The organism is Bradyrhizobium sp. UFLA05-109 (genome assembly GCF_054185165.1).
This window is the reverse complement of sequence record NZ_JBBIAR010000075.1, coordinates 1-45,667: the sequence shown is the minus strand read 5'-3', so window position 1 is coordinate 45,667 and position 45,667 is coordinate 1. Positions and strand designations below refer to the sequence as shown.

48 protein-coding genes and 1 pseudogene are annotated in these 45,667 nt (G+C 65.1%); 19 read left to right on the top strand and 30 right to left on the bottom strand.

Annotated elements, in window-relative coordinates; all coding sequences use genetic code 11:
* Positions 1-291: nucleoside deaminase (locus tag Q3C01_RS37275; protein WP_458150280.1), on the top strand; the 291-nt coding region annotated here is incomplete at its 5' end.
* Here the strand turns inward: Q3C01_RS37275 and Q3C01_RS37270 are convergent.
* Entirely contained in the window at positions 288-1,193 is a 906-nt protein-coding gene (locus Q3C01_RS37270) for an alpha/beta fold hydrolase (protein ID WP_458150279.1), read from the bottom strand. The two genes, Q3C01_RS37275 and Q3C01_RS37270, sit on opposite strands and share 4 nt — an antisense overlap.
* Between Q3C01_RS37270 and Q3C01_RS37265 the strand changes: the two genes are divergently transcribed.
* The gene (locus Q3C01_RS37265) at positions 1,192-1,344 is read left to right on the top strand and encodes a hypothetical protein (RefSeq protein ID WP_458150277.1); all 153 of its coding nucleotides are present in this window, start codon (positions 1,192-1,194) and stop codon (positions 1,342-1,344) included. The two genes, Q3C01_RS37270 and Q3C01_RS37265, sit on opposite strands and share 2 nt — an antisense overlap.
* On the opposite strand, the gene purD is transcribed toward Q3C01_RS37265, so the two are convergent.
* The 6 genes from purD to Q3C01_RS37235 all read right to left on the bottom strand — a co-directional run bounded on the left by purD (position 1,345) and on the right by Q3C01_RS37235 (position 6,250).
* Entirely contained in the window at positions 1,345-2,628 is a 1,284-nt protein-coding gene (purD, locus tag Q3C01_RS37260; protein WP_458150276.1) for a phosphoribosylamine--glycine ligase, read from the bottom strand. It abuts the gene before it with no gap.
* 126 nt (positions 2,629-2,754) lie between these two features.
* On the bottom strand, positions 2,755-3,054 hold the full coding sequence (locus Q3C01_RS37255) for a winged helix-turn-helix domain-containing protein (RefSeq protein WP_458150275.1): 300 nt from the start codon (positions 3,052-3,054) through the stop codon (positions 2,755-2,757).
* Positions 3,054-3,611, bottom strand: a complete 558-nt coding sequence (locus Q3C01_RS37250; RefSeq protein ID WP_458150274.1) for a hypothetical protein — start codon at positions 3,609-3,611, stop codon at positions 3,054-3,056. The genes Q3C01_RS37255 and Q3C01_RS37250 overlap by 1 nt, the downstream gene beginning before the upstream one ends.
* Positions 3,608-4,603, bottom strand: a complete 996-nt coding sequence (locus Q3C01_RS37245; protein WP_458150272.1) for an alpha/beta hydrolase — start codon at positions 4,601-4,603, stop codon at positions 3,608-3,610. Before Q3C01_RS37245 ends, Q3C01_RS37250 begins: the two co-directional genes overlap by 4 nt.
* An 11-nt stretch (positions 4,604-4,614) precedes the next feature.
* Positions 4,615-5,205: an inner membrane-spanning protein YciB gene (locus Q3C01_RS37240; RefSeq protein WP_458150270.1), complete on the bottom strand. Its 591-nt coding sequence runs from the start codon at positions 5,203-5,205 to the stop codon at positions 4,615-4,617.
* A 34-nt stretch (positions 5,206-5,239) separates the two neighbouring features.
* A complete protein-coding gene (locus Q3C01_RS37235; RefSeq protein ID WP_458150269.1) occupies positions 5,240-6,250 on the bottom strand; it encodes an alpha/beta hydrolase in 1,011 nt (336 codons plus the stop codon).
* A 138-nt stretch (positions 6,251-6,388) separates the two neighbouring features.
* Here Q3C01_RS37235 and xseA point away from each other — a divergent pair, with 138 nt between their 5' ends.
* A complete protein-coding gene (gene xseA, locus Q3C01_RS37230; RefSeq protein WP_458150267.1) occupies positions 6,389-8,008 on the top strand; it encodes an exodeoxyribonuclease VII large subunit in 1,620 nt (539 codons plus the stop codon).
* Between the two features lie 188 nt (positions 8,009-8,196).
* Here xseA and Q3C01_RS37225 read toward each other — a convergent pair whose 3' ends face one another.
* Together Q3C01_RS37225 and Q3C01_RS37220 are read right to left on the bottom strand one after the other, a co-directional pair.
* Complete coding sequence (locus tag Q3C01_RS37225; protein ID WP_156944520.1) at positions 8,197-8,346, bottom strand: hypothetical protein; 150 nt, start codon at positions 8,344-8,346, stop codon at positions 8,197-8,199.
* 265 nt (positions 8,347-8,611) lie between these two features.
* Positions 8,612-9,430: a dienelactone hydrolase family protein gene (locus tag Q3C01_RS37220; protein ID WP_458150266.1), complete on the bottom strand. Its 819-nt coding sequence runs from the start codon at positions 9,428-9,430 to the stop codon at positions 8,612-8,614.
* A 168-nt stretch (positions 9,431-9,598) separates the two neighbouring features.
* Between Q3C01_RS37220 and Q3C01_RS37215 the strand changes: the two genes are divergently transcribed.
* Positions 9,599-9,826 (top strand): DUF2093 domain-containing protein, encoded by a 228-nt coding sequence (locus Q3C01_RS37215; protein WP_458150265.1) that lies wholly within the window; start codon positions 9,599-9,601, stop codon positions 9,824-9,826.
* A gap of 218 nt (positions 9,827-10,044) precedes the next feature.
* Here Q3C01_RS37215 and lpxK read toward each other — a convergent pair whose 3' ends face one another.
* Genes lpxK through Q3C01_RS37185 form a run of 6 tightly spaced genes read right to left on the bottom strand, consistent with a single transcriptional unit; the run spans position 10,045 to position 15,571 of the window.
* Positions 10,045-11,061, bottom strand: a complete 1,017-nt coding sequence (lpxK, locus tag Q3C01_RS37210; RefSeq protein ID WP_458150264.1) for a tetraacyldisaccharide 4'-kinase — start codon at positions 11,059-11,061, stop codon at positions 10,045-10,047.
* A complete protein-coding gene (locus Q3C01_RS37205; protein WP_458150263.1) occupies positions 11,054-12,388 on the bottom strand; it encodes a 3-deoxy-D-manno-octulosonic acid transferase in 1,335 nt (444 codons plus the stop codon). Before Q3C01_RS37205 ends, lpxK begins: the two co-directional genes overlap by 8 nt.
* A complete protein-coding gene (locus Q3C01_RS37200; RefSeq protein ID WP_458150261.1) occupies positions 12,351-13,064 on the bottom strand; it encodes a lysophospholipid acyltransferase family protein in 714 nt (237 codons plus the stop codon). The genes Q3C01_RS37205 and Q3C01_RS37200 overlap by 38 nt, the downstream gene beginning before the upstream one ends.
* A complete protein-coding gene (locus Q3C01_RS37195; protein WP_449376804.1) occupies positions 13,061-13,309 on the bottom strand; it encodes a DUF4170 domain-containing protein in 249 nt (82 codons plus the stop codon). Before Q3C01_RS37195 ends, Q3C01_RS37200 begins: the two co-directional genes overlap by 4 nt.
* A 59-nt stretch (positions 13,310-13,368) precedes the next feature.
* Entirely contained in the window at positions 13,369-14,187 is an 819-nt protein-coding gene (locus tag Q3C01_RS37190; RefSeq protein ID WP_458150260.1) for a 3'(2'),5'-bisphosphate nucleotidase CysQ, read from the bottom strand.
* Complete coding sequence (locus Q3C01_RS37185) at positions 14,174-15,571, bottom strand: TldD/PmbA family protein (protein ID WP_458150259.1); 1,398 nt, start codon at positions 15,569-15,571, stop codon at positions 14,174-14,176. Before Q3C01_RS37185 ends, Q3C01_RS37190 begins: the two co-directional genes overlap by 14 nt.
* Before the next feature lie 277 nt (positions 15,572-15,848).
* Between Q3C01_RS37185 and Q3C01_RS37180 the strand changes: the two genes are divergently transcribed.
* Entirely contained in the window at positions 15,849-16,367 is a 519-nt protein-coding gene (locus tag Q3C01_RS37180; RefSeq protein WP_458150258.1) for a DUF6101 family protein, read from the top strand.
* A gap of 103 nt (positions 16,368-16,470) precedes the next feature.
* Here the strand turns inward: Q3C01_RS37180 and ubiA are convergent, their stop codons facing one another.
* Positions 16,471-17,403, bottom strand: a complete 933-nt coding sequence (ubiA, locus tag Q3C01_RS37175; RefSeq protein ID WP_458150257.1) for a 4-hydroxybenzoate octaprenyltransferase — start codon at positions 17,401-17,403, stop codon at positions 16,471-16,473.
* Positions 17,400-18,065, bottom strand: a complete 666-nt coding sequence (locus tag Q3C01_RS37170; protein ID WP_458150256.1) for a hypothetical protein — start codon at positions 18,063-18,065, stop codon at positions 17,400-17,402. The genes ubiA and Q3C01_RS37170 overlap by 4 nt, the downstream gene beginning before the upstream one ends.
* A 210-nt stretch (positions 18,066-18,275) precedes the next feature.
* Here Q3C01_RS37170 and Q3C01_RS37165 point away from each other — a divergent pair, with 210 nt between their 5' ends.
* From Q3C01_RS37165 to Q3C01_RS37140, 6 genes are all read left to right on the top strand, one after another.
* Positions 18,276-19,031 carry a 16S rRNA (uracil(1498)-N(3))-methyltransferase gene (locus Q3C01_RS37165; protein WP_458150255.1) on the top strand — a complete coding sequence of 252 codons (756 nt, stop codon included), beginning with the start codon at positions 18,276-18,278 and terminating at the stop codon, positions 19,029-19,031.
* 123 nt (positions 19,032-19,154) lie between these two features.
* Positions 19,155-20,303, top strand: a complete 1,149-nt coding sequence (locus tag Q3C01_RS37160; protein WP_458150254.1) for an ATP phosphoribosyltransferase regulatory subunit — start codon at positions 19,155-19,157, stop codon at positions 20,301-20,303.
* A gap of 3 nt (positions 20,304-20,306) precedes the next feature.
* Entirely contained in the window at positions 20,307-21,284 is a 978-nt protein-coding gene (gene hisG / locus Q3C01_RS37155; RefSeq protein WP_458150253.1) for an ATP phosphoribosyltransferase, read from the top strand.
* A gap of 110 nt (positions 21,285-21,394) precedes the next feature.
* Positions 21,395-22,441, top strand: coding sequence for a glycosyltransferase family 2 protein (locus tag Q3C01_RS37150; RefSeq protein ID WP_458150252.1), 1,047 nt, complete (start codon positions 21,395-21,397; stop codon positions 22,439-22,441).
* The gene (locus Q3C01_RS37145; protein ID WP_458150251.1) at positions 22,438-23,286 is read left to right on the top strand and encodes a ChbG/HpnK family deacetylase; all 849 of its coding nucleotides are present in this window, start codon (positions 22,438-22,440) and stop codon (positions 23,284-23,286) included. Before Q3C01_RS37150 ends, Q3C01_RS37145 begins: the two co-directional genes overlap by 4 nt.
* 120 nt (positions 23,287-23,406) lie before the next feature.
* The gene (locus Q3C01_RS37140) at positions 23,407-24,228 is read left to right on the top strand and encodes a DUF2076 domain-containing protein (RefSeq protein WP_458150250.1); all 822 of its coding nucleotides are present in this window, start codon (positions 23,407-23,409) and stop codon (positions 24,226-24,228) included.
* Positions 24,229-24,299: 71 nt separating this feature from the next.
* Here Q3C01_RS37140 and Q3C01_RS37135 read toward each other — a convergent pair whose 3' ends face one another.
* Entirely contained in the window at positions 24,300-25,100 is an 801-nt protein-coding gene (locus Q3C01_RS37135) for a L,D-transpeptidase (RefSeq protein WP_458150249.1), read from the bottom strand.
* Between the two features lie 311 nt (positions 25,101-25,411).
* Here Q3C01_RS37135 and Q3C01_RS37130 point away from each other — a divergent pair, with 311 nt between their 5' ends.
* Complete coding sequence (locus Q3C01_RS37130) at positions 25,412-26,185, top strand: protein phosphatase CheZ (protein ID WP_458150248.1); 774 nt, start codon at positions 25,412-25,414, stop codon at positions 26,183-26,185.
* Between the two features lie 164 nt (positions 26,186-26,349).
* Here Q3C01_RS37130 and Q3C01_RS37125 read toward each other — a convergent pair whose 3' ends face one another.
* The gene (locus Q3C01_RS37125) at positions 26,350-26,871 is read right to left on the bottom strand and encodes a hypothetical protein (RefSeq protein WP_458150247.1); all 522 of its coding nucleotides are present in this window, start codon (positions 26,869-26,871) and stop codon (positions 26,350-26,352) included.
* A 340-nt stretch (positions 26,872-27,211) separates the two neighbouring features.
* Here Q3C01_RS37125 and Q3C01_RS37120 point away from each other — a divergent pair, with 340 nt between their 5' ends.
* From Q3C01_RS37120 to Q3C01_RS37110, 3 genes are all read left to right on the top strand, one after another.
* The gene (locus tag Q3C01_RS37120; RefSeq protein ID WP_458150246.1) at positions 27,212-27,508 is read left to right on the top strand and encodes a co-chaperone GroES; all 297 of its coding nucleotides are present in this window, start codon (positions 27,212-27,214) and stop codon (positions 27,506-27,508) included.
* Positions 27,509-27,672: 164 nt separating this feature from the next.
* A complete protein-coding gene (gene groL / locus Q3C01_RS37115; RefSeq protein WP_458150245.1) occupies positions 27,673-29,304 on the top strand; it encodes a chaperonin GroEL in 1,632 nt (543 codons plus the stop codon).
* A 242-nt stretch (positions 29,305-29,546) separates the two neighbouring features.
* Positions 29,547-30,758, top strand: a complete 1,212-nt coding sequence (locus Q3C01_RS37110) for a hypothetical protein (protein WP_458150244.1) — start codon at positions 29,547-29,549, stop codon at positions 30,756-30,758.
* Between the two features lie 103 nt (positions 30,759-30,861).
* Here Q3C01_RS37110 and Q3C01_RS37105 read toward each other — a convergent pair whose 3' ends face one another.
* Together Q3C01_RS37105 and Q3C01_RS37100 are read right to left on the bottom strand one after the other, a co-directional pair.
* Entirely contained in the window at positions 30,862-31,260 is a 399-nt protein-coding gene (locus tag Q3C01_RS37105) for an META domain-containing protein (RefSeq protein ID WP_458150243.1), read from the bottom strand.
* Between the two features lie 128 nt (positions 31,261-31,388).
* A complete protein-coding gene (locus tag Q3C01_RS37100) occupies positions 31,389-33,053 on the bottom strand; it encodes an L-lactate permease (protein WP_458150242.1) in 1,665 nt (554 codons plus the stop codon).
* Positions 33,054-33,348: 295 nt separating this feature from the next.
* Between Q3C01_RS37100 and Q3C01_RS37095 the strand changes: the two genes are divergently transcribed.
* Complete coding sequence (locus Q3C01_RS37095; protein ID WP_458150241.1) at positions 33,349-35,112, top strand: ABC transporter ATP-binding protein/permease; 1,764 nt, start codon at positions 33,349-33,351, stop codon at positions 35,110-35,112.
* A gap of 217 nt (positions 35,113-35,329) precedes the next feature.
* Here Q3C01_RS37095 and Q3C01_RS37090 read toward each other — a convergent pair whose 3' ends face one another.
* The 4 genes from Q3C01_RS37090 to Q3C01_RS37075 all read right to left on the bottom strand — a co-directional run bounded on the left by Q3C01_RS37090 (position 35,330) and on the right by Q3C01_RS37075 (position 39,764).
* On the bottom strand, positions 35,330-36,340 hold the full coding sequence (locus tag Q3C01_RS37090; RefSeq protein ID WP_458150240.1) for a TorF family putative porin: 1,011 nt from the start codon (positions 36,338-36,340) through the stop codon (positions 35,330-35,332).
* 418 nt (positions 36,341-36,758) lie between these two features.
* Positions 36,759-37,130, bottom strand: coding sequence for a hypothetical protein (locus tag Q3C01_RS37085; RefSeq protein ID WP_458150239.1), 372 nt, complete (start codon positions 37,128-37,130; stop codon positions 36,759-36,761).
* An 88-nt stretch (positions 37,131-37,218) separates the two neighbouring features.
* On the bottom strand, positions 37,219-38,532 hold the full coding sequence (gene glcF / locus Q3C01_RS37080; protein WP_458150238.1) for a glycolate oxidase subunit GlcF: 1,314 nt from the start codon (positions 38,530-38,532) through the stop codon (positions 37,219-37,221).
* On the bottom strand, positions 38,529-39,764 hold the full coding sequence (locus Q3C01_RS37075) for an FAD-binding protein (protein WP_458150237.1): 1,236 nt from the start codon (positions 39,762-39,764) through the stop codon (positions 38,529-38,531). The genes glcF and Q3C01_RS37075 overlap by 4 nt, the downstream gene beginning before the upstream one ends.
* Positions 39,765-39,924: 160 nt before the next feature.
* Between Q3C01_RS37075 and Q3C01_RS37070 the strand changes: the two genes are divergently transcribed.
* A complete protein-coding gene (locus Q3C01_RS37070; protein WP_458150236.1) occupies positions 39,925-40,263 on the top strand; it encodes a putative quinol monooxygenase in 339 nt (112 codons plus the stop codon).
* Positions 40,264-40,287: 24 nt separating this feature from the next.
* Here the strand turns inward: Q3C01_RS37070 and Q3C01_RS37065 are convergent, their stop codons facing one another.
* Together Q3C01_RS37065 and Q3C01_RS37060 are read right to left on the bottom strand one after the other, a co-directional pair.
* Positions 40,288-41,451: an acyltransferase family protein gene (locus Q3C01_RS37065; RefSeq protein WP_458150235.1), complete on the bottom strand. Its 1,164-nt coding sequence runs from the start codon at positions 41,449-41,451 to the stop codon at positions 40,288-40,290.
* Positions 41,452-41,480: 29 nt separating this feature from the next.
* Complete coding sequence (locus Q3C01_RS37060) at positions 41,481-42,974, bottom strand: FAD-linked oxidase C-terminal domain-containing protein (RefSeq protein ID WP_458150234.1); 1,494 nt, start codon at positions 42,972-42,974, stop codon at positions 41,481-41,483.
* Between the two features lie 228 nt (positions 42,975-43,202).
* Between Q3C01_RS37060 and cycA the strand changes: the two genes are divergently transcribed.
* On the top strand, positions 43,203-43,613 hold the full coding sequence (cycA, locus tag Q3C01_RS37055; RefSeq protein ID WP_458150233.1) for a cytochrome c-550 CycA: 411 nt from the start codon (positions 43,203-43,205) through the stop codon (positions 43,611-43,613).
* A gap of 35 nt (positions 43,614-43,648) precedes the next feature.
* Here cycA and Q3C01_RS37050 read toward each other — a convergent pair whose 3' ends face one another.
* Positions 43,649-44,605 (bottom strand): alpha/beta fold hydrolase, encoded by a 957-nt coding sequence (locus tag Q3C01_RS37050; protein WP_458150232.1) that lies wholly within the window; start codon positions 44,603-44,605, stop codon positions 43,649-43,651.
* Positions 44,606-44,935: 330 nt separating this feature from the next.
* Between Q3C01_RS37050 and Q3C01_RS37045 the strand changes: the two genes are divergently transcribed.
* Positions 44,936-45,118 (top strand): hypothetical protein, encoded by a 183-nt coding sequence (locus tag Q3C01_RS37045; RefSeq protein ID WP_458150231.1) that lies wholly within the window; start codon positions 44,936-44,938, stop codon positions 45,116-45,118.
* A 6-nt stretch (positions 45,119-45,124) separates the two neighbouring features.
* Here the strand turns inward: Q3C01_RS37045 and Q3C01_RS37040 are convergent, their stop codons facing one another.
* Both Q3C01_RS37040 and Q3C01_RS44980 read right to left on the bottom strand, forming a co-directional pair.
* Entirely contained in the window at positions 45,125-45,385 is a 261-nt protein-coding gene (locus tag Q3C01_RS37040; protein WP_458150230.1) for a hypothetical protein, read from the bottom strand.
* A 135-nt stretch (positions 45,386-45,520) separates the two neighbouring features.
* Positions 45,521-45,667, bottom strand: a pseudogene (locus tag Q3C01_RS44980) (tetratricopeptide repeat protein); the annotation flags it as partial.

The following is a 45,667-nucleotide window of genomic DNA, read 5'->3' as shown; positions in this document are numbered from 1 at the left end:
GCCGAGATCATCGCGCTGCGCGAAGCCGCCAAGAAGATCGGCAGCGAGCGGCTGGTCGATTGCGACCTCTACGTGACGCTCGAACCCTGCACCATGTGTGCGGGCGCGATCTCCTTTGCAAGGGTCAGGCGGCTCTATTACGGCGCGGCCGACCCAAAGGGCGGCGCGGTGGAGTCCGGGGTGCGGTTCTTCGCCTCCCCAACCTGCCATCACACGCCCGAGGTCTATTCGGCGGTCGGCGAGAGCGAGGCCGCGCGGCTCTTGCGCGAGTTCTTTCGCGAGCGGCGCTAGCTGCCTACGAAAAACTCGCGCAGCGCTTTCGCGGTCACGTCGGGGTTTTCCTCGGTCAGGAAATGCCCCGAGTCCACCGGCATGCCCTCGACGTTGGTCGCCCATTGCTTCCAGGTGTCGAGCGGCGTGGCGGCGGCCTGGGCGACGCCGGCGTTTCCCCACAGCGCGAGCATCGGGATCGTGATCTTCTTGCCGGCCGCGAAATCGGCCTTGTCGAGTTCGTAGTCGAAATAGGCGCCGGCGCGATAGTCCTCGCACATCGCATGCACGCGCGCGGGGTCGCGGAACGGCGCGAGGTAGTGCTCGAGCGCGCGCCTGTCGATCGCGTCCAGCGTCTTCGACTTGGTCTGGCTCGCCATCTTGAAACGCAGGAAGAATTCGCCGTTGCTCGCGATCAGCGTTTCCGGCAGCGGCGCGGGCTGCGCCAGGAAGGTCCAGTGATAGATCTTCAGCGCATACTGCCGGTTCATGCGCTCCCAGTAATCATAGGTCGGCAGGATATCGAGCACGGCGAGCCGCGACAGCCGGCCGGGATGATCGAGCGCGAGGCGATAGGAGACTCGCCCGCCGCGGTCGTGGCCGGCGAGCGCAAAATGCACGTGGCCGAGCTGCTCCATGGCCTCGACCATGGTCTTCGCCATTGCGCGCTTGCTGTAGGGCGTATGCTGCGCATCGCTGTCCGGCATGTCCGACCAGCCATAGCCCGGCAGGTCGGCAATGATCAGCGTGAAGGCGTCGGCAAGCTGCGGCGCGACGCGGTGCCACATCACATGCGTCTCGGAGAAGCCGTGCAGCAGCAGCAGCGGCGGCCCCTTGCCGCCGACGCGGGCAAAGATGCGGCCCGAGGAGGTGTTGATCCATTCGGAGGCAAAGCCCGGGTAGAGGTCGGCGAGATCGGACATGACTTTCCTCCCCTCAAATGTCGTTTTCGGCCACCCTTTGAGGCGCGGCCACGGCGGCACCAACCAAAATGCCGAAAACAACCCCATGCAAAGTAGCACGGCGGCTGCCCGCAAGCGTGCGTCCGATGCGCGCGTTCCGGAAAAACGTTAGTTAAATCTTGGCCTTCTCCGCTTCCACCGCCTGCCAGCCGATGTCGCGGCGGCAAAAGCCCTCTGGCCAGCGGATGCGATCGACGGCCTGGTAGGCGCGCGCCTGCGCCTCCGCCACAGTCTTGCCGAGCGCGCAGACGTTGAGCACGCGGCCGCCATTGGCGAGGATCGCGCCATCCTTCGCCACCGTGCCAGCATGGAAGATCTCGACGGTGTCGACCTCAGCGGCCTCGTCGAGCCCGTCGATGCGGGTGCCCTTCCGGTAGTCGCCGGGATAGCCGTTAGCGGCCATCACGACGGTGAGCGCCGATTCCGGATACCAGCGCAGATCGAAGTTCTTGAGTTGCCCGTCGCAGGAGGCGAGCAGCGCCGGCACGATGTCGGACATCATGCGCAGCATCAGCACCTGGCACTCGGGATCGCCGAAGCGGACGTTGAACTCGAACAGCTTTGGGCCCTGCGTCGTCAGCATGATCCCGGCATAGAGCACGCCGCGGAACGGCGTGCTGCGCTGCTTCATGCCGGCGACTGTCGGCAGGATGATTTTGGCCATGATCGCGTCATGGATCGCCGGCGTGACCAGCGGCGTCGGCGAATAGGCGCCCATGCCGCCGGTGTTCGGGCCGACGTCATGGTCGAACACGCGCTTGTGGTCCTGGGCGGAGGCCAGCGGAATGGCGGTCTCGCCGTCGCACAGCGCAAAGAAGCTGATCTCGCGGCCCGGCAGGAATTCCTCGATCACCACCTCGGCGCCGGCCTCGCCAAAGGCGCCGTCGAACATCATGGCGATGGCGTCCTCGGCCTCGCGCATGCTCTTGGCGACGACGACGCCCTTTCCGGCGGCAAGGCCGTCGGCCTTGACCACGATCGGCGCGCCCTGGGTGTGGATGTAGGCGAGTGCGTCGGCTGCCTTGGTGAAGCGCTTGTAGGCGCCGGTGGGAATGCCGAACTCGGAGCACAGCGCCTTGGTAAAGCCCTTGGAGCTTTCGAGCTGGGCGGCGGCCTTGCTCGGCCCGAACGCCTTGATCCCGGCGGCTGCAAGATCATCGACGATGCCGGCCGCGAGCGGGGTCTCAGGGCCGACCACGACCAGTTCGACAGCATTGGTCTTGCAGAAGTCGATCACGGCGGCATGGTCGGCGACATCGAGCGCCACGCACTCCGCCTCGCGGGCGATCCCGGCATTGCCCGGTGCGCACCAGAATTTGGTCACCAGAGGGGACGCCGCAATCTTCCATGCGAGGGCATGTTCGCGGCCGCCGGAACCGAGCAGTAGAATGTGCATGCGTGTCTCAAAACGGGGGTGTGCTGGACGCGTCGGTCGCACGAATCCGCGCTGGCCTCAAGAGGGGGCTCCGTCATTCCGGGGCGCGCCTCTTGGCGCGAGCCCGGAATGACGGCGGGGATACGCCTAGCTCTGCTTCCCCGCAATGATCTCCTGCAACGTCGCCACATGCCGGGCGAACGCGCCGCGGCCCGAGGCGGTCGCGGTGACGGTGGTCTGCGGCTTCTTGCCGACGAAGGCCTTATCCACGGAGACGTAACCGGCCTTGGCCAGGGTCTCGATATGCGCGCCGAGATTGCCGTCGGTGGCGCCGGTGAGCTTCTTCAGGCGCGCGAATTCCAGGCCGGTGGCGACCGGCAGTGCGTTCAGAGCGGCCATGATCTTCAGCCGCAACGGCTGATGAATGATGTCGTCAAGCTCGGCCATCAGATCCGCCGCATCCAGAGGCCGCCCAGGATCAGGCCGCCGCCGTTGACGAAGGCCATCCAGAGCGGGAACGGCTCACCGATATAGAAGAAGCCGACCAACGTCAGAGCGATGATGCCGAGGCCGATCGCAACGAATGCATAGCCGAACCAGAGCCCCGCGAGTGTGTAGAACAACATGAAGTAGATCGGCCAGAATGCGCCGAGCTCGCGCGGGCCGAAATGACCGAGCACGTTGGTGCAGATATAACCGAACGCGAAGAACAGCACGAAGACCAGCACGAGCCTGATGTCGAAGGCGGCACCATGGACCTGCGGTGGACTCAGCAGGCGGAGCGCAACCAGGCCGCCGACACCCAGGATGTCGACGGCGGGCCAGGCGTAGACCGCGTAGTAGGGCCAGAGCCAGGTGACGACGTTGCCGGCGAAGACCAGCACACCCCACCATAACGCCGCAGCGCTGGCCAGCTCATAGAGCTGCGATTGCTTCACGCGCTGGACGATGTCGTCGATCTCCTTCAGTGCCGAGGCGGCGTCCTTGGAATCGATACTGATCATGATCCGCTCCCCGCTCTCACCATCTCATCCGCAATCGCCGACACCGCCGCTGGGTCGCTGATGATCCCCATGTGATTGGCGCCGGCGATCAGCTTCACCTGGATACGCTGACCGACGGCCTCCTGGAACCTGTCCGGAAACATCAATTCGTCGGCGGCGCCCGCGAACAGCGCGACCGGTTTGCCGGCGGCGGCAAGATCGTCGCGATAAGAGTTCGAGCTACCGAAATTGCGCATCAGGCGATAGGAATAGGTCGGAGCCAGGATTGCACTCGTGTTCGGGCCGACTGCAAACGCAATGGTCGGCAGCGATTCACAGCAGACAATTCCGAGCCGGCGCAGCATCGACAGAGCGAGGAAACGCGGAATGTCCGGGCTTGCCCAGCCGCCCGCGTCCTTCCGGCTGCTCGGCGCGTCGTGGCCGAGATAGGGCGCCAGCAGCATCGTGCGCGCAAACAGGTTCTGGATCGGCGAGCCCGCGACCCGCAGCGCAAAACCGCCGCCGGAAGAATGGCCAATCAGCGTCAACGCAGCGGTCGCATTGGCTTGGCGGATCTCGCCGACGAAATCGGAAAGATCGTCCTCGAGTTGGCCGAGATAGCCGATGTCGCCGCGCGTCCCGGAGGCCCCATGGCCGCGAATATCGGGCGCGTAGACATCGATGCCGCGCGCGGCGAGCCCCTTTGCCAGCGCATGGACGGCGATGCTCGATCCTGACGAGCCATGCACGACGATGGCGATCTGCCCGGTCGCCGGCGCGCGCGCCGGATAGCGCCGGTATCCCAGCTCGGTGCCGTCGCGAGCATGAAAGCGCTCGAGCGGGGGCATGTCGCTGCGATCCACGGCGCGCGCTGTCGCCGAGACCGAGGTCAATTCGGCCGGCCGCCGGATCGGCGTCGCGATCAGCCAGGCCAGCACCAGTCCGGCGAAGCCGAGGATAGCCAGGCCTGCGACGATGGCGGTCAGGCCGCCCCAAACGATTGCAGCGATCATGTCAGCCCCCGTCAACCCGGCATCATCGCAGCATCGTGCCGGCGGTCGACGGCACGTCGACGGCGCGCAGCACCGATGGTGCGCATGAACGTGTAACCAATCAGGAACATCGCGGCTTTGCTGACGATGCCATAGATCGACATGGCGACCGACCAGGTCGCAACGTCGACGTTGAGAGCGACGATCACGTTCAGCGCCGCCGAGAAGAACATCAGGCCGGACCAGGCATAGCCGACGATGACGGCGATATCCGGCACCAGTTCGATCGCGATCGGCGGCAGATAGCGATTCATCCACCCCCGCTTCAGCATCACAACACCGACGATGACGTAGATCACGCTCGGCTTGATCATCACGAAGCGCGGATCGTTGGTGATCAGCGTGACGGTGCCGGCGCCGAGCACCAGAAACAGGCTCATCCATTGCATGGTGTCGATCGGCTTGCGGCGCGCGACTTGCCAGCCGATCTGGGCGATGCCCAGCGCCATGCCGAGCACGACCGACAGGGTTACATTGTGTGTCAGCAGATAGAGCACGAGAAAGAACAGCGTCGCCGCCATGTCGAGCAGCAGCAATTTTCCAGCTTCGAACAGGTTTTTCACGGGTTCCTCCTCGGCCGGCCACCATCGGGTCTCATCACGACTGCCCACTCCCACGCGTTGCCACGTCGTCGGCGATCGCCGAGACCGCCTTCGGATTGGTGACGATGCCCATGTGGTTGATGCCTTCGAGCACCTTGACGTCGACGGACGGCTTCACCGCCTGCACGGCCTCTGCGTATTTGTCGGAGATCATCATCTCATCCGCGGCGCCGGCGAAGATCGTGAGAGGACGCGTCACGTTGGGCAGATCGATGCGGTAGCCGCGGGTGGCAAAATTGCGCATCAGGCGGTCGGAATAGGTAGAGACGAGGATCTTCTCGTAATTCGGTGGCACCGCGAAGGCGAGCACCGGAAGCTGCGAGCAGCAATCGATGCCGAGCTTGCGCAGTGCCGCGAGACCGAAGAAGCGCGGCAGGTCGGCATTGGCCCAGCCGCCCGAGTGCGGCTTGTTGGTGGGCGCGTCATAGCCGAGATAGGGCGCGAGCAGCACGGTGCGCACGAACATGTCCTGCATGATTGGCGTTGCCGCGACGCGCAGCGAGAAGCCGCCGCCGGCGGAATGGCCGATCAGGGTCAGCGGCAGGTCCGGCGCGCTCTTGCGGACATGCGCGACGAAATCGACGAGGTCGTCCTCAAGCTGGCCGACATAGCCGATATCGCCATGCGTGCCGGAGGCGCCGTGGCCGCGCATATCGAGCGCCCAGGTCTCGACCCCGCGCGTGGCGAGCGCCGCTGTCAGCGCGTGATTGACCGTGCCTGATGAGCCCGAGGAGCCGTGAATGAAGACCGCGCCGCGGCCGGTCGCCTGCCCCTTCGGCACGTAATGCCGGTAGCCCAGCCAGGTGCCGTCGCGAGCCTGGAAGCGCTCCAGTGCCGGCATCGTGGACCAGTCGATACCCCTGGCTGAGTCCGAGACGGAGCGCATCTCCGGCGGCCGCTCCAGTGGGGTCGCTATCATCGCGGTCAGCAGCAGCGCGACGGCGCCGACCGCACACAGGCCCCATTTCAAAAGGCCCAAAGCACCTCGCAGCAACCGGATCGCCATGGCTCAAACTCCGTTGGTTTTACCATCAGTAGAGAACTCTGTAACATAGAGTACTCTTTCGATCAACTCCCGGATTGGCGCTGGGATGCGAAAATCCCTAGTTTGAGTTTCGATCCCCAAATGCCGAATCGTTTGCCGATGCCATCAGCGGAACCCTTGCTCAACACGCCCGAATTCACCGTCTCCGAGCTCTCGCTGTCCCTGAAACGGACGGTCGAGGACACCTATGGCCACGTCCGGGTGCGCGGCGAGATCTCCGGTTTTCGCGGTGCGCACTCCTCGGGGCACTGCTATTTCGCGCTGAAGGACGAGAGCGCCAAGATCGAGGCGGTGATCTGGAAGGGCGTCCATGGCCGGATGCGCTTCAAGCCCCAGGAGGGGCTGGAGGTCATCGCCACCGGCAAGCTCACCACCTATCCGGGCTCCTCGAAATACCAGATCGTGATCGAGGCGCTGGAGCCGGCCGGCATCGGCGCACTGATGGCGCTGATGGAGGAGCGCAAGAAGAAGCTCGCGGCCGAGGGCCTGTTCGACGAGGCGCGGAAGCAGCTTTTACCCTGGCTGCCGGAGGTGATCGGCGTCGTGACGTCGCCGACAGGCGCCGTCATCCGCGACATCCTGCATCGGCTCGAGGACCGCTTCCCCCGCCGCGTGCTGGTGTGGCCGGTCAAGGTGCAGGGCGAAGGCTCGGCCGAGCAGATCGCGGCTGCGATCCGCGGCTTCAACGCACTGCCGGAGGGCGGCAAGATTCCCCGGCCGGACGTCTTGATCGTGGCGCGCGGCGGCGGCTCACTCGAGGATCTCTGGTCGTTCAACGAGGAGATCGTGGTGCGGGCAGCGGCCGAGAGCTTGATCCCGCTGATCTCGGCGGTGGGCCACGAGACCGACATCACGCTGATCGATTTCGCCGCCGACAAGCGCGCGCCGACGCCGACGGCAGCGGCCGAGATGGCGGTGCCGGTGCGCAGCGATTTGTTCGTCGAGGTCGCCGATCTCGCGCGACGCACCCGCGCCTGCTGGCAGCGTGGCCAGGAAAGCCGCCGCAACGAGCTGCGCGCCGCAGCGCGCGCCCTGCCTGCGGCGAGCGATCTCCTGGCGATCCCGCGGCAGCGGCTGGATTCCGCGGGCGCCGCCCTGCCCCGCGGGCTCAAGGCCAATACGCACGCGCATTTCCGCCGTTTCGCCGCGACCAGCGCGCGGCTGACGCTGCGGGTGCTGCACGGCCAGATCGCGCAGGCCGATCATCGCCTCACGGTGTGCGGCGAACGGCTCGGCCTCGCCGCGCGATCCTTGTTGCGGCGTCGGCGCGACCGCTTTGCCGGGCTCGAGGTGCGCTTGCGAGCCTCAAAACTTTCCAACGCGCAGGCGCAGCGCAATGCCATCGCCCGCCAGCGCGAGCGCACCCATCGCCTCTCCGAGCGCGCGAGCCGCGCGATGACGACGCTGTTGCAGCGGCTCGATGCGCGCGTCGGGAACAGCGGAAAACTGCTCTCGGCCCTGTCCTACCGCGGCGTGCTCGCCCGCGGCTTTGCGCTGGTGCGCGATGAGGCCGGACATCCCGTTCATGCCGCAGATGCAATCGGGCCGGCCGCGCGGCTCGAGATCGAATTCGCGGATGGACGCGTAGGCGCGACCGCGGACGCGGATCGGCCGGCGCCTGAGGCACGCGCGTCCACACAGCCGAAGCCGGCGTCACGCGAGGCGAAGCCGGCGCCGAAGCGCATGGCAAAGCCGGTGGATCAGGGCAGTTTGTTCTAGAGCTGTGAGCGGCGCTTCCCAACCTCGCAGTCATTCCCCTCGGAGGCGGGGAATCCAGTACGCCGCGGCATCTCCGTATCCTCGTACTGTCTCTGGAATACTGGATCGCCCGCCTCCGCGGGCGATGACACCGAGAACGTGGTGCGCATGTGTCCACAGGCGCGCATTGCGAGGTTCCGTCACAGCACCTACCGGCAGGACAATCCGGCGTCGATCGTGGTCCAGAAACCGCAATGTTCCGGAGTGACCAGCGGCGCGCCGGCGTGGGCCTCGAAGAGCAGGATCGCGATGGTGAAGACGACCAGTGCGGAGGAGAACAGGAAGAAGCGGTTCATCATGATGAATGGCGTTTAGCCGACATCATGGTCGAACTATGACCAGCGGCTGCAGGATTTGCGCTGAAACCTCAGGCCTTCGCAATCCGTAGCTTTAAGCTGTCGGCCATGACGACCTGTGCAGGGCGGTGGTCGATGCGGGGCTGTTCGCTACCTTGTTCCTCGGGCGGCCCCGCTTGGGGAACTGAGCGAAAGTGTAATCCGGGATTTCACCGCGTATGGCGCAATCCCGGATTTCGCTGCGCTCCATCCGGGCTACGAGACCTCCTCACCTTGCCAGCCACTCCGCGACCAGCTTCTGCGAATCCGCGCGGGCCTCGGTGTCGGTGCCGACATGGCCGCGATCGGGCGTTTCCGCCTCGGTCGCAGACGCGTGCAGTGGCAAATTTGCGCGGTCGAAATCATGATAGGCGCCGGGATAGACCACGATGCGCGCGAGCGCGCTGCGGCCGTAGGCGCCGTCCACCATCTGGCGGCAGGCCGGCGGCGAGGAGATGTCGTCCTTGCCGCCGATCAGGAGCAGTGTCGGTACGCGCGTGCTCCAGCCGAGCCCCGCCGAGATGCGACAGTCCGGATAGAACGCGATCGCGGCACGAAAATCCGGCGCGCCGTCACGGCCGGCGTTTTGCGGGCGCACGGCCCAGAGCAGCGCGCTGGCACCATTGGCCCAACCGATCAGGCTGACGCGTTCGCGCGCGACCCAGGGCTGCTTCATCAGCCAGCTGCGCGACGCTGCGATGTCGGCAACGCGTTCGCGCCGCGCCTTGATGTGCACTTCCTTGACGCGGCATTGCGGTCCGAGTTCGCGCGAGCCGTAGCTGTCGGGCCACAGCACCGCATTGCCAGCCTTGAGCAGTTGCTCGGTCCAGTCGCGGTAGCGCGGCTGTACGGGATCGGAATGGCCTCCGAGACCGCCGCAGCCATGCAGCGCGATCACGGTCGGAAACGGGCCATCGCCGTCGGGCTTGTAGAGCTGTGCGTGCAGTGTTCCCGAGCCGAGTGGAATCTCGATCGCCTGCGGCGCGGGCGCGGCGCGCGCGGCCGACATCAGGAGCATTACGAAGAGAACAACGAATCGAAGGGGCATCGAAGACTGCCGGGTCATGAGCGGACCGGGACCAACGATCCTTCGCCGCAGAACTATCACGCGGACATGCCCGCAAAACATCACAAATCGGTGGGTTTAACGGGCGGACAACCGACCCTATCTATGCTACATCGAAATCCACCAAATCTTTCTCGGAGACGATCGACCGTGCTGAACAAGTTCGGCCCCTCGGGCCATGGCGAAGCGCAGGTGCAATATCTGGACGGCGATTTCCGCGTGATCTCGCCGGGCACCTATGTGCGCTGCGCCGTGACCGACACGCGGATCCCGCTCGACGAGCTGAAATACTGGAGCGTCGACCTGCAAGAGGCCTACGCCCAACCGACTGCCGTGCTGCAACGGCATTTTCCGCGCGCGCTGAAGCCGCAGGAGTGAGTGACGGCGGCAACGGCGGTGGACGACAGTTTCACGCGAATTCTCCCGTTCGAGCACCGCTTCGATAGAAACTCTTCGATGAATGTCGCCTGAATGGGCGCTGTTGTAGGGTGGGCAAAGCGAAGCGTGCCCACCACTTCCGATGCGGTTAACGAAAGATGGTGGGCACGGCGCTGCGCGCCTTTGCCCACCCTACGAGACAGGCGCCCGCTACGAGATCAGCGCAGGCTGAACCGGCGCTCTCTTGCCTTGAACAGGCGGTCGCTGACGAAACGGCGCAGGCCTGCGGGATCGTCGAATTCGAGCGTGACGGCAAACGGCACGATGTCACCGGCCAGGCCCGCCATGCCCCGCAGGCGCGCGAGGTCCTTCTCGGTGGTGACCAGCGTGAGCTGCTCGCGTCTTGCCTCATCCACCATCGCATCGATCTCGGCCTGCGAGAACATGTGATGATCGGCGAAAGGACGCGTGCGCGCGACGTCGATGCCGCAGGCGCGCAAGCTGCGGAAGAAGCGCTGGGGATCGCCGATGCCGGCAAACGCAAGCACCGGTTTGCCGAACAGGCTTGCCACCGATGCGGCCTCCGGCTTCAGGCGCGCGCGCAGCACCGGTTTTCCGCGCGCGGCGATCTCGGCGGCGATGCCGTCTGCCGCCTGTCCGTCGCCGATCAGGACAAGCGCGTCGGTGCGCGACATCTGCATTTTCAACGGCGCACGCAGGGGACCTGCGGGAAACACCTTGCCGTTGCCGATGCCGCGCGCACCGTCGATCACGATGAGCGAGGCATCCTTCTGAAGGCGCGGGTTTTGAAAGCCGTCGTCCATCAGGATCACGGTTGCGCCCTGCGACCTCGCAAGCGCGACGCCGCCAAGCCGGTCGCGCGCAACCGCGACCGGCACCTCGCGCGCCATCATCAGCGGCTCGTCGCCGACATCGGTCGCGCTGTGCCTTGCAGCGTCGACCATCACCGGGCCCTGCAACCGCCCGCCATAGCCGCGGCTGAGCACGACCGGAGTTTCGCCGAGCGCGCGCAACAATTTGGTCAGGGCCAGCACCGTCGGCGTCTTGCCGGCGCCGCCGACATGGTAATTGCCGACGCAGAGCACGGGAATGCCGGCGTCGAAACCCTTGCGCATCATGCGGCGCTCCGCGACCGCGCCATAGAGCGCGCCGAGCGGCCCTAAAAAATGCGACTTGAACGAACGTGGCCGGTACCAGAAGGCCGGCTCACGCATTGGCGGCTCCCATCTCCAGCCGGAGCTGGAGCAGATAGGGCTCGAGCGCCACGAGCGTGCGATCCAGCGCGCCGCCGAGCTGCTCGACCACGCCATGGCCGGCGCGCTGCATCTTGTCGCGCACGGCGGGGTCGGCGAGCAACTGGCCGAGCTGCTTCACCAGCGCCTCCTGAGTATCGGCCGCGCGCGCGCCGCCGCTTTGGTCGAGCGCCGCATAGAGTTCGCTGAAATTGGAGACGTTCGGCCCGTGGACGATCGCAGCGCCGAGCTTGATCGCCTCGATCGGGTTCTGGCCGCCATGCCCGATCAGCGATTTGCCCATGAACACGATCGGCGACAGGCGGTAGAACAGTCCGAGCTCGCCCATGGTATCGGCGACATAGATGTCGGTCGCAGCCGTTGGCAGCTCCTCGCGCGAGCGCTGGCCTGCCTTCAGGCCCGAGGCCGTGATCAATCCCGAGATCGACGGGCCGCGATCCGGATGACGCGGCACGATCACGGTGAGCAGCGAGGGGAAGAAGCCGGCAAGCGTGCGATGCGCCGAGATCAGCATCTCGTCCTCGCCCGGATGGGTCGAGGCCGCGACGATGATGGGACGTCCCCGCGTCACCGCCATCAGCCGCTCGAGTTTTGCGGGATCGGCGGGCGGGGCGGGCACGTCGAGCTTGAGGTTGCCCGTGATCGCGACGTTCTGGCTGCCGAGCGCGGCAAAGCGCTCGGCGTCGGTCTTCGACTGCGCGAGGCAAACGTCGAACTTCGAGAGCAGTGCCGAGATCGTGCCCTGCACCCGCCGCCAGCGCGGGAAGGAGCGCGGGGACATCCGCCCGTTGATCAGGACCATCGGCACGCGCCGCGCGGCACCCGCCAGGATCAGGTTCGGCCACAGATCGGATTCGATGAACAAAGCGAGCGACGGCTGCCAGTGATCGAGAAAGCGCGCGACATAGCGAGGCGAGTCGTACGGCACGTATTGATGGATGACGTCGGGGGGAAAGCGCTTGGCCACCATCGCCGCCGAGGTCACCGTGCCCGATGTCAGCAGGATGCGCAGGTTGAGATCGCGCAGCCTCTCGACGAGCGCGGCTGCGGCCAGCACCTCGCCGACGCTTGCACCGTGAATCCAGACCAGCGGACCATGCGGCCGCACGTCATCGCTGAGACCACGCCGCTCGCCGACGCGGGCCGGGTCTTCCTTGCCCTGCTTGAGCCGACGCTTGATCAACGCAGGCGCGAGCGGCACCAGGCCGGACGACAGTCGCCTGTACATCCGCAGCGTCATCGGCAGCGAATTAGCCATGGTCCGGTTCCGGGCGGCCGAGTTGGGCATAGGCGAGGCGGGTTGCTTCGTTCAACGTCTCCTCCAGCTCCTGCCGCAGCGCCTCCATGGTGGCGGCGTCGGCGTCCGGCGGGACGTTGATTTCCTTGATGCCCACCAATGCGCCTCGCCCAAATGGCAAATTGATGGTGGTGCGATCCCAGTTCTTGAGCCGGATGAAGCGGCTGGTCGCCATCGCGAAAGGCATGATCGGCCGCCCCGATTCCCGTGCCAGCATGATGATGCCGAGCCCGGCCACGCGCGCGCGTTTCGGGACATCGGCGGTCAAGGCCACATTATAGTTGTCCTGGAGCGCCTGCACCATTTCCCTGAAGGCCCCGACGCCACCTTTACGGTGGAAAGCGCCGCCATGGTCGCCGGAGCCGCGGATGGTGCCGATGCCGAGCCGCTCCACCGCGATCGCGTTGAACTCACCGTCGCGATGCCGGGAGATCAGGACCTTGGCCCGGTAGGACTCCTTGTTCTTGATGAACGGCGTCAGGAAATGCTGGCCGTGCCAGAAGGCGAAGATCGCGGGGATCCGTGGCTCGACCTGGCCGTAGACGTCTGGCGGATCGAACGTGAACTTGTTGGTCCGCCAGACCAGACGCAGATATTCGGCCGCCAGGAACCCGGCGGCACGCTGAACGAAGCTGCTTCGCAGCGTATTGCGAAGCAGTCTCTTCAACGCGCCGGCTTCGGTTCTTGACCCGGGTCGAGCAGCCGGTGGAGATGGACGATGAAATAGCGCATCTGCGCATTGTCGACCGTGCTCTGCGCCTTGGCCCGCCAGGCGGCGTGAGCGGTCGCGTAATTCGGATAGAGGCCAACGATCTCGACGTCGTCCAGGTTCTTGAACGTGTTGTGTTCGAGGTCGACGAGCTCGCCGCCGATGACGAGATGGAGCAGTTGTTGCGGGGCGCTATCTGACATGGGTTCTCTTCCTAACGGGCTGCCCGGCAAGCAGTGATCGATAAGCACAACGGACGCGCTCAGGGCAAGGGGCGCTTTCGAAAATGCGCGACAATGTTCGCATGACGATCGCGGCCCGCGGCCACCAGCACCCCGTGCGCAACTTCCCGGCGATTATAGAGGAGAGGATCTCCGGAGAGGTCGCTCATCCTACCATCGGCTTCCTGCACGATCAAATCGGCCGCCGCAAGGTCCCAGTCATGGCTGTTGCCCCCTGCAAAAGCCGCATCGAGCGCGCCATGGGCGACCCGGCAGAGGCGGAGCGCAAGCGAACCGATTCGCGGATGCAGCTTGATCTCGCCCAGTGACGGCTTCAGGCGCTCGACCAGCGGCTTCGGTCCGGCAACGCGGGAGAAATCGAGTTCTTCCCCTTCCGTCGCACGCACGGGCACATCGTTCAAGGTCGTGCCGCGTCCGCGCGCAGCGAAGAAGAACTCGCCGGTCGTCGGCGCAAAGACCGCGGCGAGGACAGGCGAAGCATTCTCGACCAGCGCCACACTGACGCACCAGTCGTCATGGCCATTGAGATAGTTGCGCGTGCCGTCGATGGGATCGACGACCCAGACCAGCCGCCGCTTCAGCCGCGTCTCGTCGTCGGCGCTCTCCTCCGAGAGCCAGCCATAGTCCGGTGTCGCACCCCGCAGGCGCGCTTCGAGGAGATCGTTGACGGCGATGTCGGCTTCCGAGACCGGCGAGGAGGCGCCCTTGATCCACTTCTTCAGCTCGGTGCGGAACATCGCGTGAGCGAGGCTGCCTGCTTCCCGCACCGTATCCTTCAGCAGCGTCGCGTCGCGTGTCAGGCTGGTCTCGTCGATCGAGCTCGCGTCAACGTCCGCCAAGCGTCAAACCCTCGATGCGCACCGTCGGCGCATTGATGCCGTAGCGGAACTCGAGATCGTTCGCCGGCTGCATCGACTTGAAGATCTCGAACAGATGGCCAGCGAGCGTGACCTCGCTGACGGGATAGGTGGTCTTGCCGTTCTCGATCCAGAAGCCCGAGGCGCCGCGGCTGTAGTCGCCGGTGACGCCGTTGACGCCGGAGCCGATCAGGTCGGTGACGTAGAAGCCCTGGGCGATGTCGGAGATCAGCTCAGTCGGCGTCGGCGTTCCCGCTTCGAGATGCAGGTTGTACGGCCCCGGCGAGGGCGAGGAGGAGACGCCCCGATGAGCGTGGCCGGTGGTCTGAAGCCCGAGCTCGCGCGCGGTCGCGCAGTCGAGCAGCCAGGTGGTCAGCACGCCCTCCTCGACCAGCGCCTGGCTCTTCGCCACGACACCCTCGGCGTCGAAGGTCTGCGAGCGCAAGCCGCGCTTGCGCAGGGGATCGTCGATGATGCGGATGTTCCTGGCAAACAGCTGCTGGCCGAGCTTGTCCTTCAAAAAGCTGGTCTTGCGCGCGATCGAGGCGCCATTGATGGCGCCGACGAGATGGCCGACCAGCGAGCCGGCGACGCGCGGATCGAACACCACGGGCACCTTGCAGGTCTCGACCTTGCGCGGATTGAAGCGCGCTACGGTGCGCTCGCCGGCGGAGCGGCCGACCGTTTCCGGCGACAACAGATCGGCGGCATGCGGCGCCGAGGTGAAATCGTAGTCGCGCTCCATGCTCGTGCCTTCGCCAGTGATCGCGGTCGCCGAGATGCCCTGGCTGGAGCGCAGGTAAGAGCCGTGGAAACCGGTGCTCGTCACCAGCACCATGCCGCCGATGCCGGCGGAGGCCGACGCGCCACCGGATTTCGTCACGCCTTTCACGGCGAGCGCCGCAGCTTCGGCTTCCAGCGCGCGCCGCTCGAGCTCGGCCGTCGCAGGTACGTCGGGATCGAGCAGGTCGAGATCGGGGAAGTCGCGCGCCAGCAGCGCGGGATCGGCGAGCCCGACATATTTGTCGAGCGGGGCGACCCTCGCCATCGCAACCGCGCGCTCCGCGAGCTTGGTCACGGCGTCGCCGCTGACGTCGTTGGTGGAAACCACCGCCTGGCGCTGGCCGACCAGCACGCGCAGGCCGACATCATCGCCTTCCGAGCGCTCGGACTCCTCGACGCGACCGTCGCGGACCTCGACGCCCTGCGAGATGCCGCGCACGGCAACGGCATCAGCCGCGTCCGCACCGGCACGCTTGGCGGCCTCGACCAGCCGCTGCGCGAGATCTGACAGCGCGGACTGATCGAACAGGTCGCGATTGGCTTTGGACGAAAGCGTCGAGCTTGCGGATGGTGAAGCGTTCACGAACGAAATCCTGTCGGGATGGCGGTTTCGAAGCGGGTTGCGGCCAAACCAACCAGATGTGCTCAATTGGAGCGGACTTCAAGCATTTTCAGGCCACGAAAGGTTCAGATTCTCGCCTTTCGCGCAACGTCCCGTCAATCATGTGCGCCAAGGTCTTGTCAATCATGCCGGGTGGTGACGCCTCCTTAACCAGCCTTTTTAAGCCGTTTCCGCAACCTGTCGCGCTAAGGTCCTCGCATCGACCGGGAACATAATCCCGGCGGGGAGACTAAGAGCCGTGAGGCGTCAAACAGCAACAAGCGGGGCCAATCCCGCCGGGTCGAGCCGCTCCTTGCGGCTCGACCCTCTTTCTCTGCCGGTCCGTTTCGATGCGCATGATCCGCGCGCCGACGGCCATGTCAGGCAGATCGAGCTTCATCGCGAACGCGTCGTGCTGCGCCGTGCCGTGCGCGGCATGCAGATGGCCGTCAACGTCCGCGTCAGCGATTTTACCGGCATTGCGCTGCGCGGCATCGACGACGCGCAAATGCTCGTTCTCGTGCATCGCGATCCTTCGCTTGCCGTTCCACTTCTCGTCAGCGCCGACGCCGACGAGATCGCGAAGGCATGGACGATGTGGAGCGAGATTTTCGCCCTGCCCCAGCTGGACGAAGCCAGACGCGATCCCGCAGCCCGGCGCCGCCGACGCAACGCGATCCGCGATCGCCGTCCGAAATTTCTGGTGCGCCGGCGCGCCGGCGTCGCGCGCCAGTTGCCGGTCCATCGCGGCGAGCGCGAGATCATCGCAAGGAACTGAGCACGGCGCTGTAGGGTGGGTTAGCCGAAGGCGTAACCCGCCACTGTCTATCTTCACGGAAACAAAAGACGTGGGTTACGCTTCGCTAACCCACCCTACGAACCTACGCCGCTCGCATCACCGCATCCCCGAGCAATCCCGCAAACAGCAGCAATCCCGCATCGCGGTTCGAGTAGAACAGGCGCTTGCAGAGCGTGGGATCACTGATGTTCAGCCGCCTGATCTGCCACGCAAGATGCGCGGCAAAGGCGGCGAGCCCGAGCCAGGCCGGCCAGAGCACGTCGGCGGAGGCGAGCGCGACGCCGATCAGCATCACCGCGAGCCCGTAGAACATGATCAGCGCCTGATGCGTGTGGGCGGCGAACAGGCGCGCGGTGGACTTGACGCCGATCAGCGCATCGTCCTCGGCGTCCTGATGCGCATAGATCGTATCGTAGCCGATCACCCAGGCGATCGAACCGGCGTAGAGCACGAGCGCAGTCAGATCGACGCGCGCGAAGGTGACGGCAAAGCCCATCAGCGCGCCCCAGGAGAAAGCGAGCCCGAGGAAGACCTGCGGCCACCAGGTGACGCGCTTCATGAAGGGATAGATGGCGACGATCACGAGCGAGGCGATGCCGGTCATGACGGCAAAGCGGTTGAACTGGAGCAGCACCGCGAGGCCAATGAGCGCCTGCGCGACCAGGAAGGCCAGCGCCTGCTTCACGGTGATTTGTCCCGCGGGCAGCGGCCGGGAGCGCGTGCGCTCGACCTTGGCATCGAGGTCGCGGTCGGTGATGTCGTTCCAGGCGCAGCCCGCGCCGCGCATGACCAAGGCACCGATGAAAAACAGGACGATCGTGAGCGGCAGATGACGGATGTCGCGCGCCACGCCGGCGGCCAGCGTCGCCGACCACCAGCACGGCATCAACAGCAGCCATGAGCCGATCGGGCGATCGTAACGGGACAGCCGCAAATAAGGCCGCGCCCATTGCGGGGCGAGCGTATCGACCCAGTTGCCGGTGGAATCGGCAACGCGGGCGGATGTATCACTCATCGGGTCAGGACGTTGCCGTTAAGCGTGTCGAAAGTGTTGCCGCCCTTCTTGGCGGCGTTGGCTTCAGGCGCCGACGCAGAGCCGAGCACCTCGCTCAGGGACGGGCCGGCCGGCCCGCGCTGCTTCATCTGCTGCGCGACCTGGCAGACCTTGTTCTGCATGCCCTCGCTGTTCTTGTGCCCGGCCTTCAACTGCTCGGAGATCTGCGGCGGAATTCCGCATTTGGCCGAATTGGCCTCGACATATTTCATCATCTTCACTTCGGCCTGCACGAAACTGCGGATCAGGTTGCAGGCCTCATCCGGCGGCGCATGGCGATCGCTTGCGGCCTTGATCAGCTTGCCGCGCTTCTCCGTCTCATCACGCAGCCCCATGAAACCCTTCATGCACTGCTCGGCGCTGGCACTGGGCCCGCTCGGGGGCGCGGCGCTGAAGCCGCCGCCGCCGACTGGCGGGGCACCGCTGGTCGGGAACGAGGCCTGCGGCGGCGCCCCGATGCTGGCGACCGGCGCGCGGCCGTTGACCGGCGGAAAAGCGGGATCGTTCGCGGGCGCTGCAGCCTGGCCGGGCAGCGGCGCGGGGAATGCGCTCTGCGCCTGGACGCTGGCTGCGCCCATCGCCACCATGGCGGCAGTGATCGGAACCATCAAACGACGGATCATCAAGGCTGTATCTCCGGCAGGATCCACAGGGGGTCGGCGCCTTCCCAATTGAAGCGCAACAGGCATTTTCGCGCTTTTACGATTCCTGCCGGCCCTTAACAACCCGTCGAATAGGGCAAGAGCGCGGCGCCGGGACGCTCGCGAGGGGCAATATTTACCCCCAAATCGCTGCTTTCGGTTAAGAACGGCCGCAAACCGGACCCTGAACGCATGCCTTCCCACGACTTCCGCGCCCCCCGTTTGTTCGTCGAGGCCGACCTGATCCAGGACGCCAAGGTCGCGCTCGACCGCGACCAGAGCAATTACCTCGGCAACGTGCTGCGGCTTGGCGCTGGCGATCCCATCCTGGCGTTCAACGGCCGCGACGGCGAATGGCAGGCCGCGATCGAGGGCCGCAAGCGCCCCGATGCCCTCGTGATCCTCAAGCAGACCCGCACACAGGACCAACTGCCCGACCTCGCCTACGTCTTCGCACCGCTCAAGCATGCGCGGCTGGACTACGTCGTCCAGAAGGCGGTGGAGATGGGCGCCTCGACCCTCCAGCCGGTGCTGACCCGCTTTACCCAGGCCTCGCGCGTCAATGGCGAGCGCATGCGCGCCAATGTCATCGAGGCGGCCGAGCAATGCGGCATCCTGAGCCTTGCGACCGTGGCCGATCCGGTTCCGCTCGAGCGCTTCCTCAGCCAGCGCGCGGCGCAGCGGCTCCTGGTGTTTTGCGACGAGGCCGCGGAGGCGGAGAACCCGCTCAAAGCCCTGCAAGCCGCGCGCGATGCAACTCAGGGCATCGACGTGCTGATCGGACCCGAGGGCGGCTTTGCCGAGGAGGAGCGCGCCCTGCTCCTGCGCCAGCCCCATATCCTGCGTCTGGCTCTGGGTCCACGAATCCTGCGGGCCGACACGGCGGCCGTGGCCGCCCTCGCGCTGGTGCAGTCCGTGCTCGGCGACTGGGGCGGCCCGCGGGGCTAGGCGACCATTAAGCCATTGGTCCATTGGAGGTCGAAACCGTCATCGGGCCATGCTAAGGGGCTGCGCCAACACGCGCCCCACCTTTTGCCCGTCCCGGTTCCGCCGGGGCAAACGGACCCCGTCATGACCGCGACTGCCACCTCAAATGCTGCCGGCTCCGCCGCCTGGGCGGATACGCTGCTGTTGTCGTTCGCGCAGGCCGGTTACGTCCACGCCGAGCCCGCGATCCTCCAGCCGGCCGAGCCGTTCCTGGACCTCTCCGGCGAAGACATCCGCAAGAGCCTGTACCTGACCACCGACCCGACCGGCGAGGAGCTCTGCCTGCGCCCGGACCTGACGATTCCCGTGGCCCGCGACTACCTCGCCTCGGGGCGCGCCGGCGAGCCCGCGGGCTTCAGCTATCTCGGCCCGGTGTTCCGTTACCGGAGTGGCCGTCCGGGTGAGTTCCTGCAGGCCGGCATCGAATCCTTCGGCCGCCAGGACCGCGCCGCGGCCGACGCCGAGATGCTGGCGCTGGCGCTGGAGGCGACCGCGGCCTTCGGCGTCCGTGATGTCGAGATCCGCACCGGCGACGTGGCACTGTTCAATGCCGTAATCGACGCGCTCGACCTGTTCCCGGTCTGGCGGCGCCGGCTGATCAAGGATTTCAACCGCAAGATCAGCCTCGAGCAGGATCTGGAACGACTCTCGATCGCAACCGCCACCGCCCGCAACGAGTATGAGGGCGTGCTGGCGGCGCTCGCGGGCTCCGACCGCAAGGCGGCGCTCGCGCTCGTCACCGACCTGATGTCGATCGCCGGCACCACCAATGTCGGGGGCCGCACCACGGCCGAAATCGCCGACCGCTTCCTCGAGCAATCCACCCTGAAGAGCGGCGCCCTGCCGCGCGAGGCGCTGACCGTGCTCAAGCGCTTCCTGTCGATCGCGGGCAATCCGGATCAGGCGGTCGCCGAGCTGCGCGCGCTCGCGGCGGATACCAGGCTGGATATTTCGGCGGCGATCGACCTGTTCGAGAACCGCGTCGGCTTCATGGCCGCGCGCGGCATCGACGTGAAGGAGACGCGCTTCTCGACCTCGTTCGGGCGCGGTCTCGACTACTACACCGGCTTCGAGTTCGAAGTGCATCACAGGGGCAACGGCGTCGAGCCGCTGGTCGCAGGCGGCCGCTACGACGGCCTGATGACCCAGCTCGGATCGCAGACGCCGATCCCCGCAGTCGGCTTCTCGGTCTGGGTCGATGCACTCGCCATGATCGGCCGCAAGGGAGCTTAAGTCATGAGCGCGCCGTTCGTTCTGGCCGTTCCATCCAAAGGCCGCCTCCAGGAAAACGCCGAAGCCTTTTTCGCGCGCGCAGGGCTGACGCTGTCGAAAGCCGGCGGCGCGCGCGATTATCGCGGCACCATCGCAGGGCTCGACAATGTCGAGATCGCCTATCTCTCGGCCAGCGAGATCGCCTCGCAGCTCGCCCGCGGCATGGCGCATCTCGGCGTCACCGGCGAGGATCTGGTGCGCGAGAACATTGCGGATGCCGACAGGCGCGTCGCCCTGATCGAGCGGCTCGGCTTCGGCTATGCCGACGTCGTGGTCGCCGTGCCGCAGGCCTGGATCGATGTCCGCACCATGGCCGATCTCGACGACGTCACCACCGGCTTCCGCGAGCAGCACCACCGGCGGATGCGTGTCGCAACCAAATTCATCAATCTCACGCGGACCTTCTTTTCGAGCCACGGCATCGTCGACTACCGGATCGTCGAAAGCACCGGCGCGACCGAAGGCGCGCCCGCGGCCGGCACCGCCGAGCTGATCGTCGACATCACCACGACCGGCGCCACGCTTGCCGCCAACGGCCTGAAAATCCTCGACGACGGTGTCATGCTGCGCAGCCAGGCCAATCTGGTCGCCTCCCGGGACGCCGACTGGTCGCCCGCGGCGCGGGAGACGGCTCGCATCATCCTCGATCACATCGCGGCCCGGGCGCGGGCAAATCAATACCGCGAGGTCCGCACCCGCTTCCGGCAGTGCGATGCGGCATTGCTGAGCGAGGCGCACCGGAATTTCGGCGTGGAGACGCCGTTCGGCGGGCCGACCTCGTCAGGCATGTTGACGTTGCACTGCCCGCCCGGAAAACTCTATTCGCTGGCGAGCTTCCTGCGCGATCATGGCGCCGAGACCGTCTCGGTGGTCTCGCTCGACTACGTCTTCGACCGCGAGAACCCGCTGTTCGCCAAGCTCGAGGCGTTCCTGCGGCAGTGAGGCGCAGAAATCTCTGGGGCATCCGCATGGTGCATTCAGCGTAGCGACAGCAAACGACAGCTACCATATGCTGTTCGAACGAGTTTTGAGTGCTTCTGGAACCTTGATCGATGACGCTGGGCTCTGACGTTTCCGCCCTGACCACCAACGCCACGAGCGCTGCGGCCAAAGGGCTGTCGATTGTCGTGCCGATCTACAACGAGGCGGCGGGGCTTGCCTCGCTGCACCAGCGGCTCTGCGATCTCGCCAGGACGCTTCGGAACCGCTATCGCCTTGCCTGCGAGGTCGTCTATGTCGACGACGGCAGCGCGGATTCGACGCTTGCGATCGCCCGCGCGCTGCCGGCCGATGCGATCGACGTGCAGGTGGTTTCGCTGTCGCGCAATTTCGGCAAGGAGGCGGCGCTGATGGCCGGCCTCGACCACGCAAGACGCGGTGCCGTGATGTTCATGGACGGCGACGGCCAGCATCCGCCGGCGCTGGTGGAACAACTCGTCGGACACTGGATCGATGACGGCTACGACGTCGTCTATACCGCCAAGGCGCATCGCGATAACGAGCCGTTCCTGCGGCGGCTCGCCGTGCACGGCTTCTACGCACTGATCAATTGGGGTGCGCGGCAGAAGATTCCCGAAGACGCGGGCGACTTCCGCCTGCTCTCGCCGCGCGCGGTCGCAGCGCTGCGGCAATTGCCCGAGCGCAACCGCTTCTTCAAGGGGCTGGCGAGCTGGATCGGCTTCCGCCAGATCCGCGTCGACTACGAGCCCGCGGCGCGCGCCCATGGCGTGACCACCTTCAATGCGGCGCGGCTGCTCGGCCTCTCGATCGAGGGCCTGACCTCGTTCTCGGTGGCCCCGTTGCGCTTTGCCAGCCTGCTCGGCGTGGTGCTCGCCGGCGGCGCCTTCCTGTTCGGCCTCTCCATCCTCTGGGAGGTCTGGACCACGGGCAAGCAGGTGCCCGGCTATCCCTCGCTCGTCGTCGGCCTGATGACGATCGGCGGCGTGCAGCTCATCATGATCGGCATCGTCGGCGAATATATCGGCAAAATCCTCTCCGAGCTGAAGGCGCGGCCGATCTACTTCGTCGCCGAGCACAGCGAGAAGCGTGTCGAGACCGGCAAGGCCGACGACGCCTCGAGCCGGACGGCGGCGGAATGAACCAAGCGGCGAAGCCGCGGCGTATCTGGCTCTGCGCCGACGATTACGGAATCAGTGCGGGCGTCAACCGCGCCATCCGCGACCTCATCGAACGCGGCCGTCTCAATGCGACATCGGTGATGATGCTGGGGCCGGCGATCGGCCGCGCCGAGGTCGACGCGCTGGAAGCGTCCCGCACGAAGAGCCCGCGCTGCGCGATCGGATTGCATGTCACGCTGTCGGCGCCGTTTCGCCCGCTGACCATGCATTTCCGCCCGCTCGAAGGCGACATGTTCTTGGCCTTTCCAAAGCTGCTGCGTGCGGGACTGATGCGGCGGCTCGACCGTGAGATCATTTACGCCGAGGTGAAGGCGCAGCTTGCAGCCTACGCGCAGGCGTTCGGACACGCGCCTGACTTCGTCGACGGCCATCAGCATGTGCAGCTCTATCCGCAGGTGCGCGACGCCTTCGTCGCCGCTGTCCGCGAGGCCGCGCCAAAAGCCTGGGTGCGCCAGGGCGGCCGCGAGCTGCCGCTGATGCGGCGGCTCGCCTCACCGAAAGCGCTGGTGCTGGATATCCTGAGCGCTCAATTCCGCCGCCGCGCGCGGCACGCCGGTCTCGCCTTCAATCCTGCCTTCGCCGGCGCCTATGACTTCACGCGGGATGACGCCGATTTCGGCAGCTTGATGCGGCAGTTCATCGAGGGCCTGCCGGACGACAGTCTCGTGATGTGTCATCCCGGCTTCGTCGACGAGACGTTGCGGAGCCTCGATCCAATGACTGATGTCCGCGAGCGCGAGCACAGATATCTCGCAAGCGAGGCGTTTCCGCAGCTCCTGGCCGCGAACAACGTGACATTGGCATGAAACCGCCGACACGGGACCGGCAGCTTGTCGCATACCGAAATTTAATCCGCGCCCCACTGTTGGCGCCATGTTGGAACCCTACATCTTGGGCGCGCTTGGTTTGCGCAAGGGAGATCGATCATGACGCCGCAAGAACGCCAGCTCGTCGACGAGCTTTTCGACCGGCTTTCGAAGCTTGAAACTGCATCGCGCGATCCGAACGCGATCGCCGCCATCAATGACGGCCTGAACAAGGCGCCCAACGCCATGTACGCGCTGGTGCAGACCGTGCTGCTGCAGGACGAGGCGCTGAAGCGCGCCAATGCCCGCATCCAGGAACTGGAGGCAGCCCACGCGCCGGAGCAGGCGCAATCTGGCGGCTTCCTGGATTCCATGCGCGATACCCTTTTCGGCGGCGGCCAATCGCGCGGCTCGGTCCCGAACGTGCCGCCGCGCGAGCAGCGGCCGGTCTGGAACTCCGGCCAGGCGATGCAGCAGGCGCAGCCGCCCGGCTATGGCCAGCCGCCGCCTTACGCACAGCAGCAGGGTTATGGCGCCCCGCCCATCGGCGGTGGCGGCGGCTCTTTCCTTGGCACCGCGGCAGCCGCCGCGGCTGGCGTCGTCGGTGGATCGATGCTGCTCTCCGGCATCCGCAACATGATGGGCGGGATGGGCGGCTCGCATCAGGCTTTTGGCGACACCACGATCATTGAGGAGCGCGGGGGTGGCGGCAGCCCGTGGGGTGGCAGCAATGACCAGTCTGGCGGCTCGCTCGCGCGCGATGCCGGCGTCAACGACATCGGCTCCAACCGCGGCCGCGATGATTCCCACCAGGGCTTCCTCGACCAGGCGTCGAACGATGGGAACGACGATCAGCAGGACTATGACGATGCCGACAACGTCGACATGGCCGACGACAGCGATTTCGGCGGCGGCGACGACGGCGGCAGCGATTACGCGTAAGCAGCATCACCCTTAAATGCAAAACGGCCGCCCTTCCGGCGGCCGTTCTCGTTTCGCCGCTTTCGCCGCGTTCACATCACCACGACCCTGGTGCCGACATTGACGCGGCCGTAGAGGTCGATGACGTCCTCGTTCCGCATACGGATGCAGCCGGAGGAGACGTTTGTGCCGATGGTCCAGGGCTCGTTGGAGCCGTGGATGCGATAGAGCGAAGAGCCCAGATACATCGCGCGCGCGCCGAGCGGGTTTTCAGGGCCGCCTTCCATGTGCCGCGGCAGATCTGGACGGCGCGCAATCATTTCCGCCGGCGGCGTCCAATCCGGCCATTCGCGCTTGGCCGTGATCGCCTTCACGCCGGACCAGGTGAAGCCCGGACGGCCGACCCCGATGCCGTAGCGCAGCGCCTTGCCATTGCCTTCGACGAGATAGAGGAACTTGTTGGGCGTATCGACGACGATGGTGCCGGCGCCTTCCCTCCCCTCGTACGCGACGAGCTGTTTTTCGAACTTCGGATCAAACGGACGCAAGCGCGGATCGGCTGCATCCTGCTGCGGCACCATACCTTGCATCTGCGGCTCGCCCATCGGCGGCAAATTGCGCTGGTCGTAATAGGCCGGCTGCTGCTGATACGTCGGCTGCTGCTGCGGATAATAGCGCTGGCCACGCTCCTCGCCGCCGAACAGGAATTCGATGAAGCCGCCGCCCATGTTGGCATTGGAGGCGACGCGCACCGGCTGCGGCGGCGCCTGCGGCTGATAAAGCACGGGGGGCGGATCGGATGGCACGGTGTTGTCGAATGCGGCGGCGCGATCGATCCCGGCGACAAAGGTGCATGCGCTGCCGAGCAGCGCGACAGACATTTTCTTGAACATCGACGTACTCTGTACTGTTTCGTCTGGTGCGTTCATCGCGACGGGCGCAGACCTGCCCTTCGCGATGCGGCCACTTAAAATCAAAAGCCGTTTGGTTTGGTAAACGGAAACGGCGTTATGATTCACCACGTCGCGAACATCAGCGCCTTTTGTCCGCTAGCGTTTATTTTCGGTGAACGGCCGATATGCATGGTTAATCGCTGGTGTGTGCGCGAATTGCGAGCGATCGCAAAGCGGTTCCCGCCGTGAACGTCGTGTTAAATCCCTTCTGTCTACAAAGGCCGCGTGAGTGAGGTGGGGGGAGTTCCAATATGGCTGTTCACCGCAAACGTTTTCGCGTCGAGGAAGCAATCGTCGGCGAGATGCCCAGTCCGGAGATGATTGACGAGGCTGCTCCGATGCACAGCGAGATCATGGCCGAGCTGCGCGCGATCCGCGCGCAAATGGCGCGTAACAGCCACGCGGGGCACGCCCCGCTCCCGCCGAGCGAAACCGTCATGGCGCAGGAAGTCGCCGACGCGCGCGCGATGCTGGAGACCTACCGCGCCCAGATCGAACAATGCGAGAAGCTGAAGGTTGAACTCGACCTCATCCACGATGCCATCAGCCGCACCAAGCGCGAGATCGCGGTGCTGCACGGCAAGAGCTTCAACGGCGAAGAGATGGCCAAGGTCAATGGCGAGCTCGGCGCTGTCGTCGGCGGCACCGAGCAGGCGACCCAGCAGATCCTCGAAGCGGCCGAGTCGATCGACCAGGCCGCCAGCGCACTCTCCAAGGTGGATTCGGTGGACCAGCAGAAGCGGCTCGCCGACGACATCCAGGAACGCGTCATCTCGATCTTCGAGGCCTGCAACTTCCAGGATTTGACCGGGCAGCGCATCAACAAGGTGATGGGCACGATGAAGTTCATCGAGCAGCACATCAATGCGATGATGGATATCTGGGGCGGCGTCGACGCGATCAAGGCCCACGCGCCGCCGATCGTCGACACCCGCGACGAAGACGCCAAGCTGCTCAACGGCCCGAAGCTCGCCGGTGACGTCGGTCACGCCTCGCAGGACGACATCGACGCCCTGTTCGACTGACCGGACGGGACACGAAGAGAAACAAAACGCCGGCCTTGGGCCGGCGCTTTTTTGTTTTGGGGTTCTATCTCACGCTGTCATTCCGGGGCACGCGCAGCGTGAACCCGGAAGCTCGAGATTCCGGGTTCGATGCTTCGCATCGCCCCGGAATGACGGAGAGAAGATCACGCCCGCGGCGCGCAGCGGACGTAAACCATGTTGCCGTAGCGGGTGGCGGCGTCCTTGTCGATGAAGCGGGTGACCATGACGCGGCCATCGAAGGAGACGATCTCGCGGTCCTGCTCGCCGGGGGTCGGGCCGGGCGGTCCGATATAGTTCTTGCCGCTCGGTGACCCCTTCAGCCGCAGCTCTTGCGGCGTCGCCTGGTCGGCCAGGTGCATGATCACACCGCCGCTCGAACCGGCGCCGATCACGTAGGGATTCTTGCACTGCGCACGGGCCGCAGCCTCGGTGCGGGCGCGGTCGGCCGGGTTCTGGAACGAGGCAAGGCCCCAGCGGCCGACGATCTCGTCGGCGCGGATCGAGGCCGGCATTTCCGGCCCGGTGCCGGGCTCGGCCTCCGGCGGCGGCGAGGACGACGAGAACGACGGCAGGCTCATGCCACCGCCACATGCACCCAGCAGCAGCGCCAAGGCTGCGGCGGCGCCCAGCTTCGCAACCGTCCGCGCGTGAGCTGAACTGATCATGGCATTCCCCCGAGCAAAGCGCCCCCCAAACACGAGCCTGGCAGCCCCCTCCTGCAGCCAAGCGCAAAACCGCTGTCGGGGCAATGACGTCGTAGAATACGACAGCGTCCCCAATTCGTTTCGATCGTCAACATCCTATATCCGTCTCACCATTGGCTTAACCACCTTTGCTTGACAGGATCGCGGCCAAGCCATATTTCCGGGCGCACTATTAGCACTCGGGAAGCCCGATTGCTAAAGCGCGCCGTTCGATCCTGGCATTCGATCCGGAGGTCGGACGGGGGCGCAGGCCCCTCACTACTTCCGCCGCTTCCGAAGCGAGCCTCCAAAGGGAAACGTCATGGCTAAGTCCAAATTTCGTCCGCTGCATGACCGTGTCGTGGTCAAACGTATCGATGCCGAGGAAAAGTCCAAGGGTGGCATCATCATTCCCGACACCGCCAAGGAGAAGCCGTCCCAGGGCGAAATCGTCGCCGTCGGCCCCGGCGGCCGGGACGAGGCGGGTAAGCTGATCCCGATCGACCTCAAGGTCGGCGACCGCGTGCTGTTCGGCAAGTGGTCGGGCACCGAGGTCAAGATCGACAATGAAGATCTCCTGATCATGAAGGAGTCGGACATCATGGGCGTCCTGGCCTAAGGCCACGACGTCCCTTCAAACCCCGCCGCACGCGCCATTGCCATGCCCGGGCCTGACCCGGGCATCCATCATTTCTCGTTAAGAGGATGGATTGCCGGACCTCCACCCGGCAATGACGACGGAAAAGTGCGGCGCCCATCCAGTTCAGTTTTCAGGAGCAAGAAATGGCTGCCAAAGACGTCAAGTTTTCCGGAGACGCGCGCGAACGCATGCTGCGCGGCGTCGACATTCTCGCCAACGCCGTCAAGGTGACGCTCGGTCCGAAGGGCCGCAACGTCGTCATCGAGAAGAGCTTCGGCGCGCCCCGTATCACCAAGGACGGCGTCACCGTCGCCAAGGAGATCGAGCTCGAGGACAAGTTCGAGAATATGGGCGCCCAGATGGTCCGTGAGGTCGCCTCCAAGACCAACGACCTCGCCGGCGACGGAACCACCACCGCGACCGTGCTGGCCCAGGCCATCGTGCGCGAAGGCGCCAAGGCCGTTGCCGCCGGCATGAACCCGATGGACCTCAAGCGCGGCATCGACACCGCGGTTGCGGCTGTGATCAAGGACATCGAGAAGCGCGCAAAGCCCGTCGCCGCCTCCTCCGAGGTCGCCCAGGTCGGCACCATCTCGGCCAACGGCGACTCCGCCATCGGCAAGATGATCGCGCAGGCGATGCAGAAGGTCGGCAACGAGGGTGTCATCACCGTCGAGGAGAACAAGTCGCTGGACACCGAAGTCGACATCGTCGAGGGCATGAAGTTCGACCGCGGCTATCTCTCGCCGTACTTCGTCACCAACGCCGAGAAGATGACCGCCGAGCTCGAGGACGCCTACATCCTCCTGCACGAGAAGAAGCTGTCGGGCCTGCAGGCCATGCTGCCGGTGCTGGAAGCCGTGGTGCAGTCCGGCAAGCCGCTCGTCATCATCGCCGAGGACGTCGAGGGCGAGGCGCTCGCCACCCTGGTCGTCAACCGTCTGCGCGGCGGCCTCAAGGTCGCGGCCGTCAAGGCGCCGGGCTTCGGCGACCGCCGCAAGGCCATGCTCGAGGACATCGCGATCCTCACCGGCGGCCAGCTGATCTCCGAAGAGCTCGGCATCAAGCTCGAGAACGTCACGGTGAAGATGCTCGGTCGCGCCAAGAAGGTCGTGATCGACAAGGAGAACACCACGATCGTCAACGGTGCCGGCAAGAAGCCGGACATCGAGGCCCGCGTCGGCCAGATCAAGGCCCAGATCGAGGAGACCACCTCGGACTACGACCGTGAGAAACTCCAGGAGCGTCTGGCCAAGCTCGCCGGCGGCGTCGCGGTGATCCGCGTCGGCGGCGCGACCGAGATCGAGGTCAAGGAGAAGAAGGACCGCGTCGAGGACGCGCTCAACGCCACCCGCGCAGCCGTGCAGGAAGGCATCGTCCCCGGCGGCGGCGTCGCGCTGCTCCGCGCCAAGAAGGCGGTGGGCCGTCTCACCAACGCCAATGCCGACGTGCAGGCGGGCATCAACATCGTGCTGAAGGCGCTGGAAGCCCCTGTCCGCCAGATCTCCGAGAACGCCGGCCTCGAAGGCTCGGTCGTCGTCGGCAAGATCCTGGAGAACAAGTCCGAGACCTTCGGCTTCGACGCCCAGACCGAGCAGTATGTCGACCTCGTCGAGAAGGGCATCATCGACCCCGCCAAGGTGGTGCGCACCGCGCTCCAGGACGCCTCTTCCGTGGCCGGCCTGCTGGTGACCACTGAGGCCATGGTCGCTGAGCTGCCGAAGAAGGAAGCAGCTCCGGCGATGCCGGCCGGCGGCGGCGGCATGGGCTTCTGAGCCGTCGCAACCAACCAAAAATCACGCGAAGGCCGCCTCCGGGCGGCCTTCTTTTTTGCCGACCATTACCGGCGCTTTCCGATTCAACCGCCGGCCAAAACCCACTACGGTGGCGCCGATTCCAAAGCGCGATCGGATCGGGATGAATCGTCATCGCGCTTTGGGCTATTGTTCGAGCATGACTTTTCGGAGAACCGCTTCACACTTTTCCGGATCATGCTCCATCTCTGAGGATTTCGTCGATGCGCGCGCTTTCGTTCTGCTCGATAGGCTTTTTGGCGGTTTTGGTTGCGGTTGCGCCCGACGTCGCCTCCGCCCAGATGAAATTGTCGCCCAAGGCGGCCGCGCCCGGCGGAACCGAGACACGCTACTTCACCTCGATCGACGGGCTGATGGACGGCAATGCCGACGTCATCCTGAAGGAGACCCGCCAGGGCAAGACGGTCACCTCGGCCGTGCTCGACGTCTGCTATCCCGCCGCGAAAAATTCCGACCGCAAGGACCGCTTCGTCGTCAACCTCACCGTCGCCGGCCAGCTCCTGTCGGGCACGACGCAGAGCCTCGGCGACAAGGCACCGGTGACCGTCAAGCTGACGCGCAAGCAGACCAGCGATACCGTCGAGTTCCGCGGCCAGATTTCGATCGGCGGCAACGTGACCGAGGTCGCCTCGCCCGACAATTCCGACCTCAGCGAGAAGGAGTTTCTGGACAACCAGACCTCGGATGATGGCATCACGCCGCAGCCGAAGGACTTCACCGAGGTCTCGCCGGAGGCGATCGCGGTCAAGGTCAAGTTGGAGGCCGCGACCGATTTCCTGAAGAGCCTGAAAGGCCAGGGCGTCGAGGTGACGCTGGCAAGCCTGTCGGTCGGCTGCGACGCGCTGCGCGCCGGCGAGCAGACCATCAACATGTCGGTCGACCCGGAGCGGGCAGCTGCGCTGCTCGCCAAGTTCAAGGCGATGCCGGGCGTCACCGCGGCCGGCTGGACCGCCGGCATGATGGAGATGGACCGCACCATCCGCTTCTCTGCGGCCGACTGGCGCGACGGCGACAAGATCAGCCGGGACCGGCTCGCCGGCACCGTCGCGAACGTGCTGGCGCGGACGCTGGCGGCAAAAACCGTCTCGCAAAGCTTCAACCCCGTCACCGGCAAGCTCAAGGTCGTCTTGAAGCGGCCGAACCAGGATTTCCCGGCGCTCGAGCTCACCGACACGATCGAGGTCGCGGGCCTCGTCTCGGCCGACAAGCCGGGCAACAGCGACCGCCTCCTGCTCTGGGTCGGCAGCCCCGCGATCAGCACGGCCGACGAGAGCACCGGCGCCAAGCTCAATCTGTCGGATGAATCGAGCGCCGATGAAGAGGGCGATCAGACCGACGACAACGGCGCGATCGAGGCGCTGGCGAAGGAGCTGAAGGGCCAGCGCTGGGACGCCGACAAGTCGGTGTGGAAATGACGAAGTCATTCCGGGGCGACGCGCGAGCGTCGAACCCGGAATCTCGTGCAACAATCTCCAGATTCCGGGTTCGCGCTTCGCGCGCCCCGGAATGACGTAACCGTCAATTCCCGTTCATCCGGAAGCGCAGCGGCTTCGGGCCGATCAGCGTGAGAAATTCGCCCTGGCGCTTCCAGGTCTCAACGCTTGCGAGCGCTGCGACGAGGTCGTCATCGGCCTGCGCCTTGGCCGGCGGACAGGAACGGTCCTGGATCTGGCCCGGGACGAAGATCACGGTGTTGCCGGCGACCGAGAACTGGCCCTTGCCGCCCTTGCACCAGAGCTCCAGCACCACCTCGCCATTGTCGCCGATCTCGATGTTGGGAATGCGCTTCGAGCCGGGCTGCGGCAGAGCCTCAAGCGTCATCTCGGTCCCGAAGGGAAAGCCGTCCTCGGCATGGGCCGCGCCCGCCATCAGCACCACCGCGGCAGCCGCGCACACCATCTGCTTGACCGAAACCATGAGACCTCTCGACCATCCTTGAACCGCCGCACCTTCTATAAGACGGGGACGACGTTGAGAAGCTTCGCCGCGCACGCAAAATCCCCGCAGGACCCTTCCCGCGGGGATTTCGTTGAGAATGCGTGGCGCTACTTCAGCACCAGCTCCGTGAACGGCCAGACATAGGCCTGGAGCGTCACCAGCACGCCGACCAGGCAGGCCAGCACGATCGAGTGCCAGAACACGAAGCGCAGGATCGTGCCCTCGTGGCCGTACCACCGCGTGGCGGTCGAGGCGACCACGATCGACTGCGCGTCGATCATCTTGCCCATCACGCCGCCGGAGGAGTTTGCCGCCGCCATCAGGATCGGCGACAGGCCGATCTGTTGCGACGTGATCTTCTGGAGGTTGCCGAACAGGATGTTCGATGCGGTATCCGATCCCGTCAGCGCCACGCCCAACCAGCCGAGCAGCGTGCCGAAGAAGGGATAGAGCACGCCGGTCGCCGCAAAGGCGAGACCGAGCGTGGCGTCGACGCCGGAGAGGCGGGTCAGCGTACCGATCGCGAGCATCGCCGAGATCGTGATCAGCGAGATCGCGCAGAGGCGGATGGTGCGGCCATACTCGACCAGCAGCCGCCCCGGCCCGACCCCCATCAGGAAGCCCGAGATGATCGCCGCGATCAGCATGCCCGTGCCGGTGAAGGACAGATAGGTGAAGTTGAACACGGCGCCTTCTGGCGTGGGGCCCGCCGCAACCGGCGGCATCTTGTTGATCATCTTGTCGAGTTCAGGAACGGGAAACTTCCAGACGAACAACGAATCCGCCCAGGACTTGAACCATCCGCTGCCCCAGATCAGCATCACGATGCAGACGATGATCCACGGCAACAGCGCGCTCCACAGTTCGGCCTGCGTGAGCGGCGTCTTGTCGAGCGGTGCGGTCTTGCCCATTTCCGACACCGATTCATCGCGGCCGCGCAGCGCCGGCGACAGCCAGAGCTGCTTCGGCTGCCACACCTTCAGGAACAGAATCAGCGCGCCCATCGAGATCAGCGACGCCCCGATGTCGACGATCCAGGGATTGATGTAGTTGGAGATCACGAATTGCGGGATTGCGAAGCACACGCCGGTGACCAGGATCGCCGGCCAGACATCCTTCATGGCGCGCCAGCCCGCGAACGCCCACACCACCCAAAACGGCACGATCAGCGAGAAGAATGGCAATTGCCGTCCGACCATCGCGCCCAAGATGTAGGGATCGAGCCCGGTGACGGAGGCAAGGCCCTGGATCGGCGTGCCGAGCGCGCCGTAGGCGACGGGCGCGGTGTTGGCGATCAGCGACAGGCCGGACGCGGCGAGCGGCGAAAAGCCGAGACCGATCAGCACAGCGCCGGTGATCGCGACGGGCGTGCCGAAGCCCGAAGCGCCTTCGAAGAAGGCGCCAAACGAGAACGCCACCAGCAGCAGTTGCAGGCGCCGGTCCTCGGTAACGCCGCCGACCGCACGCTTCAACAGCTCGAAGCGCCCGGTCGTGACCGTCACCTGGTAGAGAAAGATGACGTTGAGGACGATCCATCCGATCGGAAAGAAGCCGGTGACGATGCCGAGCACGGAGGCCCGGATCGACATGTTCACCGGCATGGTGAAGATGACGATCGTGATCAGGTTGGTGATGATGACGGCGATCACGGCCGCGATATGCGCTTTGACGCGCCCGCTTGCGATCATGATCAACAGCGAGACCACCGGAACGGCCGCCGCGATGGTCGACAACGCCGCATTGTTCAGCGGGTTATAAATTTGATTCCACATGCTCTACCTCCCCCACGCATTAGTGCGGCAGGGCGGCCAGCGTGGACAGCCGAACCTGCTTGACGTGGGTTCCGATAGTCCTTGAGCCTGAAGCGGTCATGTCGCGAATGTGGCGGTTCCAGTCCGCTCACAAGCTCGCGAAGTCCCGGAGGCCCCCCACCCCGCGCCGTTATGCCCATGCTAGGGTTGTCGGCCCGGACAACGCAAATCGCCGGATTTGCAACTTTAGTCTAAGCGCGCTTATTTGCGCCGTTGCATCAGGCGCTTACGCCCACCCCGCAGGAGACCCCTATCTGTGAAGAACATCCGCGCGACGCTCGCGACCGTTTGGCGAATCGCCATGCCCTACTTCCGGTCCGAGGACAAATGGGCCGGCCGCGGCCTGCTCGCCGCAGTGATCGCGATCGAGCTCACGCTGGTCGCGATCGACGTGCTCGTGAACCAGTGGCAGAACCGCTTCTACAGTGCGCTCCAGGCGTATGATCTGGACAGCTTCGTGCGCGAGATCTGGATCTTCGTCGGCCTTGCCTCGGCCTTCGTCGCGCTCGCGGTCTATCAGCTCTATCTCAACCAGTGGCTCCAGATCCGCTGGCGGCAATGGCTGACGCGGCACTATCTCGGCGAATGGCTCGATGACGCCACGCACTACCGCATGCAACTCACGGGCGACGCCGCCGACAATCCGGACCAGCGCATCACCGACGACGTCAAGAATTTCGTCGAGCAGACGCTCAGCATCGGCGTCGGCCTGCTCTCCTCGATCGTGACGCTGTTCTCCTTCGTGATCATTCTTTGGGGCCTGTCCAACGCCGCCCCCCTGCATCTCTTCGGCACCGATTTCGTGATTCCCGGCTACCTGTGCTGGGGCGCCCTGATCTATGCGATCCTCGGCACCGCCCTGACGCACTGGATCGGCGTGCCGCTGGTCAATCTCAATTTCGAGCAGCAGCGCTATGAAGCCGACTTCCGCTTCAACCTGGTGCGGGTGCGCGAGAATTCCGAGCAGATTGCGCTGCTGAAGGGCGAGAGCGCCGAGCGCGGACGCCTGCTGCACCGCTTCAGCTTCGTGATCGGCAATTGGTACGGCATTATGAGCCGCACCAAGCGCCTGACCGCGTTCACGGCGAGCTATCAGCAGGCCGCCGTGATCTTCCCCTATGTGCTGGTGGCGCCGGCTTACTTCGCCAAGAAGATCCAGCTCGGCGACATGATGCAGACCGGCTCAGCGTTCGGCAGCGTGCAGCGGGCGCTGTCGTTCTTCGTAACCACTTACCGATCGCTCGCCGAATGGCGCGCGGTTGTCGCCCGTCTCGACGGCTTCGAGATGTCGGTCAGCTCGGCCGCCAATCTTCCCGCGCATGAGCCGACCATCGGCGTGACGTCGTCCACGGGCAGCGAGGCCATCGCGCTCGAGCAACTGCTGGTGAAGCTACCCAACGGCAAGCCGCTGGTCGCAGCCAACGCCTTTGCGATTCAGCACCCCGAGCGCGTGCTGGTGACGGGACCGTCGGGCTCAGGCAAGTCGACGCTGTTCCGCGCCATCGCCGGGATCTGGCCGTTCGGCACCGGCAAGATCGCTATCCCCGGGAAATCCAGCCTGATGATGCTGCCGCAGCGGCCGTATTTCCCGATTGGCCCGCTCGGCGACGCCGTGATCTACCCGGCAGAGCACGGCACGATCGCGCCCGACAAGATCAAGGAGACGCTGAGAGCGGTCGGCATGCCGAGGCTTGCCGAACAGCTCGACGAGGAAGGGCACTGGAACAGGACGCTGTCGCTCGGCGAGCAGCAGCGCCTAGGGGTGGCGCGGGCGCTGCTGCATGCGCCGGATTACCTGTTCCTCGACGAGGCGACCGCCTCGCTCGACGAGCCGTCGGAGGCCCTGCTCTACCGCCTCATGGAGGAGAAGCTGCCGTCGACCACGATCGTATCGATCGGCCACCGCTCCACGCTGGATGCCTTCCACACCCGCAATGTCAGGCTGGTCCAGGACGGCGAGATTCACGTGCTCGGCGGCGTCGGCGCACCGGCCCCGGCGGAGCCGAGCGAAGCGCGCTGATCTGGGTGCGGTGAAGGCATCCACATCGTCATGGCCGGGCTTGACCCGGCCATCCACGCCTTACCCAAGGCACAAAGAACGTGGATGCCCGGGACAGGCCCGGGCATAACGACAGTTGTCCGTGTTAGCGCCCCATAGGAGACGTCGCGGTTTCCCCCAAAAAGCAAAAGGGCGGCAGGATGTCCTGCCGCCCCTTCAGTCGGTCTAGGGAAGAAGCTTACTTCAGGTTGGTCATCGCCGTCAGGTCGAACGACAGCTTGGCGATGCCGGCCGCGCCGCACCAGTTGGAGCCGACGCCCGACGGGTTGATCGGGGTCACGAAGGTACCGGTGGAGGCGGTGATGTTGCCGCGGGCCGACCAGTCGCTGGTGAAGGCGTTACAGTCCCCCTTGGAGAGGTTGGTGTCGGAGTAGCGCAGGTCCAGCGTGAACACCTTGTAGGTGAAGCCGATGCCGACGTTCCAGGTGTTGTAGTCGGCATATTTGATGCCGTTCGGGAACGCAGCCACGCCGTAGAAACTGTCGGAGGTGCCGAGCCACTGACGGCCGAACTCGCCCGACACGTACATGCCGACGCCACTCGAGCCGAAGAGGGTGCTCGGCGCGGTGTACTTGCCGGTGATCGAGCTGTAGTTGCCCCAGGCGCCCGAGTTCAGGTAGCTCGGAGTGTAGTACTCGGTGACGCCGAACGCCCAGTTGTCGTTCACCGTGTAGGTCATCTTGCCGTAGACTTCGAAGAAGCTCAGATCCTTCTTGATCACGTTGGCATTGATCAGGGCCTGCGAGGCGCACTCGGCGCCTTGGAAGTTGCCGGCGAAGTCGATGCCGGGCGCGCCGAAGAAGCAGCTGCCGCCCGGATACAGGTAACCCCAGACGCCGATGTCGAAGGCGAATGCGCCGAAGGTCGGGCGGATACCGCCGTAGACGTCGATCTCGGCCGCGGCGCGGTTCGGGAAGGAGATGCTCTCACCGGACACGCCGACATAGAGCTGGAGGTCCTTGGTGACGTTGTAGCGCGGCTCGAAATAGGCCGTGACGGACGGCTTGTGGTTCGACTGGGTGATGCCGCGGAAGATGTAGTCGCTCATGATGCCGCCGCCGAAGGCGACATCCCAAGGATCGAAGGCGGGCGGCGGAGGCGCTTTCACAGCCTTCACCGGCATGTCTGCCGCCAGAGCCGAACCCGTCACCATTGCCAGCGCCGTTGCCAACAAAGCCACTTTCTTCATTTCTTTCCCCATCACCTTCTCAAGGCAAGTCCGATCCCGGCGCCCCCCGGGGCATGCGAACCCTGACTGCAAAGCTCTTAACCGCCGCAATCTGGAGTGAGGCCCCCATTCAGTGAAGCAAAAAACACATGCATCTGCCGACTTTTTAGGCGTTATGGCAATTCCACGAAAGGTTGTCGGGACGTGTTGCATCTCGACAACATGTTTGCATTCCAGAGGGCGCCCCGCCTCCGGTTTGTTACGGATGTGCAGCACAGGCCGAGCGCGGCGACACGAATCAGCGCACAGCCCATGGTGAACCAAGAGGGGAAGCCAATGTCGCGCGCGCTCTGATGCAATCTGTCGATGCAAAAAGGCCGCAGCGTCGCCGCCGCGGCCTTCCGGATTGCTGATCGTCGTTTGAAGCGCGAAGCGAGAGCTAGCCCTGACCTTCGGCCGAAGCCGACGAGCCGTCGCCGCTGGACGGAGTCGCCCAGCTCGCCTCCGGTGCGGGCTCGGGAGCGGGAGCTTCCATGGGGGCCGGTGGCTTGGGGGCCGGCGCCGCCTTCTTCGCGCTCTTCCTGGGTGCCGCCGTCTTCGCGGATTTCTTTGAGGCCTTCTTGGCGGCCTTCTTGGCTGCCTTCTTCGGTGCGGCCTTCTTTGCCGATGTCTTTGCTGCCTTCTTGGCGGCTTTCTTCGCCGAGCTCTTCTTGCCGGCCTTCTTGGCGGCCTTCTTTGAGGTCTTCTTCGCCGCTACGGCTTTCTTGGCCTTTTTGGCCTTCTTGCTTTTCTTCTTCTTCGCTTTCGCCATCGTGATCCTCCTGTTGCCGTCGAACAATGTCGATCGGGCCTTCAGTCGTCCACCTCCGGGCGCGGCGCAGTCGGCTACTACAATTCGACTAGTTCAATACCGGCTGCGCACCGCCCGTCGCCCAATCGAGAAGCTCAATCGTGTGCACGACCGGCACTGATGTCCCGCTGGCAATCTGCACCATGCAGCCGATATTGCCTGCGGCAATCATGTCCGGCTTGACGCTCGCGATGTTGGCGACCTTGCGATCGCGCAACCTGCCCGCAAGGTCGGGCTGGAGAATGTTGTAGGTCCCCGCCGAACCGCAACACAAATGGCTCTCGGGGATATCTTTCACCACGAATCCGTTCTTGGAAAGCAATTCTTTCGGAAGCCCAGTGATTTTCTGCCCGTGCTGCAGTGAACAAGCGGAATGATAGGCGACGACGATGTCGTCGTGTCGCCTCAACGGCTGCAGCGCAAGGCCTGCGACATACTCCGTGATGTCCTTGGCGAGCGCAGAAACGTTGGCGGCGTCGCTCGCGAAGTCGCGGTCCTCGCGCAGCAGATAGCCGTAGTCCTTGATGACCGTGCCGCAGCCGGACGTCGTCACCAGGATGGCATCGAGACCATCCTTTGCGGCCTCGCGGCGCCAGGCCGCGACGTTCGCCCGCGCCCGTGCGAGCGCGTCGTCGTCACGGCCGAGGTGATGGGTCAGCGCGCCGCAGCATTGCTCGTCCCGGACCAGCACGACCTCGATGCCGTGGCGGGTCAAAAGGTTGATGGCGGCCTGGTTGATCCGCGGCGCCAGCACCTGCTGGGCGCAGCCCTGGAGCAGCGCGACCCGCCCCCGCCTCTTGCCGAGCGGCGCAAAGACGCTGCCAGCGGCGGGCCCTGGCGCCGGCAGCCGGCCTGGCGCGAGCGCCAGCATCGCCTTGATCCGCTGCGTGAGGCCAGGGGTAGCCGACGGCCGCGGCGTCGGCAGCAAAGCCGCGAACGGCCGGGCAAGCCGCGCCAGCGACATGCTGATGCGAAAGCGCTGCGGGTCGGGCAGGACGAATGCCAGCACGGCGCGGAGCATTCGCTCGGCAAGCGGCCGCTCGTAACGCTCTTCGATCCGGACCCGGGCCTGGTCGACCAGGTGCATGTAGTTCACCCCGGACGGACACGTGGTCATGCAGGCAAGGCACGACAGGCAGCGGTCGACATGCTTGACGACCTCTGATGTCGGCGCCTGGTCCTTCTCCAGCATCTCCTTGATCAGGTAGATGCGGCCGCGCGGGCTATCGAGCTCGTCGCCGAGCAGCACATAGGTCGGACAGGTCGCGGTGCAGAAGCCGCAATGCACGCAGGCACGCAGGATCTTGTCGGCTTCCGCGATGTCGGGATCGGCGAGCTGGGTGAGCGAGAATTCGGTCTTCATGCCGCGCCCCGCTTCAGCCGCCCGCGATTGAGGATTGTCTTCGGATCGAAGCTGACGCGAACCCGCTCGCTGAGGGCGGCGACGCCCGGCGCCTGCGGATGGAACACGTCCACATTGCGCCGCACCTCTTCAGGTGCCCGGACCAGCATGGCGTGCCCGCCGACGGCCTCCGCGCGCTGGCGCACGATGGAGGCTTGCGCATCGCCCTTTGGCGGCACGGCCGCCCAGATCAGCCCGCCGCCCCAGTCGTAGATCACGTCGCCGCCGGTATCCCGCGCCAGCAGCCGGCCGACCGCGGCACCAGAGGCCGGCGGACAGACGATCCGCCACACCGGCCAGGCACCAAGCGCGCCATCGGCCGCGAATGGCAGCACGTCCCGGATCGCGGTCCACAATGCGGCCGAGGCGGCATCCTCCACGATGGTAGCGGTTCCGAACGGCGCGAGCGCCTCCCGCAGTGAGACGGCGCGGTGGGCGGCCGAGGCGGTGATGCCCTCGAGCCGCAGCACGGTAAGCGGCTCGCCTTGAGCAGCGATGTCGCCGAGCCCTTCGGCTCTCTCCCGCAAAGCCGATTTCGGCAGATGCGCCGCGCCCGATACGTCGAAGGGCGAACCGAGCGCCGCGGTCATGGCCTTGTTGGCGCCGGCATCGTCGAGCCCCCTGAGCAGCAGCGTCCGCTCGCTCTCCGGCTTCGGCATGACCTTGAGCGTCACCTCGGTCATGACCGACAGCGTGCCCCAGGAACCGGCGAGCAGCTTGCAGAGGTCATAGCCGGTCACGTTCTTCACCACCTTGCCGCCAGTCTTGAAACTGTCGCCGAAGCCGGAGACGGCGTGCGCACCGAGCAGATGGTCGCGCACCGCCCCGGCCTTGATGCGGCGCGGCCCGGCGAGGCCCGCCGCGATCATGCCGCCGATGGTGCCGAGCCCCGGCGTCCCCAGGAGGGGCGCAGTGTTCATCGGCTCGAAGGCGAATTGCTGACTCTTGGCATCGATCAGCGACAGCACGTCGGCCAGCGGCGCGCCGGCCTGGAGCGTGATGATCAGCTCGTTGGGCTCATAGGAAGTGATCGCGTTGAGCGCGGAGACGTCGAGCACGGCGTTGGTCGCCATCACATGGCCGATGCCGCGCTTGCTGCCATGGCCAATGATCTCGAGCGGCTGCTCATTGGCAATCGCCGCGCGCACCACCTCTTCGACGTCTTGGGCGTCTCTGACCTTGAGCGTATCCACGGGAAAAGGCGGTAGCGAAATTTCCGTCGGAAATCAATTCGCGCGGGGCTCGCGCCGCTCCGGACATGACATCGTCACTTCGCCCACTATCGAATTATCGCCTTCCAAATTTCGTTATGAATCGAATTGTTACCGACGCCCCATCGACAGGAGTTCCATCATGAACGGACCGGCAATGAACCAGCGCACCATCAGCGAGGCGACCAGCGGCGGAGGCCTTCTGGTCGTGGCGCAGTGGGAAGCCAAGGACGGACAGGCCGACAACGTCGCCGAGATCCTGCGCGGCTTCCTGCCGGAGGCGCAAAGCGAGCCCGGCGTAAAACTGTTCCTGATCAGCCGCGGCACCGAGAATCCGGGACAGTTCCTGTTCTACGAACTGTTCCGCGATGAAGCGGCCTTCAAGGCGCATCAGGAGAGCGCGCATTTCAAGGCTCACATCGCAGGCCGGGCGCTGCCGCTGCTGGCGCGGCGCGAGCGCACACAGTACGCGTTGATCTAAGACCTCCTCACACGCTGCGCGCGATTAGATGATCGCGCGCAGCGGCGACTTCCGCAGGATCAGCGCGGAGACGGTGAAGCTGCCGACCGCGGCCAGCATCGTCAGCAGGAGCGCCTTCGTGAGTGTGAAGAGCGGTAGCCCATGCAACAGCATGGCGAAGCCGATCAGGATCGGCGGGTGGATCAGGTAAACGCCGAACGCGTTGTCCGAGAGCCATTTGGCGACGGGCCCCTGCCCGTCGAAACGGCGGCGATAGACCGCCAGAATGACGAGGCCCATGCCCACACAGACCAGCGCCTCCCACAGGCATTTCCCGGCACTGACGAGATTGAAGCCGCCGGAATAGAGCGCAGTCTCGCCCTCGAGGCCGCCGCCGAACAGCACCAGTGCGGCGAACAGCGGAATGGAGAGCGTGAGCGCAAGCGCTCCCCAGCGCAGACAGGCGCCCTCGGCAAGTCCCGTCATCCAGTTGCCGCGATAGCCATAGGCTCCGGCCACGAACATCAGGACATATTGCGGCAGGTCGCCAGGATGAACATTGAGCACCGAGACGCCGGCCCGCATGACGATGCGCACGGCAAAGGTGGCTCCTGCCATGGCGATCACGAAGGCGACCACCATCGGCCCACGCAGCGCGACCGTGCGCTCTTGCCAGCCCGACAAGCGGATTAGGCCATAGGCAAGCGAGAACAGGAGCAGGACAGCGCAGAACCACATCGGACCCGTCTCGGACAGCCACTCGCCATCCCCAAGATGGGTCAGCCACTGATGGCCGAAGCCGCCACGTCCCCAGGTCCGCGACAGGAAATACTGCGTAAGCGGGCCGATCACGAACATGTAGAGCAGGGTCGGCAGTCCCAGCCGGAGCAGCCGGTCGCGGGCGAATAGCCAAAATCCCTTCCGGTCGAACGACGCCGCGGCGAAGTAGCCGGAAATGAAGAACAGCGCCGCCATGAAGAAGGCGTGGAGGAAGCTCTGGTAGATGCCGAAAAACAGTGCCGCGCCAAAGCCGGTCGCCTGCCGGTCGACATAGTACCAATTGCCGAACGGACTGTAGGTGTCGGCCGCGTGCATGCTCAGCACGAGCAGGATCATCGACCAGCGGATGTTGTCGATGAACAGGAGCCGCGGCGGGGCATGCGCCCCCGCAGTTGCAGTCGTCGCCGCGACTACCGGAATGTCCGTCATGCCGCCACCTGGACCGACATGCCGGATCCTCAGAACCGCGGAATGTCCGGAAACGCCAGCTTGCCCGCATGCACATGCATGCGACCGAGCTCGGCGCAGCGGTGCAGGGTCGGGAACACCTTTCCGGGGTTGAGCAGGCCCTGCGCGTCGAAGGCGCATTTCAGCCGCTGCTGCTGGTTGAGGTCGATCTCGTTGAACATATCGCCCATGAGGTCGCGCTTCTCGATGCCGACGCCGTGCTCACCGGTGAGCACGCCGCCGAACTCGACGCAGGCGCGCAGGATATCGGCGCCGAATGCTTCGGCGCGCTCGATCTCGCCGGGCTTGTTGGCATCGTAGAGGATCAGCGGATGCAGATTTCCGTCGCCGGCGTGGAACACGTTGGCGCAGCCGAGCTGGTATTTTTCCGAGAGCTCGCGGATGCGCGCCAGCGCCTTCGGCAGCGCGCCGCGCGGAATCGTCCCGTCCATGCAGAGATAGTCGGGCGAGATGCGGCCTACGGCAGGGAACGCAGCTTTCCGGCCCGCCCAGAACAAATTGCGCTCGGCTTCCGAAGTCGATATCTGGCAGGTGGTCGAGCCACAGCCTTGCGCGATGGCCTCCACGCGCTTGATCAACTCATCGACCTCGATGCTCGGACCGTCGAGCTCGATGATCAGAAGCGCCTCCACATCGAGCGGATAGCCGGCATGGACGAAGGCTTCCGCGGCGTGGATCGCGGGCTTGTCCATCATCTCCATGCCGCCGGGAATGATGCCGGCGCCGATGATCCGCGCCACGCATTCGCCGGCCGCCTCGACTTCCGCAAACCCGACCATCAATGCGCGCGCCGTCTCCGGCTTCTGCAGGATGCGCACCGTGATCTCGGTGATGACGCCGAGCAGGCCTTCCGAGCCCGTGATCACGCCCATCAGGTCGTAGCCTGAATTCTCCGCCGCCTTGCCGCCGATGCGCAGGATCTCGCCGCTCATCAGCACGAACTCGCAGCCGAGCACGTTGTTGGTGGTCATGCCGTATTTCAGGCAGTGCACGCCGCCGGAATTTTCCGCGACATTGCCGCCGATCGAGCAGGCGATCTGCGACGAGGGATCGGGCGCGTAGTAGAAACCGGCATGCGCGACCGCCTGGCTGATTGCAAGATTTGTAACGCCGGGCTCGGTGACGACAACGCGGTTGTCGAGATCGATCTCGCGGATGCGCTTGAACTTGCCGAGCCCTAAGAGCACGCCGTCTTCCAGCGGCAACGCGCCGCCCGACAGCGAGGTACCAGAGCCGCGCGGCACCACCTTGATGCCGTGTTCGGCACAATATTTCAGGACCAGCGAGACCTGCTCGGTCGTGTCGGGCAGCACCACGACCATCGGCGGCTGGCGATAGGCGGTCAGCCCATCGGACTCATAGACCCGCATCTCGGCGGCGCTGTCGATCACACCTTCGCCGGGCACGATCGCGCGCAGGGCGGCAACGATCTCGCTGCGACGCGCCAGCACGGCCTGGTCGGATGCGGGCATCATGATGGCCATGTTACGAACCTTCGTCCGACGGAGGAAATTGTCCCGGCAAATCAATCATGTCTTGCTGTCTTTGGGTAGGTCCTCCAAAGGTCGCATTGCTTTGTTGCAGCGCAAGTTCTCTCTGGGGCAAGTCTGCTATCGCGAAACCTGTCAATGGTTTCGCAGCTTGTCCACCTGAACCGGACCTGCCAAAACCATGAACTCAATCTGATCCCGGGAAGAGACGAAGAGCCCCCTATGACAAAAATGACTTTCGGCGCGCTGGTTGCCCTCGCCATGACTGCCGCAGCGTCCACCGCCATATCGTCCGGAGCGATGGCGCAGGACGCCGCAGCCGGCAAGACGTCGTTCAACAAGTGCCTCGCCTGCCACGCGATCGGCGAAGGCGCGAAGAACAAGGTCGGACCGGAGCTCAACGGCCTCGACGGCCGCAAGTCCGGCACGGCGCCGGACTACAATTATTCGGATGCCAACAAGAATTCCGGCATCACCTGGAATGAGGCGCAGTTCAAGGAATACATCAAGGATCCCAAGGCCAAGATCCCCGGCACCAAGATGGCGTTTGCTGGCATCAAGAACGAGAAGGAGATCAACGATCTCTGGGCCTTCGTTTCCCAGTTCGACAAGGACGGGAAGATCAAGCAATAACGGGATCAAGCGTAACACAGCGAGATTGGCGGCCGCTAATCGGCGGCCGCCTTCTCGGACGTGATCGCGGCGATCAGCGCCTCGATCTCGCTCTTCACCAGGTCCGGCTCCGTGGTCTGCACCATGTGGCCGAGATCGGGCAACACGATCAGCTTCGCATTCGGCACGGTCGCGGCGAACGGGCGGGCGTGGATATTGGTGGATACCGTCTTGTCGGGCGCGCCGGCGATGACCACGGTCGGCGCTGAAATCTCGCCATAGCGCGCAGCTTGCGCGGCCACCGACGCCTTCAGCGTCACCAAATCGTAGGCATTGGCGATGAACTCGCGCGGGCGCAAAAGCAGCGGCGTCGCGGAGTCCCGCACGAAGCCATCCGGCATCATTTGCGGCAGGAAGACGTTCCGCGCACCGGGCGCCGCAAGGAAATATCCGAGCGGCAGCGTGATGGTGTAGGCGAGCAAAGGGCCGATCACCGGCGTTGCGATGATCTCATTGTAGCGCCCGACGCCGCCGCGCCAGGGATGGGTGACCGGCGCCAGCATGACGAGACCTGCGACACGACCGGCATAATCGAGTGCAAGCCGCGCACCGAGCGCCCCGCTCCAGGAATGCACCACGAACACCGCGCGGTCGATGCCGAGCTTGGCCAGGGCCTCGTCGACCATCCGCGCCTGCACTTCGGTCGTCGAATCCTTGAGCCGCGCCCGCGTGCTCCAGCCATGGCCGGGGCGATCGATCAGAATCACGCGATGCTTTTCGGCAAGGAGATCGCCAAGCGGGCGCCGCATCACTTCCAGATTCGAGCTCGCGCCATGCAGCATGACGATCGGCAGGCCGGCATCGCGCGGGCCGAGATCGACGATATGCAGCGTTGCACCGGCGACCTCGATCATCTCGCCCTGCGGCGGGAAGGCACGCTCGACGGCCCAAACACCGGCCAGCGTGACGACGACGAGCGCAACGAGCGCCGTCACGACGAAAAATACGATCATGAAGATGGTCCGGGCGATCCAGGGCACATGGCAGTTACGGTCTCAACGTCTGGCAGTTTCTTTTCGATGCGCCGGCTTTGCGTCCTGCTGAGAGTCCCTACCCTGTGGATATCAATAGAATTCCAATTGGGAAAATATCAACAAAATCAACGAGGGCCTGAAGGCGCGCCGTCGATCAGGCCGGTTCATGCAGCCGTCATCGCCGCCTCCATATAATCGCCACGGTCGGTTCCGCCTCTTAAGCACGGGTGGGCGCCGATCCTCCACGCAATCCACAGGAACGCGGGAAAGACCGGCAGATTGTTCTGTTTTGGATTGGAGGTTTTTTCGATGAGTCTGCGATCAAAAGATACTGCGATCGACGAGATCGTTGCGAGCTGCAGCGGTGACCTGCGCGGCGCGGTACGCGCGCTGCTCCTGATCAACGAGCATCTCGAAGCCGAGCTGGCAAAACTCTATGCCGCGGCCGCGGACCGGAGCCTCGCCGAGCGCGGCGACCACATCCTGCACTAGGCGAGCCTAGTCCGCGTTGTCGTCGTCCTTGTCTTCGCCGGCGTCTGGCCTCGGACAGGCACGGATCGTCGACCGCGCAAGCTTGGCGTCGGCCTTGGACTTGTAGGGACCGTCGCCGAACCAGATGTCGCCGATGATGACGGGATTGCTGGTCACGATCTCGCATTTTCCGGTGGCACGGTTGCCCACCACCCAGAACAGCCCGTCAGCAAGACAGGCCGTTGCGGACACCAGCAACAACACCCCCGCAAGAATCACGCGTTTCATCGCACGGCTCCCACTTGTGGCTGTCATGCAGCTAATCCCGAAGGCGCGGGAAAATCATCCCCTCGCCGCAAGGCTGCTCGACGCGTGGTTAATGGCCGCGCTCCGCAGTCGCTCAAAACAACATCGAGTTGGGGGCTAGATGTCCCGCCCTTCGACCTTCTCGGTCAGCGCCTTGACCTGATCGGGGATCTTGTCGAGGTGCGGGTTGATGGCGAGCGCCTTGCGGTAGGCATCCAGCGCACGCTTCTCGTCACCGATCTCCTGCATGATCATGCCGAGGCC

Excerpts from the sequence above, each read along its gene's own strand:
- Q3C01_RS37265 (WP_458150277.1), top strand. The coding sequence starts at position 1,192 with ATGACTTTCCTCCCCTCAAATGTCGTTTTCGGCCACCCTTTGAGGCGC.
- Q3C01_RS37270 (WP_458150279.1), bottom strand. The coding sequence starts at position 1,193 with ATGTCCGATCTCGCCGACCTCTACCCGGGCTTTGCCTCCGAATGGATC.
- purD (WP_458150276.1), bottom strand. The coding sequence starts at position 2,628 with ATGCACATTCTACTGCTCGGTTCCGGCGGCCGCGAACATGCCCTCGCA.
- Q3C01_RS37255 (WP_458150275.1), bottom strand. The coding sequence starts at position 3,054 with ATGGCCGAGCTTGACGACATCATTCATCAGCCGTTGCGGCTGAAGATC.
- Q3C01_RS37250 (WP_458150274.1), bottom strand. The coding sequence starts at position 3,611 with ATGATCAGTATCGATTCCAAGGACGCCGCCTCGGCACTGAAGGAGATC.
- Q3C01_RS37245 (WP_458150272.1), bottom strand. The coding sequence starts at position 4,603 with ATGATCGCTGCAATCGTTTGGGGCGGCCTGACCGCCATCGTCGCAGGC.
- Q3C01_RS37235 (WP_458150269.1), bottom strand. The coding sequence starts at position 6,250 with ATGGCGATCCGGTTGCTGCGAGGTGCTTTGGGCCTTTTGAAATGGGGC.
- xseA (WP_458150267.1), top strand. The coding sequence starts at position 6,389 with ATGCCATCAGCGGAACCCTTGCTCAACACGCCCGAATTCACCGTCTCC.
- Q3C01_RS37225 (WP_156944520.1), bottom strand. The coding sequence starts at position 8,346 with ATGATGAACCGCTTCTTCCTGTTCTCCTCCGCACTGGTCGTCTTCACC.
- Q3C01_RS37220 (WP_458150266.1), bottom strand. The coding sequence starts at position 9,430 with ATGCCCCTTCGATTCGTTGTTCTCTTCGTAATGCTCCTGATGTCGGCC.
- lpxK (WP_458150264.1), bottom strand. The coding sequence starts at position 11,061 with ATGCGTGAGCCGGCCTTCTGGTACCGGCCACGTTCGTTCAAGTCGCAT.
- Q3C01_RS37205 (WP_458150263.1), bottom strand. The coding sequence starts at position 12,388 with ATGCCCAACTCGGCCGCCCGGAACCGGACCATGGCTAATTCGCTGCCG.
- Q3C01_RS37195 (WP_449376804.1), bottom strand. The coding sequence starts at position 13,309 with ATGTCAGATAGCGCCCCGCAACAACTGCTCCATCTCGTCATCGGCGGC.
- ubiA (WP_458150257.1), bottom strand. The coding sequence starts at position 17,403 with ATGAGTGATACATCCGCCCGCGTTGCCGATTCCACCGGCAACTGGGTC.
- Q3C01_RS37170 (WP_458150256.1), bottom strand. The coding sequence starts at position 18,065 with ATGATCCGTCGTTTGATGGTTCCGATCACTGCCGCCATGGTGGCGATG.
- Q3C01_RS37165 (WP_458150255.1), top strand. The coding sequence starts at position 18,276 with ATGCCTTCCCACGACTTCCGCGCCCCCCGTTTGTTCGTCGAGGCCGAC.
- Q3C01_RS37160 (WP_458150254.1), top strand. The coding sequence starts at position 19,155 with ATGACCGCGACTGCCACCTCAAATGCTGCCGGCTCCGCCGCCTGGGCG.
- hisG (WP_458150253.1), top strand. The coding sequence starts at position 20,307 with ATGAGCGCGCCGTTCGTTCTGGCCGTTCCATCCAAAGGCCGCCTCCAG.
- Q3C01_RS37150 (WP_458150252.1), top strand. The coding sequence starts at position 21,395 with ATGACGCTGGGCTCTGACGTTTCCGCCCTGACCACCAACGCCACGAGC.
- Q3C01_RS37145 (WP_458150251.1), top strand. The coding sequence starts at position 22,438 with ATGAACCAAGCGGCGAAGCCGCGGCGTATCTGGCTCTGCGCCGACGAT.
- Q3C01_RS37140 (WP_458150250.1), top strand. The coding sequence starts at position 23,407 with ATGACGCCGCAAGAACGCCAGCTCGTCGACGAGCTTTTCGACCGGCTT.
- Q3C01_RS37135 (WP_458150249.1), bottom strand. The coding sequence starts at position 25,100 with ATGTTCAAGAAAATGTCTGTCGCGCTGCTCGGCAGCGCATGCACCTTT.
- Q3C01_RS37130 (WP_458150248.1), top strand. The coding sequence starts at position 25,412 with ATGGCTGTTCACCGCAAACGTTTTCGCGTCGAGGAAGCAATCGTCGGC.
- Q3C01_RS37125 (WP_458150247.1), bottom strand. The coding sequence starts at position 26,871 with ATGATCAGTTCAGCTCACGCGCGGACGGTTGCGAAGCTGGGCGCCGCC.
- Q3C01_RS37120 (WP_458150246.1), top strand. The coding sequence starts at position 27,212 with ATGGCTAAGTCCAAATTTCGTCCGCTGCATGACCGTGTCGTGGTCAAA.
- groL (WP_458150245.1), top strand. The coding sequence starts at position 27,673 with ATGGCTGCCAAAGACGTCAAGTTTTCCGGAGACGCGCGCGAACGCATG.
- Q3C01_RS37110 (WP_458150244.1), top strand. The coding sequence starts at position 29,547 with ATGCGCGCGCTTTCGTTCTGCTCGATAGGCTTTTTGGCGGTTTTGGTT.
- Q3C01_RS37105 (WP_458150243.1), bottom strand. The coding sequence starts at position 31,260 with ATGGTTTCGGTCAAGCAGATGGTGTGCGCGGCTGCCGCGGTGGTGCTG.
- Q3C01_RS37100 (WP_458150242.1), bottom strand. The coding sequence starts at position 33,053 with ATGTGGAATCAAATTTATAACCCGCTGAACAATGCGGCGTTGTCGACC.
- Q3C01_RS37090 (WP_458150240.1), bottom strand. The coding sequence starts at position 36,340 with ATGAAGAAAGTGGCTTTGTTGGCAACGGCGCTGGCAATGGTGACGGGT.
- Q3C01_RS37085 (WP_458150239.1), bottom strand. The coding sequence starts at position 37,130 with ATGGCGAAAGCGAAGAAGAAGAAAAGCAAGAAGGCCAAAAAGGCCAAG.
- glcF (WP_458150238.1), bottom strand. The coding sequence starts at position 38,532 with ATGAAGACCGAATTCTCGCTCACCCAGCTCGCCGATCCCGACATCGCG.
- Q3C01_RS37070 (WP_458150236.1), top strand. The coding sequence starts at position 39,925 with ATGAACGGACCGGCAATGAACCAGCGCACCATCAGCGAGGCGACCAGC.
- Q3C01_RS37065 (WP_458150235.1), bottom strand. The coding sequence starts at position 41,451 with ATGACGGACATTCCGGTAGTCGCGGCGACGACTGCAACTGCGGGGGCG.
- Q3C01_RS37060 (WP_458150234.1), bottom strand. The coding sequence starts at position 42,974 with ATGGCCATCATGATGCCCGCATCCGACCAGGCCGTGCTGGCGCGTCGC.
- cycA (WP_458150233.1), top strand. The coding sequence starts at position 43,203 with ATGACAAAAATGACTTTCGGCGCGCTGGTTGCCCTCGCCATGACTGCC.
- Q3C01_RS37050 (WP_458150232.1), bottom strand. The coding sequence starts at position 44,605 with ATGATCGTATTTTTCGTCGTGACGGCGCTCGTTGCGCTCGTCGTCGTC.
- Q3C01_RS37045 (WP_458150231.1), top strand. The coding sequence starts at position 44,936 with ATGAGTCTGCGATCAAAAGATACTGCGATCGACGAGATCGTTGCGAGC.
- Q3C01_RS37040 (WP_458150230.1), bottom strand. The coding sequence starts at position 45,385 with ATGAAACGCGTGATTCTTGCGGGGGTGTTGTTGCTGGTGTCCGCAACG.